This window comes from Clostridium lapidicellarium (assembly GCF_041224415.1).
In the GTDB taxonomy this organism is placed as follows: Bacteria; Bacillota; Clostridia; order Clostridiales; family Clostridiaceae; genus Clostridium_B; species Clostridium_B lapidicellarium.
Genome location: NZ_JBGFFE010000008.1, coordinates 57672 through 109439 on the forward strand (window position 1 = coordinate 57672; position 51768 = coordinate 109439).

A 51768-nucleotide genomic window follows, 5' to 3' on the forward strand; every position below is an offset into this window, starting at 1 on the left:
AAAAGAACCATGTGAAATTGTGCATATGCCATCAAAACAGGTTTAATAAACCGGTGCAACAGCTTAGATCGGCAGTAGAACAACATAGATTTGGCAGGCTTATAAATGGAACAGCCAGAATACTGTGGAACAGAAATATGGACTATTATCACCAGGCTTCCTGGCGTGGAACGTGGAAACTTGACGGGGGTACTTTGATGAACCAGTGTATACACAATATAGATTTGCTTCAGTGGATGATGGGTGGAGAAATTCAAAGTGTATATGCACAGTGTGATACTTTTATAAGGGACATAGAGGCAGAGGACTTCGGGGCAATAATAATAAGGTTCAGAAATGGTTCCGTAGGAATAGTGGAAGGCAGTGCCTGTGTTTATCCAAAAAATTTGGAGGAAACTTTAAGCATATTTGGGGAAAAAGGTACCGTATGTATAGGTGGACTTGCTGTAAACAGGATAGAAACGTGGAAATTTGCCGATCACAGGAATATAGACGACGAAGTGCTGAAATCTCAAAAGGGAGATCCGGATACTGTATATGGCTTTGGACACATACCTCTTTTCAAAAATATGATAGATGCTGTGAATAATAATACAAAACCTCTTATAGATGGAAAAGAGGGAAAAAAGGGAATGTCTATTGTTTTGGCGGCTTATAAATCGAGACTTACGGGCATGCCTGTTGAATTCCCAATAGGCGATTTTTCAACTCTGGATATGGCGGGAGTTAAAAAAATTAATAAATAGTAATTTGGAGTTGAGAATGAATGGATCAGTTTCATTCTCAATTCTTAAATATATGAAGGTAGGAGAGTTAATATGTGTGAGAGATATATATCTAATACTGCAGAAGTTGGCAATAATGTAACTATCGGGAAATTTACAGTCTTGGAGGATGGAGTCGTACTTGGAAACAACTGCATTATAGGTCATAATGTAGTGATTCACAAAGGCTGCATTATAGGAAATAATGTGAGAATTGACGATAATACCGTTATAGGTAAGGAACCTATGAGATCTGTAAACAGTATATTTAAGGATGACAAAAAGTTTGAACCCACAGTGCTGAAAGATGGATGCCTTATAGGGGCGGGAACTGTAATTTACTGTGGATGCACCATAGGTGAAAATGTACTTATTGCAGATCTTGCAACTGTAAGGGAAGATGTGACTATAGGCGACAGAACTATAATAGGCAGAGGAACTGCTGTGGAGAATTTCTGTAAGGTCGGCTCAAACTGCAAGATTGAAACAAATGTATATATTACAGCTTATTCTGAGATTGAGGACAATGTATTCATTGCACCTGGTGTTGTAACTTCAAATGATAATTTTGCAGCCAGATCTAAAGAGAGATATAAGCATTTTAAGGGAGTAACTGTTAAAAAAGGCGGCAGGATAGGTGTACAGGCAACTGTACTTCCAGGAAAGGTTATAGGGGAAGACGGTTTTGCCGCAGCAGGAAGTGTGGTTACAAAAGATGTGGAAAAAGCTGTCATAGTTGCAGGAAATCCAGCTGTAAAATTCAGAAATGTTCCTGAAGACCAGCTTCTAAAAAATCAATAATAAATTTTACAGGAGGATACACATGAAGATATTAACAGTTGTGGGAGCGAGACCTCAATTTATTAAGGCTGCTGCTGTTTCCAGAGTAATAAGAAAACATCATCGTGAAGTGCTGGTGCATACGGGACAGCATTATGACAGGAATATGTCTAAGGTTTTTTTTGAAGAACTGAATATACCTGAGCCTGATTATAATTTGGGCGTTGGTTCGGGAAGTCATGGAAGGCAGACCGGGACCATGCTCATAAAACTTGAGGAAGTATATGAAAAAGAGAAACCTGATCTTGTACTTGTTTATGGTGATACCAATTCAACTCTTGCAGGGGCACTGTGTGCCAGTAAATTATTGATTCCAGTAGCACATGTGGAAGCTGGGCTTAGAAGTTTTAATATGGAAATGCCGGAGGAACAGAACAGAGTTCTTACAGACCACATTTCAAATATTTTATTTGTGCCGACAAAATCAGCGGAAAAAAACTTAAAGGGCGAGGGAATAAAAAAGGGTATCTACAATGTGGGAGATGTTATGTTTGATGCTATCTTGGATTTTAAAAAGCTGGCTGAAAATAGAAGCGAAATTATAAGAGATCTGCACTTAGAGGGCAGGGAATACGTACTTGCTACAATACACAGGGCCGAAAATACAAATCATATAAAAAGACTCGGTGATATAGTCAGTGCATTAAATGAATGCGGAAGAACAATAGTACTTCCCCTCCATCCCAGGACTAAGAAATATATGTCCGACTATGGGCTTAAATTCAATAAAAATGTGAAGGTGACAGATCCTGTAGGATATCTCGAGATGATAAATTTGGAGATGAACTCTCAAAAAATAGTTACGGACAGCGGTGGAGTTCAAAAAGAAGCTTTCTTTATGAAAAAACCCTGCATAACTTTAAGAGATGAAACGGAATGGGTTGAAACAGTCGAGAATGGTTGGAATAAAATAGTGGGAACTGACAGGAAAAAAATATTGGATGCTATATTGAACTTTACACCTTCAAAAAAGCAGGAAAATATATTTGGAGATGGAAAAGCTTCAGTGAAGATTATGAAGGTACTTGATAGGTAGCGTCAGGAAGGGTTGAAATGGAGGTGGGAGCTTGATTTTGGATAGAGTCTTATATCTGCTTGTATGCGCTTATGTGTTGACACTGCCTGTATTGCCGGATGGTATAAAAATACACGGCATTACTTTTAGTGACTGTATGCTGGCAGTTATTTTACTGCTTTATATGTTGAAAATTATCGGAACGAAGAAATCAAGACATAGATTTTTAATTGGAATAGGGGATTTTTTCAAGAATTATTTGACTGTATTCATGAGTGTATTTGCAGTTATGATGCTTGTCTCGGTAAGTTATGCTGTGGAAAAAAAGCTTGCTGTCGGTGAAAGCCTTAGATTTATATCGTATATTGCATTGTTTTTTATGATTAAATATGAGTGGAACAGGAGAGAACTTTTAAATGGAATACTGTGTTCTTACATAGGTTCTGTAATTATAGTAAGTTTATATGGGATGTATCAGTATTTTACGGGTTTTGGGCTAAGCAACCAATTTAAAAATTATGGATATGCAAAATTTAAAATAACGGCAAACATGAATAATCCAAATAACCTGGCAGCATTTCTAATAATTGGGATTTTTCCCGTGATTATGTTGTTTATATATGAGCGGAAAAAGATAAGAAAATATTTCTTTTTAATTCTGGCGATTGTGATGTTTTCAGATTTGATCTTTACAGGATCGAGAAATGCCATTGTTGGAACTGCAGTTGGACTGGTAACTCTTGTTGTTTTATATAGTTTTAAATTTATCCTGCCGCTTTTGACAGCAGCAGTGATATCGATGCTGCTGCCGGAATTGAGGGCCAGAATCGTGGCAATAGGTGATCCTGTCCAAAATCAATCCAGAATCTATCTATGGAAAATTGCGGGAAAAATGATAAAGGATCATCCTGTATTTGGTGTAGGAAATGGAAACTATGTAAGCTTATACGATAAATATGTAAGTATATATCCGCAGTATAAATTTTATGGATACAGCAGATGGCCCAGTCACAATTCCTATCTGAAGGTGGAAAGTGAACTTGGAATTATAGGAGGTATATCTTTTGCCGGTATTATCATATCTTCACTCATAGGAGTTAGAAATTTTGTCAAAAGCACAAAAAATAAATTTTACAGGTATTTTTATACAGGCTTTTTTGCGTCAATGGTGGCCTTTTATATAATGAATTTGGTTGACAATTTATTTTTTGTACCTAAGACCACTACATATTTCTGGGTTATTTTGGCAATATCTCAATCTATGATGTATAGGGAAAGACATAAAAGTATATTTTTTTAAATATCTTCTGATTGAAGGTGGAAGCTATGAAAGTATTACAAATTATATCTGGGAATGATACGGGCGGCGGCGGAAATCATGTTTTGAATCTGAGCTTTTATTCGAGACGCATGTTTGACTGCACCTTAGGTACTATAGGTGGAGGAGGACTTTATGAGAGAAGTAAAAGACTTGGTGTGAATACGGTGAAATTCAAGAGAAGCATTACTTATGACAGTTTTATATTGAAATATATAGAGGAGAATAAGATTGATATTGTAAATTTCCACGGTGCCAGAGCCTTTTTTGTGCATTACTTCCTAAAAAACAAAATAAATATACCTGCGGTTGCCACAGTACATAGTGATTTCAGAAAAGATTTTTTAAACAGTAAAATTAAATATAAGATTTTTACACCTTTAAGCAAAGCTGGTTTGAAGAGTTTTGGCAACTATATATGTGTATCCGACTATATAAAAGATATTCTAGATGAAGAAAATTTCAGGGGGAAAAAATTTAGGGTCAGCAATGGAATTGCCGGCGATGGGATAGTTCTGAAAAAAGATAGGAATGGTATAAGGAAAAAATATAATATATCCGATAGGGATTTTGTATATGTAAATGTGGCTAGGATGCACCCTGTAAAAAATCAAATGTCGCTTGTGGAGGCATTTGGAATTGTCAGAGATAAAGTAAAAAACGTAAAGCTCATTATAGTTGGAGATGGTTCGGAAGAGCTTAAACTGAGGAATTTGATTGTAGATCTGGCACTGCAGGAAGATGTGATACTTGCAGGATACAGTGAGAATGCCATAGATTTTATGAATGCGGGAGATGTAGGCATATTGACGTCATTTAGCGAAGGCGGGGCACCTCCTATGGTACTGCTTGAAAGTGCTGCTGTAAAAAAGCCTTTTATAGCTCCCAGAGTCGGTGACATGGATACAATTTTAGATGACGATTCCATATTTTTAGTAGATCCGAATTCTGTAGAAGACATAAGTAATAAAATGAAATTGGCTTTTGACAGAAGAGAATACATGCAGGGTATGGGAGAAAGATTGTATGATATCTGCAAAAAAAAATTTTCAATGAATAATTTTTGCAGACAGTACAATGATATATACAGCAGGATACTTTCCCAAGAATAGTTGGAAGTGGATAAGATGGCAGGAAAAAAAGTGATAAAAAGTTCCATTATAGTAATGCTCCTCATAATAGGGGGTAAAATTTTAGCATTAGTGAGAGATGCGCTTATAGCGGACAAATTTGGTGCAACTTATATAACTGACATATATAATTTTTCATTGGGATTCGTTTATCTTTTAACTACTATAAGCTATGGACTTACTACAACTTTCATACCGCTTAATTCGGAACATATTGAACACAGCAGCAGCAGGAAGAGGAATAGGTTTGTGAACAACATTATAAATCTTTCCACCTTTTTTACAATTATAATTACAGCTTTGCTTATTATATTTTCAAAACAGATAATATATGTATTCGGACATGGATTTACTGCAAATGTAAATATATATAGCCAGGCGGTTGAAATAATCAGAATAATGCTGTTGTCCCTTGTATTTGTCACTTTGCAGAGTGTAGTTACAGGAGTGCTTCAGTCTCACAAAAAATTTTATGAACCTGCAGCCATGGCACTGTCTTCTAATTTGGTCTATATAGTTTATTTGGTATTTTTAACGTCCAAATATGGGATAAAAGGTTTTGCCGTAGCTACTGTAATTGGATTTTTCGTTCAATTTGCCATAAATGTTCCAAGGTACAGGAAACTTGGGTACAGGTATAAGTTTGTCATGGATATAAAGGACAAAGATGCCCGTTCCATGTTTAAACTGATGGTACCTATAATTATAAGTACCTCAGTTGTGCAGTTGAATTTGTTTATAAACAGGTCTTTTGCAAACAATATATATTTTGGAGCTGTTACGGTACTGGATTACTCCAACAAGATAAATACCCTGGCTTATGAAGTATTTGCCATAGGAATTGCCATGATCGTATATCCAACTCTTTCGGAGCTGGCAGCAAAGAGAAATATTTTAGAGTATAAGAAGGCCCTGGTCAATTCTATAAATATAATAATGATAATCATGATACCTGCGGCAATTGCCATAGGGGTATTGAGACATCCTCTTGTAAATTTGATCTTTAGACGGGGAGCTTTTAATCTTACAGCTTCAAATTTGACTTCCAGTGCACTTTTATTCTACTGTCCTGCAATGATTGCCTATGGGGTCAGGGATATATTGAATAAAGCTTTTTATTCCATTAAAGATGCAAGGACCCCTATGGTAAACAGTTTTATAGGGATAATTGTAAATATAATTATAAATTTTATTCTTGTAAAATATATGAAAGTTTCCGGGTTGACTTTGGCTACTACGATTTCTACGATTATAACCACAGTACTCATGATGACGAGTTTAAATAAAAAGTTAAACGGAATGAATATGAAAAAAATTTTTTCCGGATTTTTAAAGATAAGTTTTTCCTCTGCGATTATGGGTATATTTATATACATTGTAAATTATGTCTGTATGAATGAGATTTCTTCTTTTATGATGGGCAGTATTTTATCCATTTTTATATCTTTTTTCGCAGGAAGTATAATTTACTTTGTATGTCTTCATTTTACCAAGATTGAAGAATATGAATATATACTTAAGGCAGTCAGGAACAAAATTGAAGTGTAAGGAATGCAGTTTGTATTTTGATGGAAGAGGGTGGCAGGCATAATAAAAAAGCGTATTTTAGGCATGGATGTAATAAGAGCTCTTTCGATAATTGCAGTTATATCACTGCATGTTTCGGCAACCGTACTATACAGATGCAGGCCATATTCTTCCACTTACAATACATCGTTTATAGTAAACCAACTCTCCAGGTTTTGTGTACCTGCCTTTATAGTTATCTCAGGAATGGGGCTTACTGTAAATTATAGAGAAGGAGAAAGCTATTCTGAATTTATAATGAAGAGGTTTTTTAGAGTAGTTCCGCAGTACATAGTGTGGTGTGTTCTTTATATATTGATAATAACCAGGAATTTTAACATAGTGGAGGATATCAACGATATAATTTATGGGAATGTATTTTATCATTTTTATTATGTACCTTTGATAATTGAATTTTATATAATATTTCCGTTCATATATAGATTTATGGGTAAAAGATGGTGGCTTTTGCTTAGCTTTGCGGTTACAATTTTTTTATTGGTGGATACATATTATTTTGGAAATATTTCCTCAAAGTATTGGTTTTGGGATAAGAAAAATTTGCTATACTGGATTTTTTATTTTTCCCTAGGTGGTTATATGGGCAAAAATATTGACAAAATCTCCAGTAAGCTTAATAGACATGCTTTTTCAATTTTTTTATTTTTTCTAATTTCGGTTTTTATAATTATATATGGATTTGTCTCCGGAAATCAATTTAACAAAAATGTGGATTATGCTACAACTTTTCAAAGACCTGCTGTACTTCTTTATTCTACGGCATTTATATTTTTCGTTTTTAGTTTTAGATTTAAAAAGGGGTTTGTTATGAAAATTGTAAGATATATATCGGATATGTCCTATGATATATATCTGGTTCAATCGGGCATACTGTATCTTTATACAGAATATTACATAGGCAGATATGTTCACGCGGATAGTTTGAATTTTGAAGTAAGTGCTTTTTTGGTGACTGTCTTTGGATCTATTATTTTAAATAAATTAAAAAAAGTTTTATAACGGAAATATTTATGGTATAATAAGTAAAATATAGGAGAGTAGGTGAATTTACTAGGTTATGCAGGCACATGAAATAGAGATAAATGTTGAAAAAGATATAAAAAGCAAGGCAGTGCAGTTCTTTTTTAAAAGGGTATTTGACATTGTACTTTCTGCTGTGGGAATTGTATTATTGAGTGTGGTTTTTATCATACTTGCCATCTGGGTAAAGGTGAATTCAAAGGGACCTGCTATTTTTAAACAGGTGAGAGTCGGAAAAAACGGCAGGGAGTTTACAATATATAAGTTTAGAACAATGGTTGTGAATGCAGAAGAAAAACAAAAGCTTGATATCGATCCAGATAATTTAGAAAATTTTGTATTTCAGAGTAAGGATGACAGCAGGGTGACTAAATCCGGTGCTTTTTTGAGGAAAACAAGCTTGGATGAAATTCCACAGCTCTTCAATGTATTTTTGGGAAATATGAGTTTGGTGGGACCGAGGCCCGAGATACCTGATGTAGTTAAGCTGTATCCAAAAGCCTACAGGCAGAGGCTTTTGGTCACTCCAGGAATAACAGGTCTTGCCCAGGTAAATGGCAGGGGAGAAATAGAACTTGGCAAAACTGTCCATTATGATTTGACATATATAAAAAATTTTTCTATTCTTATGGATATCAAGATCCTGTTTAAAACGGTTTTTTCCGTATTTAAAAGCGAAGGTGCGTTTTAATGTTTATTAGGCTTCTAAAATACAATGTGTTTAACGGAAGTAAATCAGAACTTATGAAATATATAAGTGAATTTTCAAAAGTAAATATAGTATCAGGCAACCCGGAAGTGCTTTACAATGGACTTTACAATGATCTGCTGTTGAAAAATTTTACAAGTCCCAGTACTGTAATAATTCCGGATGGAATTGGCACCCTTTTGGCGTCTAGAATTGTGGGCAGACCTGTAAAGGAAAAAATAGCGGGCATTGAAGTGATGGAAGACATAGTGAAAAAATGTGAAAAAAAAGGCAAATCCATTTATTTACTTGGTGCAAGACAGCAGGTTCTCGATAGGTGCAGAGAGAATTTGAAAAAAAAGTATCCCCTTTTGAATATATCTGGAAGTCACAACGGATATTTCGATTTAAATGATTGTGAAAACATACTTGAGGATATAAAATCCAGTAATCCCTATGCCATATTTGTAGCCATGGGGGCTCCAAAACAGGATATCTTTATATCACAGAATATGGATAAACTTCCCTGCAGGATATTTATGGGTGTAGGAGGGAGTTTTGATGTATTTGCAAAAAAGGTAAAAAGGGCTCCAAAATGGATGATAGCTCTAGGACTTGAATGGTTGTATAGAGTTATTAGAGAGCCCTCTAGAATAAAAAGACTGGTATTAATACCCAAATTTTTGTTAAAAGTCATAGACTTCAATAAAAGTCGATCTAAAACTGGTTGATTTTTAATCAGACAGGATCATGCAGAATTATTTGATGTTATTTTCCATAATATCTTTGAAGTTGATACTTTCCAGTTCTTTGATTAATTTGTTTTGTACTTTTAAAAGTGAGTTGTGTATACCACAGTGTCCATTTCTATTTGCAGTACAATGTCCGGGATCATATAAACATCTATTCAAATAAATTGGTCCGTCAATAGCTTTAATTATACTCATAAAAGTTATTTTCTCGGGCATGAGATTTAATGCATAACCCCCATTAACTCCCCTGTAGGATTTAATTATACCTGAGTGAGTTAATTTTCTTAAAAGTTTAAGAAGAAATCTAAGTGGTACATTTTCATCCTTAGCTATGGATTTAGCTTCAATTTTCTTACCATAACCCAATTTTGACAAATAGAGTACAACTCTAAGGCCATAGTCTGATTCCTGTGTAATTCTCATATGCATATCTCCCCAAAAATATTTATTTTTATGTAATTGACAAATTAGGTACAATTAAAAATATTAATCTATAATTTAATTATACCTAATTTATACTATAATATAAAGTGTAAAGTTACATGATACATATAATAATGTATATCTTTATGGCAATTTATTTAAACTCTCGAAAGTATATCCCTGATTTTTCCAGTCCCTTATCACGGAGTCCAATATTTCAGAATTTGTTTTTGAAACTGCATGAAGCAATATGATTGCTCCATTGTGTGTTCTTCGGCTTATCATTTTTTTAGATTCTATGGGAGAGGGCTGTCTTTTGATATTCCAATCGTTGTATGCAAAGCTCCAGAATATAGTTTTATAGCCTAACTTTTTTGTGTAAAATAGGGAAAGTTCACTGTATTTTCCCATGGGAGGCCTAAAAAAATGCGGCATTTCTTTGCCCGTAACTTTTTTATATGCATCTTCCGTTACAGAAAATTCATTTTCAAATTTTATAGGATCTTTTGCAGTTTGTGCCATTGAAGGGTGTTTTGTAGAATGATTGCATACTAAATGACCTTCATTTACCATTCTCTTTATCAGTTCCGGGTTGCTTTTTATATAGGGAGTTGTGACAAAGAATGCGGCGGTTGCATTGTTGGATTTTAATATATCCAATATTTTTGAAGTATATCCGTTTTCATATCCTTCGTCAAAAGTTAAATAAAGTACTTTTTTTGAGGTGTCTCCCAGATAGTAAGCCGAGTAATTGTTTATGAGTTTTAAAATGTTTTCAGGTTCTTCTGAAGGAGTGCCGTTATTGTTTGGCTTGAAAAACCAATTTTTTTCACTCCTGTCCAATTTTGATATATCCAAATTTTGAAGTTTACCTGTTTCAGGAATTGCCTTTTGTTTAAAAGTAAAGGATTTGCTGTATGCTGCAGGACTTATTTGCCTATAGAAGGCCAAGACCGTGTGTGAGTATAAAAAAATTGTACATATTAAAAAAAGTGATGTTAATTTTTTAAACATAGCTTTATAAACCACCTACCTTATGAGATATAATTTATGTTATACTTAATTTGATAATTTATACTTGAGCTTTAAAGGCAGCATTGACAAATTTTATAATATGTATACAGTGAAAATTGGAGATGGCGATGTGCATGATTTTATTGAAGATATTGGGAAAATCTATGAATTTATTAACACGGAGCTGGACAGCAAGATCAAACTTGAATTTATAAAAAACTGTAAAAAAAAATTTAATATGGGAAAAAACCAAGAGTTTGCAGGTTATTATTATAAATTGAAAAATGTAAATAAAGCAAAAGGTGTCATATATACACCTTGTGAAATATCAAGATATATGATTAAAAATCTGGTAAAACCCATAGATGTGATTGAAAATCCGTTTTTAAAGATAGTGGATCCTTCCTGTGGATGCGGTAATCTGATATTTTCATGTTTCCATTACTTGAGGAACATATTTGTTAATAATTTAGAATCCATAAATAAATACAACAATATTGATTTAAAAATTGAAGATATAAATAAACACATAGTATATAATAATTTATTTGGATTTGACATAGATGAAACCGCGATAAAAATTTTAAAAATAGATCTGTTTAACTTCAGCGGGGTGGTAAGTTCAAAAAATTTTGCAGTAAAAGATTTTTTGGTAGAATGCATAGATGAAAAATTTGATATATTTATAGGGAATCCCCCTTATATAGGACATAAACAAATAGATAGAAACTACTGCCAAAATCTAAAAGGGATATATGGCAGCATATATGGGGATAAGGGTGATGTATCGTACTGCTTTTTTAAAAAAGCGCTGGATTGTTTAAAAGAGATGGGTAAGCTTGGTTTTATTACCTCCAGATATTTCTGTGAAGCATACAGCGGTAAGGATCTTAGAAAATTTTTAATTGAAAATTCTTCCATATATAAGATTGTAGATTTTTATGGAATACGACCATTTAAAAATGTGGGAGTCGATCCCATGATAATATTTTTAATTAAAAGAAGAAATTTCCAAAATAATGTAGAGATTATAAGACCTAAGAAGAATATTCAAATGGAGAAGAAAGAATTTTATGATTCTCTGTTTGTGAAAAAAGATGGGGACTATAGGCATTTTTTTATGGATCAGAATTTTATGGGAAGCAGCGGCTGGATATTTATTGATAAAACTGAGAGGAGTATAATTGATAAAATAAGAAGGAAAAGTGAGCACACGCTGGAAGATATATGTGAAAGTCATCAGGGGCTGATAACAGGCTGTGATAGAGCCTTTATAGTTGATGAATCTGTTCTAAGGGGGAAAAATATCGAAAGTGCTTTGATTAGACCCTGGATAAAAAGCAGCTGCATACATAGAAATAAAGTAGTACATAGTGGAAAATTTATTATATACTCTAATTTTATAGAAGATGAAGCAGATTATCCCAACTCTATAGAATACATAGGATCATATAAGAAAAAGCTTCTAAATAGAAGAGAGTGCAGAAGGGGATTTAGAAAATGGTATGAACTTCAGTGGGGAAGGAAACCTGAGATATTTGAGGGCAAAAAAATTGTTTTTCCATATAAATCTAAAGACAATAGGTTTGCCATAGATGAGGGAAGTTATTTTAGTGCAGATGTATATTCGCTGGTGCTGAAAAAGGATGTAGATATGACTTACAGCGATTTACTTAAAATTTTAAACAGCCCTTTATATGAATTTTACTTTAAAACCTTTGGGAAAAAATTAGGAGAAAATCTGTATGAATATTATCCCAATAATTTGATGAGGCTGAAGATCCCGCTTATTGATTTTTTTGAGGTAAACGATGTGGAAGGATATTTATATAGATTTTTTGAATTGACAAAAGAGGAAATTAAAATTGTAAGACAAAGTTATTATGTTGATGAATAGAGTAAACAGCTATCTTGTCACAATACGGAATTATTGGTATAATAATATTTATCCGAACGCTGCCATTGTTAATATTCCCAGCTTCTCAAAGTGGTGGATAGGCAATGCTGCACACCTGGATAAGAAAATTAGATTTTAAAGATGACAGGGGGTTGTATTTATGGATTTATGGCTAAGAGAAGGTCAGGTTTCAGATGCCGTTATGACGTATAAAGTAAAGCAAACTTTGATCAGGGAAAAAACTAAGTATCAGGATCTGGCCATAGTGGATACATACAGCTTTGGAAAAATGCTTGTTTTGGATGGAATAGTTCAAACCACCGTTAGGGATGAATATGTATATCATGAGATGATAACCCATATACCTTTATTTACACATCCAAATCCCAAAAGGGTACTTGTAGTTGGAGGCGGAGACGGTGGTTCTGTAAAGGAAATTTTAAAGCATCCTGCGGTGGAAAAGGTTGTTCTCTGTGAAATTGACAGTGAAGTCGTCAATCAGTGCAAGAAATATCTTCCTGAAATAAGTTTTGCACTAGAAGATCCAAGATGTCAGATTCTTATTGGGGACGGTATAAAGTATGTGCGTGAACATAAGGACAGTTTTGATGTTGTCATAGTTGATTCCACAGATCCTTTCGGTGCTGCAGAAGGTTTGTTTGGCAGGAACTTTTACAGCGAAATATATGACTGTTTAACTGAAAACGGTATATTTGCGGCTCAGACTGAGACCCCGTTTTATTTACCCGGAGAAGTAAAAAAAATATATGAAAATGTAAAGTCTGTTTTCCCAATAGCAAAATTGTTTATGGCAGGTATACCAACTTATCCAAGTGGATTTTGGAGTTTTACACTGGGTTCCAAAAAATATGATCCGCAGAGCGTAGACCTGTCTTCGAGAGAGGATATAAATACAAAATATTATACAAAAAAATTACATAAGGTCTGTTTTGTACTTCCTAAATTCATAGAAGATTTGACAAGATAGAGCATCATATATTGTATAAAGATGCATTTAGCAGAACAATGACTGCTGGGTGTGTCTTTTTATTTGGCCAATTTTCCCACTGAGGGTTGAAAAATGACATATGTTTAAAAATAATCTAAATATATGTTTAAAAATATAGGATATGGTAAAAATGAATAATAAAATGACTAACGAAAAAAAAAGGAAGATTATTACACTTATAGAATAATAATTATGGTGATGTTTTATTCTACATGTTACAAAAAAATAATAGAGGGGGGGTAAAAATGTCTGGCTCGGACTATGCATATTTTGCATATGCTAAAGTTTATATACTGAACTTTAGTCATATAACACGACACCAATATTATGTAAGTGTTATATGGTAAATTAAAGTTAAAATTGTATTTTAACGCTAAAATTATATTAAAAAATTCCATAGTATAATCTTAGTAGAGCTTTGGATAATCTATGAATTTAGAATTTCAGGTTAAAATTGACAAACTCTTGGTAAACATGAGAGGAGAATTGGATCATCATAGTGCAGAAGAAGTTAGAAACAGAATTGACGATAGGTTGGACAGGGATGGATTAAATAAACTTATAATGGATTTTTCGGGAGTAAGTTTTATGGATAGTTCTGGAATAGGTGTAGTTATTGGAAGGTATAAAAAATTGGATTTAAAGAATGGTTCCATGTGTATTGTGGGGGCAAATGATTTGGTAAAAAGGGTATTTGAACTTTCAGGTCTATTTAAAATTGTAAAGCTTTATAACAGTGTTGAGGAAGCAATCGAGAATATTTAATGGGGGGATAAATATTATGTACGATAACAGTATGAAGGTAGAGTTTGTTAGCAAATCTCAAAATGAAAGTTTTGCCAGAGTGGCGGTGGCAGCTTTTGTATCACAGCTGGATCCTACGATAGAGGAGTTAACAGATGTGAAAACTGCAGTTTCGGAGGCTGTTACAAATTCTATTATTCATGGTTATGAGAATAGGGAAGGAATAGTTAAGATTGAGGCTTTTATTAAAGACAGAGAACTTACCCTGACTGTAGAAGATGAAGGAATAGGCATAGAGGATATAGATTTGGCCAGACAACCGCTTTATACATCTAGACCTGATCTTGAAAGATCAGGCATGGGATTTACTGTAATGGAGACTTTTATGGATTCACTTAAAGTGGAATCTAAAAGAAATAAAGGGACAAGAGTAATAATGAAAAAAGTTTTTAATTCATTAAGTTAGGTGAATATTATGGATGAAGAAGCAGTAAAAAAATCAAAGTATAGTTATGAAGATAACTTGGAATTAATTAAATATGCCAAACAGGGAGACAAGGAAGCTCTAAACAAGCTGGTAAAACTAAATTTGCCATTGGTATCTACCATAAGTAAAAAGTTTTTGAATAGAGGATATGAATATGAAGATATATTCCAGATAGGATGTATGGGGCTTATGAAGGCGGTGAACAATTTTGATCCAAGTTATAATGTAAAATTTTCTACATATGCTGTACCAATGATATTGGGAGAGATAAAGCGATTCTTAAGAGATGACGGAATGATAAAAGTGAGCAGAAGTGTAAAAAATACGGCTAAGAAACTTCACTATGACAGAGAGGCACTGACGAAGAAATTGGACAGAGAACCTACTGTGGAAGAACTGTCCGAGTACTCTGGTATAGAAGTGGAGGATCTGGTATTTGCTACAGAATCTGCCACCAATTTGCAATATCTTTATGATACTATACATCAGGACGACGGCTCTCCGGTCCTTCTGATAGATAAAATAAGTGACAATCCAAATGAAGATGTGGAAATGGTGGATAGAATCGCACTTAAAGAGGCACTCAAGGATTTAGATGTAAAGTCAAGGCAGATCATAATGCTTAGATATTTTAAGGATAAAACTCAGGTTCAGGTAGCTAAAATGTTGGGAATAAATCAGGTACAGGTTTCTAGGATAGAAAAGAAAGTTTTGAAAACCATGAAAAAAATTCTGGGTGGATAATTGAAAGTGAAGTGCAGAGTGTGAAAGAGTTTGATGCACAGTTGAATTTACACGGCAGGTTCTCTTTTTCAGAATACCAAAAAGAGTGCCGGTAAACTGTCCAGAAAATAGTTTACCGGCGCTTCTTTATTTTAATTCTGTGTTCGGTGTTTCAGAAGGTGTATTGTCATCGGGATTTTCAGTATTTTCATCGTCGTTTGTATTATCTTGCGTATTGTCATTTCCGGAACTGTTATTGCCGCGGTTCGGATTTGTATTGCTCTTTCTTGTATTTTTGGCGTTTCTGCCTTCAGTGTTCCTATTTTCTGTAGTTTTATTATTATCTGTTTTATTCGTATCATTTGGAAGATAATCAAAGATGTTCCAGGAACGGTGCATATCACAGTAGTCAGTGGGAACTGTGCCCGCTATAAAGAATTCAGTATAAACCGTACTGCCTGCCGGATCCGTATAACAAGCTACAGTTGGTAATTTGCCGGATTCAGAACAGATTGATTGTGCCACTACTCCAGAAGGCATTTTGATATCTTTTGCAGGTAAACCTTCATGGAAGGGAGACATTATGTCTGCCCAGAGTTTAGCTGCAGAATTACTGTTGAGTGAGGTATTTAAAACCGTATTGTCATCATTGCCAATCCATACTGCAGCCGAATAGTATGGAGTCAATCCACAAAACCATAAATCCTTGTTGTCACTGGATGTACCAGTTTTACCTCTTACAGGCATATTTCCAAAATTGGCATTAGGTGCTGTTCCCTCTTGACTGACAGGTCCTTTTAACATATCGTACATTATATAACTCCCCTGGGGAGAGAGAACCTTTTTTGTTCTGGTTTTGTTATCCAATAAAATTTTACCATTTCTGTCTACGACTTTGGTATAAAGCTTGGGGTAGGTGTATGTGCCATTATTTCCAAAGACTCCGTAAGCTGAAGACATTATAAGGGTATTTACACCGTGATGAAGCTGGCCTAAGGATAAAGCAGATATGCTGCCCCTGTCGTCTTCATCTAAGGTTATTCCGAATTTCTCAGCATAATCGGCACCGGCTTTCAATCCCAGTTTATCTTCCAGTTTTACTGCAACTAAATTTATGGAATGAGTTATGGCTGTTCTCAAAGTCATAGTTCCGCCTATGTATGTATCGTCCTTGGGTTGATATGGAGGTTCTCCAGGTGAAGCGTATTTATTTGCAATATCATCTGGTAATGGTGAATCTTCAAAAGTACTTGCTGCTGTAAATTTCTTCGAATCTATGGCGGGGCTGTATACAGTTAATGGTTTTATGCTGGAACCTGGAGGTCTCAGATAGTTTTCAGATGAAGCCCTGTTAAAAGATCTGGCTGGTTGAGTGCCTCTTCCACCAACTAGAGCCTTGATTTCCCCTGAATGATAATCCATTACTACAGCGGAAGCCTGAGGCTGTGCTATTCCATTTTTATCTACGGAAGAAGTCTGGAATATATTGTCATTATCCAGTATGTTCTGAGTCTTTAACTGTAGATTTTTATCCATTGTAGAGTATATTTTTAAACCATCATACATAAGCAGATTGTTTATTTGCTCATCGTCATAATTGTATTTGGATTTCAAATCCTTTTTTACCGAACTTATAACGGATGTTGTAAACCATTCGTTATTATAACCGTTGTTTACGGTGGGCTGCGGGTTGATATCCAATTTACCCGTTGAAATGTCATTTGTGGCTGAAGTATATTGAGCCCGGGATATATATCCGTTTTCATACATTTTCTTTATTACAGTAGCAGTTCTGTTTAGATAAATAGATGGATTTTTTTGTGCAACTGCAGAATAGGGATAATATACAGATGGACTTTGAGGCATGCCTGCAATAAAGGCACATTCAATTAAATTTAAGTCTTTTGCAGATTTCCCGAAATATTGTTTGGAAGCTGCTTCAACTCCAAGGGCCCTTCCACCTAGAAAGATCGTGTTCATATATGCTTCCAATATCTGATCCTTGCTTAATTTTCGTTCAAGTTGTAGGGAAAGGTATATTTCCTGCAGTTTTCGTTTGTAGGACACCTCCGACGACAGAAACACGCTTCTTACTAACTGCTGTGTTATTGTAGATGCACCTTGAATATCCGATCCTCTTACAAGTTTGCTTTTGATATCTATTAATGTTACTCCAATTAGCCTTTTTAAATCTATGCCCCTATGTTTGTAAAACCGTTCATCTTCTATGCTAACAAAAGCATTTTTTAAATTTTTAGGCATACTGCTAAATGGAATTACTGTCCTTTGTTGGGAAGTGACCACTGTATCCATTGGTTCATTTTTATTGTCATACAGAACAGAAGGTTCACTCAAATTTAATATTTGATTTATATCCAATTTAGGAGAATCTTTTATTATTGCAAGGGATATACCCACTAATACCATAAGTGCTATTATCAGCAAGCTAAATAAAATTTTAGGAGCTTTTCTGGAAGTCTTAGCTTGGGTTTTTTTATGTCTTTTGACCATAATTGTCCTCCTTGTTTTAACCTTTACATTTAAATTATTATAACATAAATTAAAGTGTTAATGGAATGTTAATGAAACGTGTAAATTTTCAGATAAATAAAAGGAGATTTTTTAATAATAATATATATTATAGCAGTGTTTATATTGATATGATAACTAAACGGAAAGGCTTTTTGGTGTTAATAGAATCATAGAAGATCAATATGGGAAAAATTATAGGCATATACCTGAAATTTTTCCTCAAATCTACTCCTAGATTTAATTATTAATCCCAATTGAATACATAAGGTATATTTCTATAGTAATCCCCATAATTAAGGCCGTAACCTGCTACAAATACATCGGGTATTTTAAAACAGTAAAAGTCCGGCTTTAGAGAAACCTTCCGCCTTTCAGGTTTGTCCAATAATACACAGGATTTTATACTTGAAGCACCTCTGGATTTTATATGATTTATGACAAAATTCATGGTTATACCTGTATCCATTATATCGTCTACAATTAGTACATCACACCCGTGAATATCATCTACTATGTCATTTAGAATCTTTACTTTTCCAGATGAGGTCTCCGAGTTTTTATAACTTGACGTTCTCATAAACCCTATTTTTAAAGGAAGATCTATTTGTCTCACTAGATCTGATGTAAATATAAAACTTCCTCTCAGAAGAGATAATACGTATAAGTTTTTATCTTTATATTCCTGACTCAGTATTTCCCCCAAATCTTTTACTTTGCTAGCAATTTTTTCCTTGGCTATCAATATATTTTTTGACTTATTTTCCATTACAAACCTCCAATTAATGACATATTAAGACGCTGGCTTCAATTTATATTATTAATCTTAGCAATATTTTTGTAAATTTTCAATGGCTGTGTATTAATTTGTATATTGTTCATTGAATTTTAGAATTATAAATTATAGGAGATTTATGATATGATTACAGTGAGCTGAAAGTTGGAGATGATATTATGATATATGGTAATGTTGACGGAGTAAAAAAGTATGCACTTGATAGATTGAAAAAAATTTATGACATGCAAGTGCCTAAGGATGTTTTGTGCAGCAGGGAAATTGTGGGGATTATCTGGAATTTTTCAATTTATTTGAATAGAGAGATAAGTGTGGCCGTTAACAGAAGGGGAGAAGTTGTAAATGTGACTATTGGGAACAGCAGTACTGTTGACATAGGGAAATTTACCTCTCTTGAAAATAGACTTTCTGGTATCAGAATAATACATACACATCCTGGAAGCAGGGCCCGACTTTCTATGGTGGATGTTTCGGCTTTGACTAAATTAAAGCTTGATTGTATAGCTGCCGTGGGAATTAAAAATGGTGTCATTGAATTGTGCATGGGATTTTGTAAAATAGAAGATAAATTGATTAAGGCGGAAATTTCAAATGAAATTACCTTGGATGAGGGATTACAATATAATATATTGGATAAAATATATGGGGTAGAAGAAACTTTAAAATTAAAGGACATATCGGAAGAAAAAGGTGAAAGAGCAGTACTTGTGGGGACAGACAATAGAGAAAGCTTAAATGAGCTGGAAGAATTGGCTAGAGCCTGTAACGCAGAGACATTGGAAAAGGTATTTCAGAAAAGAGATACCATTGATGCCGCCTTTTACATTGGAAAGGGAAAAGTGAAAGAAATAGGCATGATATGTCAGATAGAAAATGCCAATTTAGTTATTTTTGACGATGAACTGTCCGGATCACAAATAAGGAATTTAGAGGAAAATCTGGGAGTTAAGGTAATAGACAGAACTGTCCTGATACTTGATATATTTGCAACCAGGGCGAAGAGCAGAGAATCTAAAATGCAGGTGGAACTGGCACAACTCGAATATAGATTTGCCAGGCTTTCAGGGCTTGGAACAGTTTTATCCAGAACTGGAGGAGGTATAGGAACCAGGGGACCTGGCGAAAAAAAACTGGAGACCGACAGAAGGCATATAAGGGAGAAAATATATGAAATTAAAAGTGAGCTTAAAAAAGCAGGGAAGGTCAGAGATATTCAAAGGCGGAGAAGAAATGGAACCTGTAAAATTTCTCTGGTTGGATATACTAATTCGGGAAAATCTACTTTGAGGAATATGCTGTGTGAAATTGCTGCCCCGGGTGAAATTGCCAGTAAAGGAAAGGCATTTGAGGCAGATATGTTATTTGCAACTTTGGATACGACTACCAGAGCTGTTGAATTAAAAGACGGAAGAATAGTTACTGTTACTGATACAGTAGGTTTTATAAATAAACTTCCCCATGATCTGATAGAATCCTTCAAATCCACTTTAGAAGAGATAAATTATTCAGATCTGATATTACATGTGGTAGATGTATCTTCCAGCCGTGTGGAAAAACAAATGGAAGTTGTGAATAAAGTTTTAAAAGAACTTTCGCTGGGGGAAAAACCGGTCCTTGTAGTGCTCAATAAAGTAGATAAAGTAGATAAGGATAGAGTAAAAGCCATAATGTCTGAGTGTAGAAGTTTAGATGTGGTTTGTGTATCAGCTAAATACGGTATCAATTTGGAAGAACTTTTGGAAAAAATATCAGATCTTCTTCCGACGAGTATAAAAAAAGTTCAGTGTCTGATTCCGTATACGAAGCAGTCGTTGGTGTCATTTATTCATAATAATTGTAAAATTGAAAAAGAGAAATATGGAGAAAGGGGAACTTATATAACTGCACTGGTTGATGAAAAATGCTATGATAAAATAAAGGAGTTTGTAGTTAGGCAATAGCTTGTATTATAGGATAATATATATTGACTTAAAAAATCTACTGTGACATAATGATATTGTATTTTATTAATGCATAGGAGGAATTGCAATGGATAAATATGTTTGTACTGCTTGTGGTTATGTCTATGATCCTGCAGTAGGGGATCCGGATTCGGGAGTTAAGCCGGGAACTCCATTTAAAGATTTGCCGGAAGATTGGGTATGCCCGGTTTGTGGTGTTCCAAAAAGTCAGTTTGAAAAAAAGGAATAATTAGTATATTGAAATGACAGTGCTGAATAGTGTAAAATGGTATCTGAAGATATGATAGAAGTATTATATCTTCAGATATTTTTTTGTACAGTTGATATGATTTTTGAGAGACAAAAATTTAAAGGGGGCTTATAAAAGATGGAAAAGACTATTTTGCAGTATCAAAAAGCTTTTAATGTTGTTGTCAAAAGGCTTAAGAGTAATGATTCTGTTCTTGCAGTTATGGTTTTTGGGAGTATGATTACCGGAGATTTATGGGATGAATCCGATATCGATTTGCTTATAATATGCAGGAACAATATGGACAATGTGAAAAATTTGTATACTGAGGAGGAAGATGTGCCGATTCATGTGAAACTCATGAGCAAGAATAATTTTTTGCAATTGCCCAAACAGGATTTGAAGGGAGGGTTCATTCACAGGATAATATCTTCTTCCAAGCTGATTTTTTCTAAAGATTTAGATATAACCTCTAAATATGATGTCAGGAGGTATTATCCGGATCTGGACAGAGAGAGGTGGAATATGGTTTACCTCGGGGATCTGTTTAAAAGTATGAGTATATGTAAAAAATATCTTCAAAATGATGGAATTTACACTTCTTATATTGCAGCAGTACGATCGATAGAAGAATTTTCTAAATTATATATAAATTCTTCCGGACACATGGTAAGCAAGGATACTATGACTATGGCCATGAATTTAAATGATGATTTTAAAGTCTGTGTGGATAATTTATTTTTTAGTAATATTGAGGAGATAAAAAAATCTATAGAGGATACAATGAATTACCTGAAGAAAAACATAGATAAAAATATTCAAAACGTTACAAATATACTTTTAAATTATATGAGAAAAAAAGATTGTTTCCTGAGCTCTGAGGATATAAAAAAAGACGAAATGTTTTATAACTATAATATAAATATGGAAGAAATTTTAAATGAGTTGTGGAAAAGAGATTTAATTAAAAAAGAATATAGAAATTACAGGGCAAAAGATGGAACGTCTCTATTTAAGGAAAACGTGTATTTTATATAGATATTTTCTGAATACAGCAGAAAGATTTAATGCTAAAATTTATTTTGGTTTTTGGTATTAAATCTTTTCCTTTTGTGATATTGTGTTTGTATGAAATAGTACGAAACGGTTTTATTCTTAATATATAAAAAAGGAGAATCAATTTTCTATTGAATAAATATTTGATGGATTTAGGTAGGGGAAAAGTTAAGTATTTGCTTATAGAGAAACACATAAGAAATTTAATAGATAAAAGTGAAATAAGAGACGGTGAGAAGCTGCCTACTATAAGACAGTTGGCACAGCTTTTGAAAGTGAATAATGTTACCATAGTAAATGCCTATAAAAGCCTTCAAAATAAGGGGTATGCTGTTTCTAAAATGGGGAGCGGAACATATGCAAAAAAAAGAGATACAAATAAGAATTTTAATAGAGAATATTCTAGAGCTTTAAAAAAAATATTCAGCAATAAAATAGGAAATTACATAGATTTCACGGGAGAAATGGCCAGCGGAGAATTTTTTCAGATAAATTTTTTCAAAGATGTTCTAAACGAAGTATTAGACAGAGATGGCTCTGAGGCCCTGATTTACCAGGAACCTTTGGGGTATGAAGGCTTGAGAAGAAGTATAAGCGATATTTTTTGGAAGGGCAGTGTAAATGCGGAGGACATACTTATAATTTCCGGGGCACAGCAGGGGATAGATGTTGTGTCAAAAGCTATTTTAAATACATATGACAGTGTGGTAGTTGAGAAACCTACTTATAGTGGTGCATTGTCCGTATTTAAATCCAGAAGATCAGATATATTTGAAATACCGATAGAAAAAAATGGTGTAAATGTGGATAAGCTTGAAAAAATACTTCAAAAAAATAATATAAAATGTTTTTATACCATGAGCTATTTTCAGAATCCGTCCGGTATAAGTTATAATGATGAAAAGAAAAAGCAAATATTGAGGTTGGCAGAGATATATAATTTTTATATAATAGAAGATGATTATCTTTCAGAATTGATTTATGATAGTGATATAAAATATAATAGTTTTAAAAGTTTAGATCAGAATGACAGAGTTATTTATATAAAAAGTTTTTCAAAAATATTCTTACCCGGCATAAGAATTGGGTATTTAATACCTCCTAGAAAATTTAGAGAAAATATCCAAAATTCTAAAATCAATACGGATATAGCTACTTCAAGCCTTATGCAAAGGGCATTGGATTTGTACATTAGAAAAGGTATGTGGAAAGATTACATTGATATGCTGAATATCAAATATAGGGATATGTATATGTATATGGAAAAATGCATAGTTAAGTATTTGAAAGGCAAGGTAGATTTTATAAAACCAGGTGGAGGACTGCACTTTTATTTGAAAATTAAAGACAATATTAAAATGGATTCTATAACTTTATTTAAAGAGGCAAGACATAGGGGGGTATTGATTACTCCAGGTTCATTGTATTATAAGAATCCTCTGGAGGGCAAAAAATATTTTAAAATTGCCTTTTCACATGTGTGTAGGGAAAATATAAAAAAAGGAATTCAGATATTGAGCGATCTTATAACTGTATGATTTAATTTATTACATATTTTTATATGATAATTTAATGAGGGATACTTTGAAAGGTGGGGTAACGTATGGGATATTTTACAGTAAGGAATCAAGCCAGCTCGAGGTTTGAGGAAAAAAAATCTATATTTGTTGGAAATGTAAAGAGAGTATATACTGAAAGTGATGCCAAAAAGTTTATAAATACAGTGAGAGAACAAAACCCTAAGGCAGCACATAACGTGTACGCATATGTAGCAGGAGAAAAAATGAATATTCAGAGATGCAGTGATGACAGGGAGCCGCAGGGAACTGCAGGAATACCTGTTTTAGAAGTGATTAAAAAAAAGAAGCTTACGGATATCGTAGTAGTTGTTACAAGATATTTTGGAGGAGTGCTTCTAGGGAAAAGCGGGCTTATAAAAGCTTATTCCAAATCTGCTGCTTTGTCTATCGATAAGGCAAAAGTGGTAGAAAGGGTAAAGGGATCTCCCATAGATATATCTGTAGCTTATGAAAATCTGGGAAAGTTACAGTATTTCCTTGAACAAAAATCAATTCCCATAGAGAACATAAAATATGCTGATAAGGTTCAGCTGTCAATAAATTGCGTTCTAGAAGATGTTGATCCACTGATAAATGAAATAATAGATGCAACTAATGGAAAATGTGAACTCATAGTGGGAGATGAAGAGTTTTATTTTAAAATTGATAACGCTCTTGTCAAGGAATAAAGCCTCATATTTGTAGTGAATTACTTTTATATGTTATAATACAATCTGTGTATGTCAATAAAATAGTTGTAAATTGTAAGTTGGGAGGAAATTTAATATGTCAGGACATTCAAAATGGCATAATATACAGGCAAAAAAAAGCAAGGTAGATGCAAAAAAAGGTAAGATATTTACTAAAATAGGGAAAGAACTGGCTATTGCAGCTAAAACTGGCGGCTCAAATCCGGACAGCAATTCAAAGTTGAGAGATGTGATGGCAAAAGCCAAAGCAAACAATATGCCCCAGGATACGGTAAATAGGGCTATCAAAAAAGGTGCCGGAGAGATGGAAGGGGTCAACTATGAAGAAATATCTTATGAAGGATATGGACCCGGTGGAGTTGCTATAATAGTAAAAGCACTGACCGATAATAAAAATAGAACGGCAAGCAGTGTAAGGTCTGCATTTTCAAGGCACGGTGGAAATCTGGGAGCTAATGGGTGTGTGTCATGGATGTTTCAGACCAAGGGTCAGATTATTGTAGAGAAAAAAGAAGGCATCGATGAAGATGACATTATGATGAAGGCATTGGATGCCGGTGCAGAGGATTTTGATTCCCAGGACGAAGTCTTTGAAATAATTACTTCTGTAGAGGATTTCGGAACAGTCAGGGAAAAATTAGAAAAGGACGGATTTGATTTCTTGTCGGCGGAAATTACTATGATACCGGATAATACTACAGCTGTCGATATGGAAACTGCTGAAAAAGTTCAGAAATTAATAGATGTTCTTGAAGAAGACGATGATGTTCAAAATGTCTATCATAATGCAGACTTTCCTGAAGATTTTGAAGGCTGATGGGAACTTGTAAAATTTAATACATAAAGTAAAAGTCATCTCTGATTAGTGTTGGAGATAGTTTTTTGCTGTCGATTTTTTAGAATATAACAATTTTAATTGTAAAAAATAATAATAGCTGCTGATTATGAAGGAGTAAGAAACATGAAAAAGATACTGGCTATTATTATTTTTGCGATTATGCTGTATATGAACAGCGTTACGTTAGCTGATTTTGGAAAATATGAAGTACATTTTTTAGGCGTCGGTCAAAGTGACTGTACTTTAATAAAAGCCGATAATAAGAATTATTTAATAGATACAGGAGCTGCTTACTATACCAAGAGGATTATAAAGTATTTGGATTTAAACCATATAGAAAGAATAGATGGAATAATACTTACTCATTATCATGATGATCACTACGACGGTATAATTAAGATAGCCAAGTCTAGAGAAGTTGGTAAAGTTTATCTTCCAGATCATGAAAATTATATTAGAAATATTTTAAGTGACAAATTGAATAAGATGGGAGTAAGAATTGAATATATAAAAAAGGGCTGGGAAATTAAAAATTACGGATGTGTTTTAAAGGCTGTAGGGCCAATTCATAAGAGTGGAACTGTGGAAAATAACAATTCTATAGTTCTGCAGGGCAAAATAAACGGTTTAAAGTATATATTTGCAGGAGATTGTGAAAGATCAGAAGAAGAAGATATGTTAAAAGCTGATGAACTTGGGAAGTGTGATGTGCTTAAAGTTCCCCATCACGGACTGAATACGAGTACTACGGGCAGGTTCCTGGAAAAAGTGAAGCCCAGAGTGGCCATTATAACGAGCAATGGAACTGGAACTCCTGATAAAAGAGTTGAAAATAGACTGGTAAAGAGCGGGGCCATAGTTTGGAGAGTGGATAATCAGGGCAATATAGTTATCAAGGATGATTTATTGTACTGCAGTAAAAATCATACCAGTATAAGATTGAAATAATATTGCTAATATGTATAATTTCTGTAAAAATGTCCATAATATTTAAAAAAGGAGGGATATTATGGACAGAAGAAAAATTCGCAGTGCAGTTTTGGCTGTTTTTACTATTTTGATCTTTGGACTAAGCTGTTATATATGTGTGGTGGGATTTCAAAATATAAATATGGGAAAAAAGTTAAGCCAAGCTTCTAAAAATTCCTATGACACCGTAAAGGTGAATTCTTCTATAAATAATGTTGTAGCTGGAAATGCCAAGATAATATTCAAGATAAAATACGGTAAAAGCGGTGAAGTACAAGTAGAAAAACAGGAATCTGCAGGAAAATTAACCGGCAAGAAAAAAAATGAAGTTGAAAAAACATACAAAAATGTAGGATATAAAATTGAGAAATTCAGTTCCAAAGAAGTGATTTTGATAAAAAATATAAATAAATATGCACCTGATAAATATGTGCTGGGAATAAAAAATGGATTTATAGCCATATATAAGACAGACAGACAGGGAAACATGTTTATAGAAAATGAGAAGAGAGATATAACCCATATAAGCACTGACAGGTTAAAACAGGAAGATATTAAACTCCTGACCAAGGGAGACAAATATTTTCAGTGTAATACGAGAGAAGAAGCAGAGGCACGCCTTGAAGACTATGAATAATGGTCTTTAAGGCTATTTTACATGGAAGAACCGGGCTTTGGCATACTTTATACTTGAACTAAGATATTTAAAATGATAAAGTATATAATATATGCGGCAGTAGTATTTTCAATACTTGGTATGGGGGAATTTTAGATGTATGAGTATATAAAGGGAATATATAAAGGTGTGGATAGAGACTATATCATAGTTGAAAACAACGGGATAGGTTATAAGATAAACACATCGGGCAGTACTATTGCCAAAACCCCTAAAATAGGCGAAAATATATTATTGTATATACAGCAAATAGTGAGGGAGGACTTTATAGGCCTGTATGGTTTTTTGACAAAAGAAGAAATAAACATGTTTAATCTTTTGCTGACTATAAATGGCATAGGTGCCAAAGCGGCGCTTTCACTTCTGTCTATAAGCAGTATTGCTAATTTGAAATATGCTATAATATCTGGGGATGAAAACAATTTGGTAAGGGCTCCCGGAATTGGGAAAAAAACTGCCCAGAGAATTATTCTGGAGTTAAAAGACAAGATATCCCCGGAGGAAGCTGAAAATTGTAAAGATGGTTTGCAGGAATTTGATGTTGATAAAAACACTTCTGAAGTTGTGGAAGCACTTAGAGCTCTTGGATATTCCGAGAAAGAATCAAATAGTGCCTTAAAGGTAGTGGACAGTAATGCTTCTGTCGAAATTATGATAAAACAGGCTTTGAAATTTTTAATGAATTAGGCTAGGTGATGGGTGTGGAAAATAGAATAGTCACTCCATACAATGTGGAGGGTGATGCTGAAAATGAGCATAATTTGAGACCTAAAAGACTTAGTGAATATATAGGACAGAGCAAGATAAAGAAAAAACTTAAGATATTTATAGAAGCTGCAAAAAACAGGAAGGAAGCATTGGACCATGTACTTCTTTACGGACCGCCTGGACTGGGGAAAACTACTCTCGCAAATATAATTGCCAAAGAAATGGGAGGCAATCTGAAGGTAACTTCGGGTCCGGCTATAGAAAGGGCGGGAGATCTGGCCGCAATACTTACCAATTTGGATGACGGAGATGTTCTCTTTATAGATGAAATACATAGGTTAAATAGAAGTGTGGAGGAAATACTGTATCCTGCTATGGAAGATTATGCTCTTGACATAGTTATAGGAAAGGGAGCGGCTGCAAAATCCATAAGACTGGATTTACCTAAATTCACATTGATAGGAGCTACTACCAGGATAGGACTTTTGACTTCTCCTTTGAGAGACAGATTTGGCATGTTATGTCCCATGGAATTTTATGGAGAAAAAGAACTCAGTGAAATTATAATCAGATCTGCAAAGATACTCAATATAAACATAGAATATGAAGCTGCCCTGGAAATAGGGGAGAGATCCAGAGGAACTCCCAGAATTGCAAACAGACTTTTGAAAAGAGTGAGAGATTATTCAGAGGTCAAGGGCAATGGAACAATAGATGTTAAAACCAGCAAACTTGCTTTGAAGTTATTGGAGGTAGATGAAGAGGGATTTGACAGCATAGATAACAAGATATTAAGAGCTATAATCGATAATTTCAATGGAGGTCCTGTTGGAGTGGAAACACTGGCCTATTTTATAGGAGAGGAATTGGATACTGTAGAGGATGTATATGAGCCCTATTTACTTCAAAAGGGTTTTATAATAAGGACGCCTCGTGGAAGAATGGCATCCGACAAGGCATACAGGCATTTCAATAAAACCAGAAGAGAGCAATAATTTGGACAAAAAGAAACGGAGTGAAATTTATTGAAACTTACAGATTTTGATTTTTATTTACCTAAGGAGTTAATTGCGCAGCATCCGTTGAAGCAGAGGGACGAAGCAAGACTTATGGTATTGGACAAAAAAACGGGCAAGGTGGAACACAGGATATTTAAAGATATAGTAGATTATTTAAATCCGGGGGACTGCCTTGTATTGAATGATACGAGGGTTTTACCTGCCAGGCTCATAGGGAAAAAAGAAGGTACAGGCGGTAAGATGGAAATTTTGCTGCTGAAGAGAAATGAGGATGATACCTGGGAGACTCTGGTTAAGCCTGGGAAGAGAGCCAAAGTTGGCGATAGATTTGATTTTGGGAACGGAGAACTAAAAGCTGAAATAGCCGAAATAAAAAAAGATGGAAATAGAATAGTCAAATTTGAATATGAAGGGATATTTGAAGAAGTGCTGGATAAACTTGGGCAAATGCCTTTGCCGCCTTATATAAAAGAAAAATTGAAGGACAAGGAGATGTACCAGACAGTATATTCCAGGGAAAAGGGATCGGCAGCAGCTCCTACAGCAGGGCTTCATTTTACAAAAGAATTACTCCGAAAAATAGAAAATAAGGGGGTCAAGCTTGCTTTTTTGACTTTGCATGTGGGTATTGGAACCTTTAGACCAGTTAAAGTTGAAAATATAGAAGACCATGACATGCACTCGGAATATTATTCCATGTCGAAAAAGACAGCTGATATAATAAATGAGGCCAGAGAAAGAGGACATGACATAATTTCAGTGGGGACCACTTCCTGCAGAACTCTTGAAACTGTGGCGGATGAAAATGGAAAAGTGAGAGAACAGTCGGGCTGGACAGACATATATATTTACCCAGGCTATAGATATAAAATAGTAGATAAGCTTATAACAAATTTTCATCTACCCAAATCAACTCTTATAATGCTGGTAAGTGCACTCTGCGGTAGAGAAAAAATATTGAATGCCTATCATGTGGCAGTTGAAAAGGGATATAGATTTTTTAGTTTTGGAGATGCCATGTTTATCAAATGATTGAATTGCTAACTGTCAATTGTCTAACTATGAGGTGTTTTGATGTATAAATTGCTAAAGAAATGCGGAAGGATAAGAAGGGGTGAGTTTATTACCCCCCACGGTATTGTTCAAACTCCGGTATTTATGAATGTTGGTACTTTGGCAGCCATAAAAGGTGCGGTTTCTACCGTGGATTTAAGAAAAATTGGATGCCAGATAGAACTTTCCAATACATATCATCTGAGCCTCAGGCCTGGAGATAAAGTTATTAGACAGCTGGGCGGACTACATAAATTTATGAATTGGGATAGACCTATCTTGACTGATTCAGGCGGGTTTCAGGTGTTCTCGCTGTCGAGTATAAGGAAGATAAAAGAAGAAGGGGTGTACTTCAATTCCCATATAGACGGCAGAAAGATATTTATGGGACCTGAAGAGTGCATGAGAATTCAAAGTAATTTGGCTTCCACTGTGGCCATGGCCTTTGATGAATGTGTAAAAAATCCTTCCTCCAGGGAATATGTGGAAAATTCAGTGAAAAGGACTACGAGATGGCTGAAAAGATGTAAGGCAGAACTTGACAGATTGAATTCCTTACCTGAAACTATAAATAAAAAACAGATGCTTTTTGGAATAAATCAAGGCGGGACGTATGATGACATAAGGATAGAACATGCCAAGGTAATAGGTGACATGGATCTGGACGGATATGCAATTGGGGGACTGGCGGTAGGAGAAACCCATGAGGAGATGTACAGAATTTTGGAGGAAGTTGTACCATATCTTCCACAGGATAAACCTATATATTTGATGGGAGTAGGTACACCGGAGAATATACTTGAATCGGTAGAAAGAGGAGTGGATTTCTTTGATTGTGTTCTTCCCGCGAGAAATGGAAGGCATTCTCATGTGTTTACATCGGAAGGAGAGCTTAATCTTTTAAATGCAAAGTATAAATTAGATGATAGTCCCATTGATCAAAATTGCAAATGTCCAACTTGTAAAAATTACAGCAGGGCTTATATAAGGCACTTGTTCAAGGCCAAAGAAATGCTTGCCATGAGGCTTTGTGTAATTCACAATCTATATTTTTACAATAATTTAATGCATGAGATAAGAGATGCTATTGATGGAGATTATTTTCATTCATATAAAAGAGAAAAACTTAATCAATGGAAAAATAAGAATTAAATAAAATTTATTTTATAGGGAGGTGAAAGTATTGGATGCATTGGCTAGAATAGCACCTTTAATATTTGTATTGGTAATTTGTTATTTGCTTATATTTCTGCCGGAAAGCAGGAGAAGGAAAAAATATAATGCCATGTTAGGCAGCCTTAAGATCAATGATGAAGTTATGACCAAAGGTGGTATAATAGGTAAAATTATAAATATCAGGGAAGATGAAAATTTTATAACAATTCAGACGGGACCTGACAGAATAAAGATAAAACTTGATAAAACAGGAGTATTGAATGTTTTGTCGGATGATAAAGACTCAAAAAGTTCTGGCAAGAGTAAATAAGTTTAAAATTTAGGTATAAAGCGCCTTTTGTCTACATAGATACTATTAGATGGGAGGTGTTTTAATTTGGAGAAAAGCAATGGTTATCTTTCTGCAATAGAAGGTGTTGTTAGAGGATTTATAATTACTGTGATTTTGCTTCTGATATTTGCTATTGTAATGACTTTTGTAGAAGTTAGCAGCCAGGTGAGTTATATTGTCTATCTTGTTACGACAATAATAAGCATAATGTACGCTTCCATTTATGCAGTGAGAAAAATAGGGAAAAATGGGTGGCTTATAGGTATCATAGTTACTCTTTTATATTTATTTATATTGTATATAGTGTCTATTATTTCTGGAAATTCTGCGGTGATAGCTGCAGATGGAGTCAAGAGGCTGGTACTTGCCCTGGTGGTTGGAGCCCTGTCCGGAATGATTGGGATAAACTTACAATGAATACCTGTTGCTTGACTTTATTTTGAAAGTGATTTATGTTATAATCTAAACGACATATTGTTAATGGAGGAATTTAATATGAAGCATATAAAAACTATAAATAATTCTAATATAAGGGACAGCCTAAAGAAACCTGGATGTAGAGAGTGTGCCAATTCATGTCAATCTGCATGTAAAACTTCTTGTACAGTTGCCAATTTAGCGTGTGAAAATTAGCATAAATTTTAGGCAGTAACGGGTAAACAGTTACTGCCTAAAATTTATGCCGTAAAAATGTCGCTTTGATTGATTAGGAGGGAAAAATTTGGCTGATATTCATAAATTCATGGAAGGCGGACATCGTTATGTGCTGGATGTAAATTCCGGGACGCTTCATGAAATAGATAAACTGGTATATGACATTTTGGATGACGATAAGCTGCCCGGTATAGAAGATACGTTGAAACTGCTTAAAAGCAGGTATAAAAAAGAAGATATTGTTGAGGCATATGGAGAAATAGAACAGTTAATTAAAAAAAATGTACTGTATTCAGATGATGTCTATGAAAATATTGCAGTGAAAAATGAAAATTCACCGTCTTTTATAAAAGCGCTGTGTTTAAATATTGCCCATGATTGCAATTTGAGATGTAAATATTGTTTTGCAGATAAGGGAGAATATAGAGGGCATAGAGAGCTCATGTCCGCAGATATAGGGAAAAAAGCCATTGATTTTGTCATAGAAAAGTCGGGACCCAGGAAGAATATAGAAGTAGATTTGTTTGGAGGGGAACCCCTTATGGCTTTTGATGCCATAAAGGAAATAGTTGATTATGCAAGGACTCAGGAAAAAATACATAATAAGAATATAAGATTTACTATGACTACGAATGCCACTCTTTTAAATGATGAAAGAATGGATTATTTGGATAAGAACATGGGAAATATAGTATTGAGTATTGATGGAAGAAAAGAAGTAAATGACAGGGTAAGAGTGAGAATAGACGGAAGCGGAAGTTTTGACTCCATACTTCCCAAAATTAAAAAGATGGTAAAAATAAGGGACAAGTCTAAGCAGTATTATGCCAGGGGAACTTTCACAAGAAAGAATACTGATTTTTTCAAGGATATAAAATATCTTGCAGATGAAGGATTTGATGAAATATCCATAGAACCTGTGGTGCTTCCCGAAGATAACCCATTATCACTCAGGGAAGAAGATCTTCCTACTATTTACGAACAATATGATAAATTGTATGAAGAAATGCTCTATAATGGAGGAAAGTTTAAATTTTATCATTTTAATATAGATATTACAGGAGGTCCCTGTGTATACAAGAGAATATCCGGCTGTGGAGCGGGACATGAATATGTGGCTGTAACTCCCAATGGCGACATATATCCCTGTCATCAGTTTGTAGGTAATGAAAATTTTAGAATGGGAAATTTGAGGGATTGGAACAATTTAAGGGAAGATATTGCTCAAAAATTCAAGGAAGCCCACATATATAATAAGCCCAAATGTAAAAGATGCTGGGCGAGATTTTACTGCAGCGGAGGGTGCCAGGCCAATAATTATAATTTTAATGGAAATATAAATGAACCCTATGAATTGGGCTGTAAAATGCAAAAAAAGAGAATTGAATGTGCAATTGCACTTAAAGCCAGAGCTGTGGAAAAATAGCTATTGACGGTATTTTTTTTAAGTAATATAATTTCTAGTGTAGATTGTTGTAAAAAATAGTATTTATTTACGGGTTGAGGAGGATAAAGATGAGATCTAAGGCAAAAACTAAGGTGAAAAGTACCATAGTTTTCTTCCTGTGCGTAATTTTAATAGGTTTTTTAGCTTATTCGGGAATATACGGGATAACTTTTGGAGGATACAAACTTAAGCCTTTCAGCGAAGTGATAAACAGGGGTCTTGATCTTCAAGGCGGGGTTTCTGTCCTTGAGGAAATTCAAGGGAATAATGTAGATCAAAAAACCATGGACAGGACAGTCGAGCTTTTGTCTATGAGAGTTAATAAATTAGGGGTAAGTGAAACAGTAGTTGCCAGGGAAGGTCAGAAAAGAATAAGAATTGATATACCGGGAAAATTTGATGCAAAAGAAGTAATAGATGGTGTGGCAAAGACCGGTGAACTCAAATTCGTAGGGCCTGACAAAAAAACCATACTTACAGGGAAAGACGTGAAAGATGCTACTGCTTCCGTTGATTCTACAAATGGGAATCAAGCTGTAATAAACTTGGAATTGAATCAGCAGGGAGCCAAAAAGTTTTCAAATGCCACTCAAAAATTTATGGGGCAGACGATTGCAATTTATCTGGATAATGAAAAACTTACTGAACCGAGAGTAGATGCACATATAACCGATGGAAGGGCCATTATAAGCGGCAAGAACCAAACATTAAAGGAGGCACAGAGGCAGGCTAATCTGATAAAATCCGGGGCACTTCCAGTCACGGTAAAACCGGTGCAGGTCAAAACCATAGGAGCTTCTTTGGGTTCAAATGTTCTTCCGCTCAGTTTGCTGGCAGGTAAAATTGGTATAGGGCTTGTTATGCTGTTTATGATTTTGTATTATAGACTGCCGGGACTTATAGCAGACATAGCGCTTACCCTGTATGTATATTTAGTTTTGCTGGCTTTTGCCACTGTAAATGTGACCCTTACGCTGGCGGGTATCGCAGCATTTCTTTTGACGGTTGGAATGGCAGTGGATGCCAATATACTCATATTTGAAAGAACTAAAGAAGAACTGAAAAGCGGCAGGACGGTCAAAGCTTCTGTGGATGCAGGTTTTCGAAGGGCCATGAGCTCAATCCTGGATTCCAATATTACGTCCATTATCTGCGGGTTTGTACTTTATAATGTGGGAACAGGTTCCGTGAAAGGGTTTGCTCTTACCCTGATTATAGGTGTGGTTTTGAGCATGTTTACTGCAGTAACTGTAACTAGAACCCTTATGAAATTGGTGGCCAACATGGGATGGTTCAACAATAAGAAAACTATTGGGACTTTTGGCGTACATGATTTTAGAAAGGGGTTAGTAAAATAATATGAGTGGTATATATAAAATTGTTGAAAAAAGAAAAATATGGTTTACTATTTCCCTTATAATAATTGTAATTGGAATATTTACTATGGCGACAAAAGGATTGGAATATGGACTGGATTTTAAGGGCGGCACCATAATAGAGATAAATTTGGGGACCGATTTTAATAAGGCGGATGTTGACAATATAATAAAAAAATACTCCAGTGATTTTCAATCCAATAAGGCCAATGATAAATCCATTACTATAAAGGCCACTTCTCTCACAAACAATGAAGTGAGCGGAATTATAAAAAATGTTAAGGCCAAGTATAAGAAAAGCAGTGTGACGAATCAGGAAAATATAGGGGCCGTCATAGGAAAGGAAACCAGGGTTAAAGCTTTGGAAGCCCTTGTAATAGCAATAGCAGCCATGTTTATATACATAGGTATAAGATTTGAGTTCAGCTTTGGTATGGCAGCTATTATATCTCTGGTTCACAATGTACTTGTAATGCTGTCAGTGTATGCAGTGCTTAGGGTTTCCATAGATTCCAATTTCATAGCGGCAGCTCTTACGGTCATAGGTTATTCAATACATGATACCATAGTTGTTTTTGATAGAATAAGAGAAAACCGCAAGTATATGAGAAGGGCGGATCCTATAATTGTCGCAGATGCAAGTGTCACGCAGACTCTGGCGAGATCTATAAATACTGTGCTCACTGTTGTAATAACATTGACTTCTGTATACGTACTGGTTCCTTCGGTAAGGGTCTTTTCAGAACCTATTTTGATAGGTGTGATTACAGGATGCTATTCATCTATATGTATAGCCAGTCCGTCATGGGTACTGATAAAAAGGCACATGCTGAAAAAAGGGAAAAAATCGCGTGAAGTTACATAGATGACAGTTTAATATTTACGTTCTATATGATAAAATAAAAGATCTAGAGTATATTGAAACTCTGGATTTTTTTATTGTAGAAAATCTAGTTATATTGTATTTGTAATAGAAGACAATATCATTTATAATAAAAGTGCTTTCGATAAGTTTGGAGGTTTTATTATGGAGATACAAAAAGAAAATATGCAGCATTTTGATTTTTTGGGCATGAAAGATCCTTTTCTCTTGAAAAATATGGGGGAAGCTCTAAGAAGAATAATAAGAGCTGTAAATGAAAGAGAAAAAATAGTGATCTACGGCACCTGCGATTTAGATGGTATAACTTCAGTATCCTTGCTGCTGCTTGTGCTCAAATATCTAAATGCAGATGTGGAATATTTTATATCCGATGAAATTGATAATTTTGACATGAACTCGGATATAATAGAAAATTACATAAAATTTTTAGGTACCAAACTTATAATAACTACAGGATGTGGAATAAATTCCATTTCTCAAATGGAACTGTGCGAAAATCTGGGAATTGACGTCATAGTTACGGATTATCATAGGGGAGAAGAAATTTTACCGAAAACCATTATTGTAGATCCAAATCTAAGACAGTGTACGTACCCTTATAAAGATCTGACTGCCGTAGGGGTGACTTTTAAATTGTGTCAGGCTATATCCATGTATTATGAGATGAAATGCATAGGAAATTATCTAGATCTCGTGGCACTTGGGATTATTTCAAAGGGAGTAGATATAAGCGGTGAAAATAGAATTATGGTAAATCAAGGTATGTATTGTATAAATTATACCGACAATTATGGATTGAAGGCACTGCTTAAGATAAATGGAATTTCCAATGTGAACAGGGAAAGCATATATGAACTTTCCAATAGAATGACGTGTTCAATTAAAAATAAAAGATATATAGATAATGCCAGTATCATAGTGGAACTGTTTACGACAGAAAGCATGGATAGGGCAGAACAGATAGCCAAATATTTAAAATATGAGATTGTATAGGTTATATTTTGTGACTTGAATGTTTGTCAATGTTTAATATATAATTATAGAATAGAGGGAGTCATTTGAGTTGGGGTTAAAAATCAATTGTAAAATAATAATAAGTTATCTTGAGGGGGAGTACAAGTGGATCTAAAGAACAGCATAAGGGTGATAGAAGGGTTTCCAAAGAAGGGAATTAGTTTTAAAGATGTAACTACATTGCTTAAAGATAAGGATGCTTTTAGATATACTGTAGATAAAATGTCGTCCTATCTTGAAAAAAAGAATGTAGACATAGTAGTAGGGCCTGAGGCAAGGGGTTTTTTATTTGGAGCACCAATAGCCTATAATATCGGGGCGGGCTTTGTACCTGTCAGGAAAAAGGGAAAATTGCCCTGTGATACTTTAAAAGTGACTTATTCTCTGGAATATGGTACTGATGAACTGGAAATGCACAAGGATGCGGTAAGACCGGGAGAAAGAGTTGCAATAGTTGACGATTTGCTTGCAACAGGAGGCACTACTCATTCTGTTGCTAAATTGGTGGAAGAAGCAGGAGGAATAATTGTAACTATAGGATTTGTAATAGAATTGACTGATCTTAAGGGAAGAGAAAAGTTGAAAGGTTACGATATCAATTCCCTGGTTCAATACAATATTTAAACTTTGCTCATTTTAAATTGAAAGTTTTGATAGTATATAATATAATGTTAATAAAAAATAATGGCTGGTTTAGTAGACCAGCCATTGATTTTAGGGAGTATCGGTATGTTAGAACGATTAATGGAATTAATAGATAAAAATTGTAATAATGTAGATAAAGATATGGTTAAAAAAGCATATTATTTTGCCGATAAAGCCCATAAAAGGCAAAAGAGAGAGTCGGGAGAGCCCTATATAGTGCATCCTGTAGAAGTAGCCTGTATATTGGCGGAAATGGGATTAGACACAGGTACCATAGTGGCAGGACTCCTGCACGATGTCATTGAAGATACCAATTTTAGCCATGAAGATGTGAGCAGGGAATTCAGCCCTGAAGTGGCAAATTTAGTAGAGGGTGTTACTAAACTTGGGAAGATAGAATATAAAACCAAAGAAGAGCAGCAGGCCGATAATGTCAGAAAAATGCTGCTTGCCATGGCAGATGACATCAGGGTTATATTGATAAAATTGGCGGATAGACTTCACAATATGAGAACGCTCAAATATTTGCCGGTGGAAAAACAAAGGGAAAAGGCAAAGGAAACCTTTGATATATATGCTCCCCTGGCCCATAGACTGGGAATGTCCAAAATTAAATGGGAACTGGAAGATCTGGCTTTTAGATATATAAATCAAAATGAATACTATTTTATAGTGAGGAAAATTGCTGAAAAAAGGGTTGAAAGAGAAAAGTATATACAGCAGATAATAAAACAATTAAAAGAAAATTTAAAGAAATCCGGCATAGATGCCGAAATTGAAGGCAGACCAAAGCATTTTTACAGCATTTACAGAAAAATGGTAAAAAAGAATAAGACCATAGATCAAATTTTTGATTTAACTGCCGTGAGGATTATAGTGGATACTGTAAAGGACTGCTATGCATCTCTTGGAATAGTTCACACCATATATAAGCCTATACCGGGAAGGTTCAAAGATTATATTGCCATGCCTAAACCAAACATGTATCAATCACTGCATACCACGGTTATCGGACCTCAGGGGAAACCTTTCGAGATACAGATAAGAACTTTCGAAATGCACAAAACCGCAGAATATGGTATAGCAGCTCACTGGAAATATAAAGAGGGAGTTGAAACCGAGGACGATATTGACAAAAAGCTCACCTGGCTCAGGGAAATGCTGGAATGGCAGAAAGAAACTTCCGATGCAGAAGAATTTATGGAGAGATTCAAGATAGATCTGTTTTCAGACGAGGTTTTTGTATTTACCCCCAAAGGCAAAGTTATAAATTTACCCTATGATGCAACTCCTATTGATTTTGCCTATAAGATACATACGGATATAGGAAACAGCTGTGTCGGCGCAAAGGTAAATGGAAAGATGGTACCTCTGGATTATCACCTGAAGACGGGAGAAATTGTGGAAGTACTTGTGTCCAGTAGTCCCAAGGGTCCTAGCATTGATTGGCTGAATGTAGTTAAAAGCAACCAGGCCAAGAGCAAGATAAGATCCTGGTTCAAAAAGGCTAAAAAAGAGGAAAATACTTTGAAGGGTAAAGAACTTCTGGAAAAAGAGGCCAAAAAACAGGGATGTAATTTTGGAGAAATTGCAAAGGGCGAAATAGTGAATGCTGTACTGAAGAAATATAATATGAATTCTATAGATGATCTGTATGCTTCTGTAGGAGTTGGAAGTGTTAATCTTTCTACCATAGTTTTGAAAATGAAAGATATGTATAATCAGACCTCCAAAATGGGCATTGAGGATTGGAAGAAACTGAAAGATAAGTTGGATAAAATTACGAATAAACCTCATAAAAGGTATAAGAAATCACCGGGAGTGATTGTGAAGGGTGAAACCAATGTACTTGTTAGGTTCGCAAAATGCTGCAATCCGGTGCCCGGTGATCCTATAATAGGCTATATAACCAAGGGAAGAGGAGTTTCCATTCACAGAAAGGACTGCAGAAATGTGGACTTTTTGTTAAAAAACAAGGATAATAAGATAGTGGAGGTAAGCTGGGGCAGACCCAAGGGAGAATATATTGCCGAAATTAAAATAGAAGCTGAGGATAGACAGAAACTTTTATCAGAGTTAATGGACACTGTAAATGAAAGCAATATCGATCTCTATGCCATAAATGCCAAACCCATTAAAGATGGTATAGCCGTCATAAATATGAAATTAAAAATATCAAGTATCAATGAACTCAGGGATTTGATGAAAAAGTTGAGAAAGGTGAAAAATGTCATTGGAGTTGAGAGAACGAAAAATTGATTATTAAGATTGAGGGGTGTGTTTATTGCGAGCCGTAGTTCAAAGGGTAAAGAGCTCTAAAGTGGAAGTGGATGGACAGATCATAGGGGAGATAGGCGGAGGATTGAATGTACTTCTTGGCATATCTGTAAAAGATGCGGATGAGGATGTTATCTATATGAAAAATAAAATACTGAATTTAAGGATATTTGAAGATGAAAATGGAAAGCTGAATAGATCTCTGCTGGATGTACAGGGGGAACTGCTTGTGATTTCACAGTTCACATTATATGGGGACTGCAGGAGGGGAAGAAGGCCAAGTTTTGTAAATGCCCTGTCGGGTGATAAAGCCCGGATTATATATGAAAAGTTTATAGATGAATGTAAAAATTCAGTATGCAAAGTAGAAACTGGTAAATTTGGAGCGGATATGCTGGTCACTATAGAAAATGACGGTCCTGTGACTCTTATGATAGATAGTGAAAAAAATTTTTAAACACAATCAATTTGTCCAGAGAATCAATTTATGAATATAGGAGGGAAATTTTGTGAAATTAAGAAAATTAACTGTAGGAGTATATGCTGCGAATTGTTATATATTGTCGGACGAAGATACTGATGAATGTGTGGTGATTGATCCTGGTGCAGATCTGGAGGATGTGATAAATGCAATAGATGATTCCAAATGTAAAGTCAAATATATATTGCTCACCCACGGCCATGCAGATCATACAGGTGCCTCAGAACAGGTAAGAAGCAGGTACAATGCCCCCATAGGAATAAATAAATCGGATTATGCCATGATGCAGAAAAAAGAGATTATGTACGGCACTATGTCAAAGGAACCGGATATTTATTTTAAGGATAACCAGATATTTGAAATTGGCAATATGAAGCTGAATGTCATATTTACACCGGGGCATACACCGGGGGGAGTTAGTTTTTTTGTAAAAGATCTGGTTTTTACCGGAGACACACTTTTTCAGGGTTCAGTTGGCAGGACTGATTTTCCGGGAGGAGATTTCAATGCAATCATTGACAGTGTGAAAAATAGACTTATGGCCCTTCCGGATGACACAAAGGTTCTTCCAGGACACGGACTTAAAAGTTCCATAGGTAAGGAGAAAATCTATAATCCATTTTTATCTGATTAGGAAGGGAGTTTAATTGGCATTTTATTGTGTAATTAGTGCTTTTTAAGTTAATATGGAAATTAAAATTAAATTGAATAATAATAAACATAGGTATCAGGTGTTTGAAATAATAAATTTATTTTATAGTTTTACACATATACTTTTTGTTGAAGATGACAGCTGGGATTTTAATATTGTAATATATGAGAATGCCATGGAGATAGAAGACAGTGAAAGCACCCATCAAATGGAATTTCAAAGCGGTCTGACAAAAAATGAAAACATAAAGAAGATAGTGTTTTTGTATTTCGGACGGAGGATAAAAAAGGATTTGCCCTGGGGGACTCTGGTTGGAATAAGACCGAGTAAGATAGCGTTGAAATTGATAGAAGAGGGCAAAAATGGCAAATATATAGCAGAATATTTTCACAGGCATTTTTGCTGCAGGCAGGACAAATCAAAATTATGTTTCGATATAGCAAACTCGGAAAAAAACATAGTGAATTCCGACAGTAGAAGCGTAAGTGTATATATAGGCATGCCATTTTGCCCCAGCAGGTGTGTTTACTGTTCCTTTGCTTCAAACCCCATTGAAAAATTCAGAGGTGTTGTGGATGATTATCTGTGCAGCCTCGTGCATGAAGTGCGGCAAATTTCAGATTATATAAAAATGCATGATTTAAACATAGAATGTGTTTATTTTGGCGGGGGTACTCCCACATCCGTATGCGATGAAAAATTTGAAAAAATAATGAATGAAATATATAATGGTTTTGTATGCAATCATAAAATAAGAGAATTTGATGTAGAATGTGGAAGACCGGACAGCATAACGTTAAATAAATTGAAGACCATGAAAAAATATGGAGTAAATAGAATAAGCATAAATCCACAGACGATGAATGAAAATACATTGAAATTCATTGGAAGAAAACACTCTGTAGAGGATGTAAAAGAGAAGTTTTACATGGCAAGGAAATGTGGATTTGACAATATAAACATGGACATAATAGTAGGTCTTCCAGGAGAAGGTATAAAACAGGTGAATAAAACTTGTGAAGAAATAGAAAAGCTTTCTCCGGACAATTTGACAGTACATGGTTTGTCTGTAAAAAGGGCATCTAAGCTCTATGAGAATATAATGAATGACGTAAAATACTCTATTGCCTGTGATGAAGAATTGAATTTGATGTTTGAGAGAACAGCCGCATTGGCAGAGACATTGGGAATGAATCCCTATTATGTGTACAGACAGAGAAATATGGTAGGCAACAGGGAAAATATTGGATATACAAGGCTTTGCAGTTCTGGAATATATAATGTTGAGATGATTGAGGAGAGGCAGACCATAATAGCCTGTGGGGCTGATGCAGTTACTAAGATTATATTTTTGGATGAAAATAGATTGGAAAGGCAGGCAAATGTAAAGGACGTGAGGGAGTACATAAATAGAGTAGACGAAATGGTTCAGAAGAAAATAGAACTTTTAGATATGTTGTATTGAATGTGTTGTAAGTAAATAGATAAACGGGGAGGAAATATAGTATTATGATTATACAAGCACCGAGAGGTACCAAAGATATGCTGCCTACGGAGGCCTATAAGTGGCATTATCTGGAAAATATATTTAAGAATATAGCTGCTTCCTATGGATATAGAGAAATAAGGACGCCTGTGTTTGAATACACGGAACTTTTTAAAAGGGGAGTAGGAGAGACTACAGATGTGGTTCAAAAAGAAATGTATACATTCGAAGATAAATCCGGAAGAAGCTTGACCCTTAAGGCTGAAGGCACATCGCCGGCGGTGAGAGCTTTTGTAGAAGGCAGTTTGTATAATGAAGTCCAGCCGACTAAATTATTCTATTTCACGCCGGTTTTGAGATACGAGAGTGTTCAGAGGGGAAGACTTAGAGAACATCATCAATTTGGCATAGAGGCCTTTGGTTCGGAAGAAGCTTCCCTGGATGCGGAGGTTATAAGTCTGGCTGTTAGGGTATACAGAGAGCTTGGTGTAAGCGGACTGGAGCTCAATATAAACAGCATAGGATGTCCTAAGTGCAGAAAAAGATATAATGAAGCTTTAAAAAAGTTTTTGTCTGAGAGATATGATGACCTGTGCGATACTTGCAAGAGCAGATTTCACAAGAATCCCATGAGAATACTGGATTGCAAGGTGGAAAGCTGTAAAGAGATTGTAAAAAATGCTCCTGTGATATTGGATTATCTGTGTGATGAGTGCAGGGAGCATTTTGAAAGCTTGCAAAATTACTTGACAGCCCTTGGAATAAAGTATAAAATAAATCCTCTGATAGTGAGAGGACTTGATTATTACAGCAAAACCGTATTTGAAATAGTTGATGACAATATAACTGTCTGCGGCGGAGGAAGATATGATTATCTTATAGAGGAAGTTGGAGGGCCGCAGATGCCTGCTGTAGGCTTTGGAATGGGGATAGAGAGAACACTTCTCACATTGGCGGAAAAAGGTATAGAAATACCGAAACCTCCCTATATAGATCTGTATATAGGTTCTATGGGAGACAGTGCCGAACTGGAGGCCCTTAAGCTGTCCAATAAGTTGAGGGAGAAAAATTTGAGATGTGAATGTGATCATATGAATAGAAGTGTAAAATCCGAAATGAAATATGCAAATAAAATAGGTGCTAGATTCACGGTTATAATAGGGGAAAATGAACTGAAATCAGATTCTGCTAAATTCAAAAGAATGTCTGACGGAAAACAGTTTTTAATTGATTTGAAAGACATGGATAAGATTTTGAATTTGATTAAATTGTAAAAAACCGCTAAAAATTTAAATGGTCAAATAATGAGTAGAATAGGAGTTGAAAAACCGTTATTAAAACAACATTGTAAATGTACTTGTGAGTACTGGACCAGGAAAAGTTTAGCTTTTTCATGCACGATGAACAGGTATCATTTGTATGACGGGACGTAAATGGGAGAATCATTGAATGGACTTAAGAGAACTCACATGTGCGGTGAGTTCAGAGAAAACAATATAGGTGAAAAGGTCACGGTAATGGGCTGGGTTCAAAGAAAGAGAAACTTAGGAGGCCTGGTGTTTGTAGATCTTAGAGACAGGACTGGAATACTTCAGATTGTATTTGGGGAAAAGATAGATGATGAGGCCTTTAAAAAATCGGATAATATAAAATCTGAATACTGCATAGCCGCCAGCGGGGTTATTGTAAAAAGGGAGTCGCCCAACAGGGGAATTCCCACGGGAATGGTGGAATTAAAGGGTGAGTTTATAAGAATATTTTCAGAATCCGAAACACCACCCATATATATAAAGGAAAATTTGGATACGGATGAGAATATAAGACTGAAGTACAGATACCTCGACTTGAGAAGGCCTGACATGCAGAGAATATTTTTGCTGAGGCATAAGACAGCAAAGACTATAAGAGATTTTCTAGACGAGGAGGGCTTTATCGAGATAGAGACACCCATGCTTGGAAAAAGCACCCCGGAAGGTGCCAGAGATTACCTTGTTCCCAGCAGAAATTATAATGGAAAATTTTATGCACTTCCCCAATCACCCCAGCTATACAAGCAGCTTCTGATGGTTTCAGGTTTTGACAAGTATTTTCAAATAGTCAAATGTTTCAGGGACGAGGATTTAAGGGCCAACAGACAGCCGGAATTTACCCAGGTGGATATGGAACTTTCGTTTGTGGAACAGGAAGATGTGATGGATGTAAATGAAAGATTGATTCAGAGGGTATTTAAAGAAATTGCCGGAGTGGATGTAAAGCTTCCTATAAAGAGGATGCCCTATAGGACTGTCATGGAAAGATACGGAAGCGACAAACCGGACCTGAGGTTTGGAATGGAAATAAATGATATAACTGATGCGGTAAAAGGTACTGGATTTAAAGTCTTTCAAAATGCTATTGAAAAAGGCGGTTCTGTAAGAGCTATAAAAGTTCAGAATTCTGCTTCCATGAGCAGAAGACAGATTGATAAACTGGTACAGTTTGTAAAAGATTATGGTGCCGGAGGTCTTGTTTGGATAGAATACAGGGAGGACGGAGTCAGATCTTCCGCATCGAAATTTTTGACAGAAGACGACACAAAGAAAATATTGAAAAAGATGGAGGCAGTACCGGGAGATCTTATACTCATCATTGCCGATAAAAATAAAATTGCACTTGAAAGCCTGGGTGCCCTCAGAGTTCATATGGCACAGGAAACCGGAATTTTGAAGGACAACAATGAGTTCAAATTTGTATGGGTAACGGAATTTCCTCTTTTGTCCTATAATGAAGATGAAAAAAGATACCAGGCGGAACATCACCCATTTACCATGCCTATGGACGAAGATATAAAATATCTTGACAGTGATCCGGGAAGGGTGAGGGCCAAAGCCTATGATATAGTACTGAATGGGGAAGAACTGGGCGGTGGAAGTATAAGAATACATGACACCAAGCTGCAGGAGAAAATGTTTCAGGTAATTGGAATCAAACAGGAAGAAGCATGGGAAAAATTTGGCTATCTTCTGAATGCCTTTAAATTTGGTCCACCACCTCATGGCGGACTGGCTTATGGATTTGACAGAATGGTAATGTTTTTGGCAAATACCGATAATATAAAAGATGTTATAGCATTTCCTAAAAACCAAAATGCATTTTGTCCGCTTACAGAGGCTCCAAATGTGGTGGATAAAGCCCAGCTTGATGAACTTGGAATCAGTATAAATGGTTCAAAAAATTTAAATAAAGACGATTAAATGCTCGCTTTGTAAAGATAAAATTTGAAAAATGTAGTATAATAATGTTAAGAATTCAAGAAAAAATCTTATTTGTTGTTGATATTAAAAATTGAAAAATTCCTGCCATGTACGCGGAATGAGTTGATCTTGACCGAACATTTTATAAAAGGGAATTGTACTCTTCTTGTGGAAGTGAGACCTGATTTACTCAGGGACAAGAAGCAAGAAGGAGATGCCCACCTGCTGGGAGCGGGTTCAAAGTAACTCATGAGACGGCACGGCGGGATTTTATTTACTGCTTGAATTTTGTAATTTGGATTTTAGAGAAGACATGGAGTCCATTATTTCATTTCTTGGAAGTTTACCGGCAGATAATTCATCATTGTCTTTTGACAATAGATCTTCGTAGAATTTTATGGCATATTTTAAAGATCTGACATTATAATTATTTTCCTGCAGCAATTCATATACCGTGTTTTCAGCTTTGTCGTATATGTGACATCTTATATAGTATTTTATGATTTTATCCTGCAGTTCACAGGTCAATTTATACTGACATATTTTTTCTATGAGGGGATCTATATCGGAAAAATAGGATTCCAGTTCGCAGCTTTCCCTTTTATTCAAATATGCATTTAAAAATAAACTGAGGGATTTTTGGTTTATGTAAAATGAATAATCCAGCTCACCTTGAATTTCTAAGATATTACCTTCTTCTTCTAATAATTTGGCTATTATTATACACTTCTCTGTATTTATTGTTCCCTTTACCTTTACCATGTCCATTAAGCTTTCTACAGAAAAGGAATTGAAAAATTTCAAACTCAGTCTAAACATATCTTTAAAGGCATTGTCAATTAAGTCCAGGGCTTCTTTGTAGTTTTTATTTTTTTTACTGTCCAGTATTTTAATCAAAAGTTCGTTGAACCTTTTAATTAATTCTGCAGTTATAGTTCTTTTTAACATGTATTGATACCTCCGATATTTTATAAAACGCTAATATTGTATTACATATTATTATACTAAAAAAACATTTCATTTACTACAGCAAAATAATAATAAATATTGAATGCAGCCGCTCTTTATGATATTATAATATTGTTAAATATAGTTTTAAGAACTATATGTTATGATATTGATATTTAACTTATTAAAGGAGCTGTGCTTTATGGATGAACAATTGAAGTTTTACACCAGAGGAGAGGAAATAGCCAATGCTGTAACTCATGGAATAGGTACGCTGCTTTCAATTGCAGCACTCGTACTCTTAATCGTTTTTTCAGTTGAAAAAGGAGATGAATGGTATGTGGTAAGCTATACCATATATGGGTCATCCATGTTTATTTTATATCTGGGATCTACATTATATCACAGTATAACTAATGTAAAAGCCAAAAGGATATTTAGAATATTTGATCATGCCTCCATTTATCTGTTGATTGCAGGTACTTATACACCCTTTACTTTAACTGTTCTGAGAAGTTCCGTAGGCTGGGTGATTTTTGCCATAGTATGGACATTGGCCGTTTTAGGAATAATAATGAAAATATTCTGGGTGGGAAAACATGAACTGGCATCCACTTTATTATATATCTTTATGGGCTGGATGATAATTTTTGTGATAAAGAGGCTTTTGATATTATTACCTCCGGCAGGAATAGTGCTTTTGGTTGCAGGTGGAATTATATACACTGCAGGGGCGGTTTTGTATATGATGGATAAGATACCTTATAATCATGCAATATGGCACCTTTTTGTGATTGCAGGGAGTGCATGTCATTTTTTCTGTATACTCTTGTATTTATTTCCAAATTCTTAGTTGTGAATTAAAATGCTGTCGCTTTTTCAAAATGTAGAATTTTTTTAAAGTAATTTGGGACAAAATGTAGATAAATGATGAAATGTTTTGGCAAAGTTTCAATAAATATTAAAAGGAGTATTCATATACTATATAGAATATATAATCAATAAATCTATTTTAAGAGGATAATTGATTATGGTTGATAATAATATTTTTGGGTGTCATTCTTCATTTTACTATTGTGGATTGGGACATTTAATTATTAATATGTATAAATATATTAGAGATGGTGTTGACAGAAGAGAAAAAATTTATATTTGTACTGATTTCACGGTGTATTTTAAATTATCAAGGTACTTGGGTAGATACAGCGAACATGTGGAGTATTTTGATGCAGTTGGAATGATAAATTATTATAGGGAAATGGGATTTGACAGTACAAGAATAAAGCTTTCAGAATGTGTAGATAGAAATACCGAGAAAGGTTATGCCGGATTGAGATTTATTATGCAAATTGATTATGTAATTTCTCAAACCTCACAGAAAGACTTTTTGTGTTTTGATAAAAATATATCCCATATGATTTCGGGTACAAAGGTATCTTTTATGTGTATTTATGATTTTGAAGATTATTTAAATAACAGAGACATTATAAACAATGAAATTGTGAAAAAATCCTATAAAAATCATTTTTTTAGATTATTTTGCGGCAAATTGAGAAAGTGGAATAAACTACTGATTTGAAATAATCCTAGCTTTTAAGTTAGGGTTATTTTAAATTTACATTATCTTGTTTCTAATTTATAATAAGGGTGATATTATATAATAGTCAATAATTGAGGAAATAATTTTGGAGGTAAATTTGATGGATAATGAAAGACTGCTGATATTAGATGGACACAGTTTGATGAATAGGGCATTTTATGCGCTGCCGGACTTAACCAACTCAGAGGGATTACATACTAATGCAGTTTATGGATTTTTGAATATGCTGCTGAAAATGAAGAAGGAAATTAAGCCCAACTACATAGTTTGTACTTTTGACAGGAGTACACCTACTTTCAGACACAACAGATATACTGAATATAAAGCTGGAAGGAAAAAAATGCCTCCTGAATTGTCTGAACAGTTCCCAATAATGGAAAAGGTATTGAAGATGATGTCCATAAACATTTTTGAAATAGACGGGTTTGAGGCAGATGATCTGATGGGAACGCTTTCTGTATTTGCTGAAAATAAGGGCATAGAAGTATATATAATCACCGGGGACAGGGATGCCCTGCAGCTTGCTACAGATAAGGTGAAAATAGTCATTACCAAAAAGGGAATTACGCAGAAGGAAGTATATGACAGAGACAGAATGATAGGGGAATATGGAGTCACCCCCAAGCAATTCATAGACGTGAAGGGACTTATGGGGGATAGCTCTGATAATATACCAGGCGTACCGGGCATAGGCGAGAAAACTGCTTTTAAGCTTATAAAAGAATATAAAAGCATAGAAAATGTATTTGAGAATATAGATAATATCAAGGGTAAAAAACTGAAGGAAAATTTGAAACAGTACATGGAACAGGCTGCTTTTAGTAAAAGGCTTGCCACTATTGTCACAGATGTTCCCATAGATATGGATTTGAATTCCATAGAATCCAGGGAGGAGTACGATGCTGAAGGGCTTAAAAATTTATTTGAAAAACTTCAGTTCAAGTCCTTGATGAATAAGGTGGTGACACCGCAGCAGAAGGAAGCTGGGGCAGAGAATGACGAAGTAAAAGTCAATCTCGTGGATAGTTTGATTGAACTAAAAAATTTTACGGCCGATTTAGAAAACTCAAAAATAGGCGATAATTTAATATATATAAATTTTAAAGTCATGGGTAATACGGTATACTCTAAAAACCGTATAGATAAAGTATTCATTAATCTGGGAAAAGAAAATTTTGAAATAGATACAAGTAAATTATATGGTGAAGACAAAGACAGCACTGTCAAACTTATGAAATCTCTGTTTGAAAACCCCAATTTTTATAAAGTGAGTTATGATGTGAAATCTCCCTGCAGCATACTGCACAGAATGGGCATAAAGCTTTCAAAAATAAAATTCGATATAAAGATAGCAGCTTATCTTTTGGATTCATCCAGGTCAAATTATGAACTCATAGATATTGTGAGGGAATGTACAGGTGTAAATATTTCAGAAGAGGACAAAAATCTTTTCGTAAAGGAAACGGCACTGTTTGAAAAAGTTTATTCTGTCCTCAGACAAAAGATAGAGGAAGAAAATATGGGAAAGCTTTTGTATGAAGTGGAACAGCCCCTGATACCCGTACTTGCATCTATGGAATATGAGGGATTTAAAGTCGATAAAAGCAGACTTTTGGAACAGGAAAATAAATTCAAAGTTGAAATAGACAGAGTGCAAAGTGAAATATACTCCCTTGCCGGGGAGGAATTTAATATAAATTCCACAAAACAGCTTGGTAAAATACTCTTTGAAAAACTGGATCTTCCTGTAATAAAAAAGACCAAAACAGGATACTCCACCAATGCTGAAGTACTGGAAAAACTGAAAGGCAGGCATCCTATAATTGAAAATATAATATATTACAGGCAGCTTGCTAAATTGTATTCTACCTATATTGAAGGCCTTAAATCCGTTATAGAGGAAGATAGCAAGATTCATTCCAATTTCAATCAGACGGTGACTACTACGGGGAGGCTTTCAAGTACAGAGCCCAACCTTCAAAATATACCCATAAAATATGAAATGGGAAGGGAAATAAGGAAAATATTCGTACCTGATAATGAAAACTGTGTTATACTCTCTGCTGATTATTCACAGATAGAACTTAGAGTGCTTGCCCATATTGCAGATGATGAAAATTTGATAAATGCATTTATAAACCACAATGATATACATGCCAAAACCGCTTCGGAGGTATTTAAAGTTCCCATAGACAAGGTTACTCCAGCCCAGAGAAGCAGAGCTAAAGCGGTGAATTTCGGCATAGTATATGGCATAGGTGACTTCAGCCTGGGTAAAAATTTGAATATATCGAGAAAAGAGGCAAAATCATATATAGATACTTATTTTGAAAGATATCCCAATGTAAAATTATACATGGATAATATAGTGGAGAAAGCCAGGAAGGATTTTTATGTTACCACCATTATGAACAGAAGAAGGTATATACCTGAGATAAAGTCTTCAAATAAGATAGTGAAAGCTCTGGGGGAAAGGCTTGCCATGAATACTCCTATTCAGGGAAGTGCGGCAGATATTATAAAGATAGCCATGGTAAATGTATATAGAAAACTGGAGGAAAATCACTTAAAGAGCAAACTTATACTTCAGGTGCATGATGAATTGATCTTGAATGTATACAGGGAGGAACTTGAAAGTGTAAAGCATATTGTAAAAGAGGAAATGGAAAATGTGCTGGATTTAAAGGTACCTTTGGAAGTAGATATAAACATAGGTGATAATTGGTATGAGGCTAAATAAATGATAAAAGAGAGTGATTGCTTTGATTAGAATAGGCCTTACAGGAGGAATAGGCAGTGGTAAAAGTACTGTTTCCAACATGCTTAGGGAAAAGGGAATAAAAATAATAGATGCTGATAATACAGCCAGAGGTGTGATTGAAAGATATCCCGTCATAATGGACAGGATAAAATCAGTTTTTGGAAAAGAGTACGTGGATAATTCAGGAAAACTTAAAAGGAAAGAATTTGGAAATTATATATTTTCACATAAAAATATGAGATCAAGGTATGAGAGTATTATAATTCCGTTTATTAAAAAAGATATATTAGGGGACATGGATAAATTGGAAAAAAGCAGTGAAGACATGTGTATAGTGGATGGAGCTACTATTGTTGAAAACCAGTTTTATAAAAATTTGGATTTGATTTTACTGGTCTGGGTAAATGAGAGAGTTCAAATAGAGAGGGTAAAAAAAAGAGATAAGCTTACGGAGTCACAGGTAATCCAGAGGATAAACTCACAGATGTCCCTGGAGGAGAAGAAAAAGTATGCGGATTTTATATTGGATAATTCGGGTACATTGGATGAAACCAGAAATCAACTTGAGAAAATATTTGACAAGATCAAATAACCTTTTATTTAGACAATATGAAGCTGTAGGGGGTGAAATGCCTTAAAATATTATTTTAGGGCTTTAATGAGGAAATTTATAAGTAAAATAGTAGTAATTTTACTAGTGGTAATAGCAGTGTTATTTTCAAAAAATATTATAAGGTACTATTTTCCTTTAAAATATTCAAATTATGTAGTGAAATATTCTCAGGAATATAATTTGGACCCGCATTTTGTGATGGCTGTTATAAAAACGGAGAGCAATTTCAACCCAAATGTGAGATCCAGTAAAAATGCCGTAGGGCTTATGCAGATAACTCCGGATACCGCTGGCTGGGCTGCAAGGGAAATGAATATAGGCAATTTTAATTATGGTATGTTGAATGATCCTAAATTTAACATTATGATGGGATGCTGGTATTTAAACAATTTGAATAGAGAGTTTAACGGCAATAAAAAACTCGTTTTGGCTGCCTACAATGGAGGAAGGGGCAATGTGCAGAAATGGCTGAAGGACTCCCAGCATTCCACGGACGGGAAAAATCTTTATTACATACCGTTTAAGGAAACGGACAAGTATATAAAAAGGGTTGAAGTCAACTATAAAGTTTATAAATATTTATATCTAAAAATTGATACAGGCACTTTTTCTCAATAAATTTCTACATTTTTTATGTCAACTAATTTTGAAAATGTCCCAAAAAGTTTTAATTATTA

Annotated in this window: 50 protein-coding genes and 1 other RNA gene (1 of these 51 cut by a window edge); 46 read left to right on the plus strand and 5 right to left on the minus strand. The window is 34.8% G+C overall.

The features are described from left to right. The 9 genes from AB8S09_RS07515 to AB8S09_RS07555 all read left to right on the plus strand — a co-directional run. Nucleotides 1–746 carry the 3' portion of a Gfo/Idh/MocA family protein gene (locus AB8S09_RS07515; protein ID WP_294182153.1) on the plus strand. 361 nt of this gene lie to the left of the window's left edge, so the window shows 746 of its 1107 coding nt (coding positions 362–1107); its start codon lies off the left edge, out of view; the stop codon is at nt 744–746. 72 nt (nt 747–818) lie between these two features. Further along, on the plus strand, nt 819–1565 hold the full coding sequence (locus AB8S09_RS07520; protein ID WP_294182154.1) for an N-acetyltransferase: 747 nt from the start codon (nt 819–821) through the stop codon (nt 1563–1565). 22 nt (nt 1566–1587) lie between these two features. Continuing rightward, nucleotides 1588–2640, plus strand: coding sequence for a non-hydrolyzing UDP-N-acetylglucosamine 2-epimerase (wecB, locus tag AB8S09_RS07525; protein WP_294182155.1), 1053 nt, complete (start codon nt 1588–1590; stop codon nt 2638–2640). Between the two features lie 31 nt (nt 2641–2671). Next, the gene (locus AB8S09_RS07530; protein WP_294182156.1) at nt 2672–3919 is read left to right on the plus strand and encodes an O-antigen ligase family protein; all 1248 of its coding nucleotides are present in this window, start codon (nt 2672–2674) and stop codon (nt 3917–3919) included. 26 nt (nt 3920–3945) lie between these two features. After that, nucleotides 3946–5049, plus strand: a complete 1104-nt coding sequence (locus tag AB8S09_RS07535; RefSeq protein ID WP_294182157.1) for a glycosyltransferase family 4 protein — start codon at nt 3946–3948, stop codon at nt 5047–5049. Nucleotides 5050–5064: 15 nt separating this feature from the next. Then, the gene (gene murJ, locus AB8S09_RS07540; protein ID WP_294182158.1) at nt 5065–6615 is read left to right on the plus strand and encodes a murein biosynthesis integral membrane protein MurJ; all 1551 of its coding nucleotides are present in this window, start codon (nt 5065–5067) and stop codon (nt 6613–6615) included. Between the two features lie 63 nt (nt 6616–6678). Beyond that, entirely contained in the window at nt 6679–7653 is a 975-nt protein-coding gene (locus AB8S09_RS07545; RefSeq protein WP_369868840.1) for an acyltransferase, read from the plus strand. Nucleotides 7654–7711: 58 nt separating this feature from the next. Continuing rightward, the gene (locus tag AB8S09_RS07550) at nt 7712–8365 is read left to right on the plus strand and encodes a sugar transferase (RefSeq protein ID WP_294182160.1); all 654 of its coding nucleotides are present in this window, start codon (nt 7712–7714) and stop codon (nt 8363–8365) included. After that, nucleotides 8365–9093 (plus strand): WecB/TagA/CpsF family glycosyltransferase, encoded by a 729-nt coding sequence (locus AB8S09_RS07555; RefSeq protein WP_294182161.1) that lies wholly within the window; start codon nt 8365–8367, stop codon nt 9091–9093. The genes AB8S09_RS07550 and AB8S09_RS07555 overlap by 1 nt, the downstream gene beginning before the upstream one ends. A gap of 27 nt (nt 9094–9120) precedes the next feature. Here the strand turns inward: AB8S09_RS07555 and AB8S09_RS07560 are convergent, their stop codons facing one another. Further along, nucleotides 9121–9537 (minus strand): RrF2 family transcriptional regulator, encoded by a 417-nt coding sequence (locus tag AB8S09_RS07560; RefSeq protein WP_294182162.1) that lies wholly within the window; start codon nt 9535–9537, stop codon nt 9121–9123. Nucleotides 9538–9681: 144 nt separating this feature from the next. After that, entirely contained in the window at nt 9682–10551 is an 870-nt protein-coding gene (gene pdaA / locus AB8S09_RS07565) for a delta-lactam-biosynthetic de-N-acetylase (RefSeq protein ID WP_294182163.1), read from the minus strand. A 109-nt stretch (nt 10552–10660) separates the two neighbouring features. Between pdaA and AB8S09_RS07570 the strand changes: the two genes are divergently transcribed. The 5 genes from AB8S09_RS07570 to sigF all read left to right on the plus strand — a co-directional run bounded on the left by AB8S09_RS07570 (nt 10661) and on the right by sigF (nt 15432). After that, on the plus strand, nt 10661–12448 hold the full coding sequence (locus AB8S09_RS07570) for an Eco57I restriction-modification methylase domain-containing protein (RefSeq protein WP_294182164.1): 1788 nt from the start codon (nt 10661–10663) through the stop codon (nt 12446–12448). Nucleotides 12449–12608: 160 nt separating this feature from the next. Continuing rightward, complete coding sequence (gene speE, locus AB8S09_RS07575; RefSeq protein WP_294182165.1) at nt 12609–13436, plus strand: polyamine aminopropyltransferase; 828 nt, start codon at nt 12609–12611, stop codon at nt 13434–13436. Nucleotides 13437–13886: 450 nt separating this feature from the next. Continuing rightward, the gene (gene spoIIAA, locus AB8S09_RS07580; RefSeq protein WP_294182166.1) at nt 13887–14222 is read left to right on the plus strand and encodes an anti-sigma F factor antagonist; all 336 of its coding nucleotides are present in this window, start codon (nt 13887–13889) and stop codon (nt 14220–14222) included. Between the two features lie 16 nt (nt 14223–14238). Continuing rightward, nucleotides 14239–14667 (plus strand): anti-sigma F factor, encoded by a 429-nt coding sequence (spoIIAB, locus tag AB8S09_RS07585; protein WP_294182167.1) that lies wholly within the window; start codon nt 14239–14241, stop codon nt 14665–14667. A 9-nt stretch (nt 14668–14676) separates the two neighbouring features. Beyond that, on the plus strand, nt 14677–15432 hold the full coding sequence (gene sigF / locus AB8S09_RS07590; protein WP_294182168.1) for an RNA polymerase sporulation sigma factor SigF: 756 nt from the start codon (nt 14677–14679) through the stop codon (nt 15430–15432). Between the two features lie 126 nt (nt 15433–15558). Here sigF and AB8S09_RS07595 read toward each other — a convergent pair whose 3' ends face one another. Both AB8S09_RS07595 and hpt read right to left on the minus strand, forming a co-directional pair. Beyond that, nucleotides 15559–17922, minus strand: a complete 2364-nt coding sequence (locus AB8S09_RS07595; protein ID WP_294182169.1) for a transglycosylase domain-containing protein — start codon at nt 17920–17922, stop codon at nt 15559–15561. Between the two features lie 265 nt (nt 17923–18187). Then, complete coding sequence (hpt, locus tag AB8S09_RS07600; protein ID WP_294182170.1) at nt 18188–18709, minus strand: hypoxanthine phosphoribosyltransferase; 522 nt, start codon at nt 18707–18709, stop codon at nt 18188–18190. 185 nt (nt 18710–18894) lie between these two features. Here hpt and hflX point away from each other — a divergent pair, with 185 nt between their 5' ends. The 27 genes from hflX (at nt 18895) to ssrS (ending at nt 45442) form a co-directional block, all read left to right on the plus strand. Further along, the gene (hflX, locus tag AB8S09_RS07605) at nt 18895–20676 is read left to right on the plus strand and encodes a GTPase HflX (protein ID WP_369868841.1); all 1782 of its coding nucleotides are present in this window, start codon (nt 18895–18897) and stop codon (nt 20674–20676) included. An 88-nt stretch (nt 20677–20764) separates the two neighbouring features. Then, the gene (gene rd, locus AB8S09_RS07610) at nt 20765–20926 is read left to right on the plus strand and encodes a rubredoxin (RefSeq protein ID WP_294182172.1); all 162 of its coding nucleotides are present in this window, start codon (nt 20765–20767) and stop codon (nt 20924–20926) included. 138 nt (nt 20927–21064) lie between these two features. After that, a complete protein-coding gene (locus tag AB8S09_RS07615; protein ID WP_294182173.1) occupies nt 21065–21964 on the plus strand; it encodes a nucleotidyltransferase domain-containing protein in 900 nt (299 codons plus the stop codon). Between the two features lie 149 nt (nt 21965–22113). Next, entirely contained in the window at nt 22114–23520 is a 1407-nt protein-coding gene (locus AB8S09_RS07620) for an aminotransferase-like domain-containing protein (protein ID WP_369868842.1), read from the plus strand. Between the two features lie 65 nt (nt 23521–23585). Further along, on the plus strand, nt 23586–24230 hold the full coding sequence (locus AB8S09_RS07625; RefSeq protein ID WP_369868843.1) for a YigZ family protein: 645 nt from the start codon (nt 23586–23588) through the stop codon (nt 24228–24230). Nucleotides 24231–24327: 97 nt separating this feature from the next. After that, on the plus strand, nt 24328–25068 hold the full coding sequence (locus tag AB8S09_RS07630; protein WP_294182175.1) for a YebC/PmpR family DNA-binding transcriptional regulator: 741 nt from the start codon (nt 24328–24330) through the stop codon (nt 25066–25068). Between the two features lie 144 nt (nt 25069–25212). Beyond that, the gene (locus AB8S09_RS07635; RefSeq protein ID WP_294182176.1) at nt 25213–26037 is read left to right on the plus strand and encodes a ComEC/Rec2 family competence protein; all 825 of its coding nucleotides are present in this window, start codon (nt 25213–25215) and stop codon (nt 26035–26037) included. Nucleotides 26038–26098: 61 nt separating this feature from the next. Next, nucleotides 26099–26695, plus strand: a complete 597-nt coding sequence (locus tag AB8S09_RS07640; RefSeq protein WP_369868845.1) for a hypothetical protein — start codon at nt 26099–26101, stop codon at nt 26693–26695. Between the two features lie 135 nt (nt 26696–26830). Next, nucleotides 26831–27421: a Holliday junction branch migration protein RuvA gene (ruvA, locus tag AB8S09_RS07645; protein ID WP_369868846.1), complete on the plus strand. Its 591-nt coding sequence runs from the start codon at nt 26831–26833 to the stop codon at nt 27419–27421. 14 nt (nt 27422–27435) lie between these two features. Beyond that, the gene (gene ruvB / locus AB8S09_RS07650) at nt 27436–28437 is read left to right on the plus strand and encodes a Holliday junction branch migration DNA helicase RuvB (protein ID WP_369868847.1); all 1002 of its coding nucleotides are present in this window, start codon (nt 27436–27438) and stop codon (nt 28435–28437) included. 30 nt (nt 28438–28467) lie between these two features. After that, complete coding sequence (queA, locus tag AB8S09_RS07655) at nt 28468–29493, plus strand: tRNA preQ1(34) S-adenosylmethionine ribosyltransferase-isomerase QueA (protein WP_369868848.1); 1026 nt, start codon at nt 28468–28470, stop codon at nt 29491–29493. Between the two features lie 42 nt (nt 29494–29535). Further along, nucleotides 29536–30666 carry a tRNA guanosine(34) transglycosylase Tgt gene (tgt, locus tag AB8S09_RS07660; RefSeq protein ID WP_369868849.1) on the plus strand — a complete coding sequence of 377 codons (1131 nt, stop codon included), beginning with the start codon at nt 29536–29538 and terminating at the stop codon, nt 30664–30666. Nucleotides 30667–30697: 31 nt separating this feature from the next. Then, nucleotides 30698–31000, plus strand: coding sequence for a preprotein translocase subunit YajC (gene yajC / locus AB8S09_RS07665; RefSeq protein ID WP_294182182.1), 303 nt, complete (start codon nt 30698–30700; stop codon nt 30998–31000). Nucleotides 31001–31066: 66 nt separating this feature from the next. Next, nucleotides 31067–31438 (plus strand): TIGR04086 family membrane protein, encoded by a 372-nt coding sequence (locus AB8S09_RS07670; RefSeq protein ID WP_294182183.1) that lies wholly within the window; start codon nt 31067–31069, stop codon nt 31436–31438. A 78-nt stretch (nt 31439–31516) separates the two neighbouring features. After that, nucleotides 31517–31654, plus strand: a complete 138-nt coding sequence (gene scfA / locus AB8S09_RS07675) for a six-cysteine ranthipeptide SCIFF (protein WP_294182184.1) — start codon at nt 31517–31519, stop codon at nt 31652–31654. A gap of 88 nt (nt 31655–31742) precedes the next feature. Further along, nucleotides 31743–33101, plus strand: coding sequence for a thioether cross-link-forming SCIFF peptide maturase (gene scfB / locus AB8S09_RS07680; protein ID WP_369868850.1), 1359 nt, complete (start codon nt 31743–31745; stop codon nt 33099–33101). Between the two features lie 89 nt (nt 33102–33190). After that, on the plus strand, nt 33191–34480 hold the full coding sequence (secD, locus tag AB8S09_RS07685) for a protein translocase subunit SecD (RefSeq protein ID WP_369868852.1): 1290 nt from the start codon (nt 33191–33193) through the stop codon (nt 34478–34480). A gap of 10 nt (nt 34481–34490) precedes the next feature. Further along, nucleotides 34491–35363: a protein translocase subunit SecF gene (secF, locus tag AB8S09_RS07690; RefSeq protein ID WP_369868866.1), complete on the plus strand. Its 873-nt coding sequence runs from the start codon at nt 34491–34493 to the stop codon at nt 35361–35363. A 162-nt stretch (nt 35364–35525) separates the two neighbouring features. Next, nucleotides 35526–36374 (plus strand): DHH family phosphoesterase, encoded by an 849-nt coding sequence (locus AB8S09_RS07695; protein WP_369868853.1) that lies wholly within the window; start codon nt 35526–35528, stop codon nt 36372–36374. A 126-nt stretch (nt 36375–36500) separates the two neighbouring features. After that, nucleotides 36501–37019 carry an adenine phosphoribosyltransferase gene (locus AB8S09_RS07700; protein WP_294185045.1) on the plus strand — a complete coding sequence of 173 codons (519 nt, stop codon included), beginning with the start codon at nt 36501–36503 and terminating at the stop codon, nt 37017–37019. Nucleotides 37020–37124: 105 nt separating this feature from the next. After that, entirely contained in the window at nt 37125–39299 is a 2175-nt protein-coding gene (locus AB8S09_RS07705) for a RelA/SpoT family protein (protein WP_369868854.1), read from the plus strand. A 25-nt stretch (nt 39300–39324) separates the two neighbouring features. Then, nucleotides 39325–39774, plus strand: a complete 450-nt coding sequence (dtd, locus tag AB8S09_RS07710; protein ID WP_369868855.1) for a D-aminoacyl-tRNA deacylase — start codon at nt 39325–39327, stop codon at nt 39772–39774. Between the two features lie 52 nt (nt 39775–39826). Next, the gene (locus tag AB8S09_RS07715; RefSeq protein ID WP_369868856.1) at nt 39827–40432 is read left to right on the plus strand and encodes an MBL fold metallo-hydrolase; all 606 of its coding nucleotides are present in this window, start codon (nt 39827–39829) and stop codon (nt 40430–40432) included. A gap of 52 nt (nt 40433–40484) precedes the next feature. Beyond that, the gene (locus tag AB8S09_RS07720; RefSeq protein WP_369868857.1) at nt 40485–41915 is read left to right on the plus strand and encodes a coproporphyrinogen III oxidase; all 1431 of its coding nucleotides are present in this window, start codon (nt 40485–40487) and stop codon (nt 41913–41915) included. 44 nt (nt 41916–41959) lie between these two features. Further along, nucleotides 41960–43210, plus strand: a complete 1251-nt coding sequence (gene hisS / locus AB8S09_RS07725) for a histidine--tRNA ligase (protein WP_369868858.1) — start codon at nt 41960–41962, stop codon at nt 43208–43210. 159 nt (nt 43211–43369) lie between these two features. Beyond that, a complete protein-coding gene (gene aspS, locus AB8S09_RS07730; RefSeq protein WP_294185034.1) occupies nt 43370–45169 on the plus strand; it encodes an aspartate--tRNA ligase in 1800 nt (599 codons plus the stop codon). 96 nt (nt 45170–45265) lie between these two features. After that, nucleotides 45266–45442: non-coding RNA, 6S RNA (gene ssrS, locus AB8S09_RS07735), on the plus strand. On the opposite strand, the gene AB8S09_RS07740 is transcribed toward ssrS, so the two are convergent. Continuing rightward, complete coding sequence (locus AB8S09_RS07740) at nt 45440–46117, minus strand: DUF6483 family protein (RefSeq protein ID WP_294185032.1); 678 nt, start codon at nt 46115–46117, stop codon at nt 45440–45442. The genes ssrS and AB8S09_RS07740 overlap by 3 nt on opposite strands. Before the next feature lie 202 nt (nt 46118–46319). Between AB8S09_RS07740 and trhA the strand changes: the two genes are divergently transcribed. From trhA to AB8S09_RS07765, 5 genes are all read left to right on the plus strand, one after another. Then, on the plus strand, nt 46320–46970 hold the full coding sequence (gene trhA / locus AB8S09_RS07745; protein WP_369868859.1) for a PAQR family membrane homeostasis protein TrhA: 651 nt from the start codon (nt 46320–46322) through the stop codon (nt 46968–46970). Nucleotides 46971–47147: 177 nt separating this feature from the next. Further along, nucleotides 47148–47696, plus strand: a complete 549-nt coding sequence (locus tag AB8S09_RS07750) for an MEDS domain-containing protein (protein ID WP_369868860.1) — start codon at nt 47148–47150, stop codon at nt 47694–47696. A 121-nt stretch (nt 47697–47817) separates the two neighbouring features. Beyond that, complete coding sequence (polA, locus tag AB8S09_RS07755; protein ID WP_369868861.1) at nt 47818–50457, plus strand: DNA polymerase I; 2640 nt, start codon at nt 47818–47820, stop codon at nt 50455–50457. 22 nt (nt 50458–50479) lie between these two features. Beyond that, nucleotides 50480–51070 (plus strand): dephospho-CoA kinase, encoded by a 591-nt coding sequence (gene coaE / locus AB8S09_RS07760; RefSeq protein ID WP_369868867.1) that lies wholly within the window; start codon nt 50480–50482, stop codon nt 51068–51070. A gap of 66 nt (nt 51071–51136) precedes the next feature. Then, nucleotides 51137–51709, plus strand: a complete 573-nt coding sequence (locus AB8S09_RS07765; RefSeq protein WP_369868862.1) for a lytic transglycosylase domain-containing protein — start codon at nt 51137–51139, stop codon at nt 51707–51709. Nucleotides 51710–51768: the final 59 nt, after the last annotated feature.

Bases quoted from the DNA above. Each gene is read 5' to 3' on its own strand.
- pdaA (WP_294182163.1), bottom strand. From the start codon at position 10,551: ATGTTTAAAAAATTAACATCACTTTTTTTAATATGTACAATTTTTTTA.
- hflX (WP_369868841.1), top strand. From the start codon at position 18,895: ATGATATATGGTAATGTTGACGGAGTAAAAAAGTATGCACTTGATAGA.
- AB8S09_RS07695 (WP_369868853.1), top strand. From the start codon at position 35,526: ATGGAGATACAAAAAGAAAATATGCAGCATTTTGATTTTTTGGGCATG.
- AB8S09_RS07595 (WP_294182169.1), bottom strand. From the start codon at position 17,922: ATGGTCAAAAGACATAAAAAAACCCAAGCTAAGACTTCCAGAAAAGCT.
- AB8S09_RS07750 (WP_369868860.1), top strand. From the start codon at position 47,148: ATGGTTGATAATAATATTTTTGGGTGTCATTCTTCATTTTACTATTGT.
- ruvA (WP_369868846.1), top strand. From the start codon at position 26,831: ATGTATGAGTATATAAAGGGAATATATAAAGGTGTGGATAGAGACTAT.
- trhA (WP_369868859.1), top strand. From the start codon at position 46,320: ATGGATGAACAATTGAAGTTTTACACCAGAGGAGAGGAAATAGCCAAT.
- AB8S09_RS07635 (WP_294182176.1), top strand. From the start codon at position 25,213: ATGAAAAAGATACTGGCTATTATTATTTTTGCGATTATGCTGTATATG.
- AB8S09_RS07705 (WP_369868854.1), top strand. From the start codon at position 37,125: ATGTTAGAACGATTAATGGAATTAATAGATAAAAATTGTAATAATGTA.
- AB8S09_RS07615 (WP_294182173.1), top strand. From the start codon at position 21,065: ATGGAAAAGACTATTTTGCAGTATCAAAAAGCTTTTAATGTTGTTGTC.
- AB8S09_RS07560 (WP_294182162.1), bottom strand. From the start codon at position 9,537: ATGAGAATTACACAGGAATCAGACTATGGCCTTAGAGTTGTACTCTAT.
- AB8S09_RS07555 (WP_294182161.1), top strand. From the start codon at position 8,365: ATGTTTATTAGGCTTCTAAAATACAATGTGTTTAACGGAAGTAAATCA.
- speE (WP_294182165.1), top strand. From the start codon at position 12,609: ATGGATTTATGGCTAAGAGAAGGTCAGGTTTCAGATGCCGTTATGACG.
- AB8S09_RS07740 (WP_294185032.1), bottom strand. From the start codon at position 46,117: ATGTTAAAAAGAACTATAACTGCAGAATTAATTAAAAGGTTCAACGAA.
- AB8S09_RS07520 (WP_294182154.1), top strand. From the start codon at position 819: ATGTGTGAGAGATATATATCTAATACTGCAGAAGTTGGCAATAATGTA.
- AB8S09_RS07630 (WP_294182175.1), top strand. From the start codon at position 24,328: ATGTCAGGACATTCAAAATGGCATAATATACAGGCAAAAAAAAGCAAG.
- AB8S09_RS07765 (WP_369868862.1), top strand. From the start codon at position 51,137: ATGAGGAAATTTATAAGTAAAATAGTAGTAATTTTACTAGTGGTAATA.
- secD (WP_369868852.1), top strand. From the start codon at position 33,191: ATGAGATCTAAGGCAAAAACTAAGGTGAAAAGTACCATAGTTTTCTTC.
- hisS (WP_369868858.1), top strand. From the start codon at position 41,960: ATGATTATACAAGCACCGAGAGGTACCAAAGATATGCTGCCTACGGAG.
- AB8S09_RS07550 (WP_294182160.1), top strand. From the start codon at position 7,712: ATGCAGGCACATGAAATAGAGATAAATGTTGAAAAAGATATAAAAAGC.
- AB8S09_RS07545 (WP_369868840.1), top strand. From the start codon at position 6,679: ATGGATGTAATAAGAGCTCTTTCGATAATTGCAGTTATATCACTGCAT.
- AB8S09_RS07720 (WP_369868857.1), top strand. From the start codon at position 40,485: ATGGAAATTAAAATTAAATTGAATAATAATAAACATAGGTATCAGGTG.
- AB8S09_RS07640 (WP_369868845.1), top strand. From the start codon at position 26,099: ATGGACAGAAGAAAAATTCGCAGTGCAGTTTTGGCTGTTTTTACTATT.
- wecB (WP_294182155.1), top strand. From the start codon at position 1,588: ATGAAGATATTAACAGTTGTGGGAGCGAGACCTCAATTTATTAAGGCT.
- hpt (WP_294182170.1), bottom strand. From the start codon at position 18,709: ATGGAAAATAAGTCAAAAAATATATTGATAGCCAAGGAAAAAATTGCT.
- AB8S09_RS07625 (WP_369868843.1), top strand. From the start codon at position 23,586: ATGGGATATTTTACAGTAAGGAATCAAGCCAGCTCGAGGTTTGAGGAA.
- aspS (WP_294185034.1), top strand. From the start codon at position 43,370: ATGGGAGAATCATTGAATGGACTTAAGAGAACTCACATGTGCGGTGAG.
- tgt (WP_369868849.1), top strand. From the start codon at position 29,536: ATGTATAAATTGCTAAAGAAATGCGGAAGGATAAGAAGGGGTGAGTTT.
- spoIIAB (WP_294182167.1), top strand. From the start codon at position 14,239: ATGTACGATAACAGTATGAAGGTAGAGTTTGTTAGCAAATCTCAAAAT.
- rd (WP_294182172.1), top strand. From the start codon at position 20,765: ATGGATAAATATGTTTGTACTGCTTGTGGTTATGTCTATGATCCTGCA.
- spoIIAA (WP_294182166.1), top strand. From the start codon at position 13,887: ATGAATTTAGAATTTCAGGTTAAAATTGACAAACTCTTGGTAAACATG.
- scfA (WP_294182184.1), top strand. From the start codon at position 31,517: ATGAAGCATATAAAAACTATAAATAATTCTAATATAAGGGACAGCCTA.
- polA (WP_369868861.1), top strand. From the start codon at position 47,818: ATGGATAATGAAAGACTGCTGATATTAGATGGACACAGTTTGATGAAT.
- AB8S09_RS07535 (WP_294182157.1), top strand. From the start codon at position 3,946: ATGAAAGTATTACAAATTATATCTGGGAATGATACGGGCGGCGGCGGA.
- sigF (WP_294182168.1), top strand. From the start codon at position 14,677: ATGGATGAAGAAGCAGTAAAAAAATCAAAGTATAGTTATGAAGATAAC.
- murJ (WP_294182158.1), top strand. From the start codon at position 5,065: ATGGCAGGAAAAAAAGTGATAAAAAGTTCCATTATAGTAATGCTCCTC.